Origin of the sequence: Geotalea sp. SG265 (genome assembly GCF_022808985.1) — a bacterium.
Lineage (GTDB): Bacteria > Desulfobacterota > Desulfuromonadia > Geobacterales > Geobacteraceae > Geotalea.
On the sequence record NZ_JAKZFT010000007.1, the window covers coordinates 112,463 to 170,133 of the forward strand.

The window sequence follows — 57,671 nt, forward strand, 5'->3', positions numbered from 1 at the left end:
GAAGAGAGGGGAAAAAAAATGCCGGCCATGAAAATGAGCGGCACGATGATTACCGACTCGACCCGGCCGATATTCTCCGGTTTGTCGATGGTGGTGCCGCAGATGGTGCCGAGACAGGAGAAGATCATGGAGCCCAGGGCAATATAGATGAGGTAGGCGGTCAGATTGGCGTAGTCCATGCGAAAGGGGGTGAGGATGAAGATGACCACCGCCACCGCCATGCCTTTGATCGCCCCTTGGCAGAAGCCGGAAAAGATCTTGCCGACGACGATGTCGTAGACGGTTATGGGGGTGACCCGGTATTCCTCGATGGTGTGCTGCACCCGGCGGTGGAACCACATGCTCCAGGCACTTTCGGTGAAAGCTGCATTGACGGCGGTCATGGAGATGAGCCCCGGAGCGATGAAGAGCGGGTAGGGGATTCCTTCCACATCGGCAATATAACCCTTGAGGCCGAAGCCGAAGGCCAGGTAGAGGGTGAGGGGGTAGGCGGTCACGGCAACGAGCTCGGAAAAAATACTCCGGCGCATGACCAGCATGTCCCGTCTCCAGATTGACAATCCTCCTCTGAACATCGCCCCCCCTTATTCCCGTATGGTGCGCCCCGTCAGCTCCAGAAAGACATCCTCCAGGGTCGGCTCCTGCAGGCAAATCTTGCGCACGTCGCTGCTCCCCAGGCTGTCCATCAGTGGCTTCAAGCTCTCCTCGCCGGTCAGCACCAGGCGAAAGGCGTTGCCGCTCCGCTCCAGGGACTCGACAAAGGGGAGGCTGCGAAGGATCTCCTCGTAACGGTCGCTGTGGTTGCGGAATTCCACCTCGTAGATATGTGCCTGGGAAAGGGCGTCCTTAAGTGCGGAAGCAGTTCCATCCACCAGTGCCTTGCCGTGGTCCATGATCATGATGCGGTCGCAGAAAGTATCCGCCTCGTCCATGTAATGGGTGGTAAGGAAGATGGTCATGCGGCTGCGCAGGGTCTGGATATGGTCCCAGAGCACACGCCGCGACTGGGGATCGAGCCCGGTGGTCGGCTCGTCCAGGAAGAGCACCTGGGGGTCGTGGACCAGTGCCCTGGCCACCACCAGGCGCCGTTGCATGCCTCCGGAAAAGGTGTCGGGAAAGTCGCTCTGCCGGTTTGCCAGCCCGATCAGGTCCAGCAGGCGGTCGATGCGCGGGTTGTAGTGCTGGGGAGACAACCCGTGCATCCGGGCATGAAACACCAGGTTTTCCCGGGCGGTCAGGTAGCGGTCCAGGTTGTTCTCCTGGGGGACGACGCCGATCAGACGGCGGACCTGTTTTCCGTGAGTGAGGACGCTGTGCCCTTCGATGAAGGCGTCACCGCTGCTGGGACGCATGAGGGTGGTGAGGATCTTGATCAGGGTCGTTTTACCGGCGCCGTTGGGACCCAGCAGGGCAAAGATGATCCCCCGCTCCACCTGCAGTGAAAAATCGTCCACGGCAGTGAACGAACCGTAGGTTTTGGTCACGGATTGTAGGGAAACTGCCGGTTCTATCATTCGTTGTCCATGGGAAAGAGCAGGGTGAAGGTGCTGCCGCTCATGTCCTGCCTCTGGCTGACCCAGACGAGCCCGCCGTGGCTGTCCATGACGCCGCGCACGATGGAAAGGCCGAGTCCGGTCCCCTTCGACATGAAATCGGAGGTGCCGGAAGAATGATAGGCGATATCCCCCACGCCGTAAAATTTTTCGAAGATTCTCACCTGCTCCTCGGCCGGAATACCAATGCCGTTGTCAATCACGTTGAGACGGTAAAAATGGCTCCCGTTTAGGTTTTTCGGGAACTTGCGGTAGAAGGGGGCAATGGTCCTGGATTGGGAGATGATTTCCTTTTTTTCCACGACTTCACCCCGGATCTGAACCTGGCCGCCGTCCGGAGTAAATTTTATCGCATTTTCCAGGAGGTTTCTAACGGCCAGGCTGACAAGGCTTTCATCGACAGGAACTTCGTCCTCGCCCCCTTCGAAATTGACGGCGATCTCGCGTCCGGTCAGGGAGAGGCTGAGATTCCCGTAGACCTCCTTGCAGAGCACCAGCAGGCGGAGGGGCTTTTTGTGGGGTATGATCTCCTTCGCCTCGATGCGGGAGATGGAGAGGAGATTCTCCACCAGGCACCGCAGCTGGCTGATTCCCTCGTAGACCGAAACCAGGATGTTTTCCTGTTCCGGAGTCATCTGCAGTCCGCTGTATTTGAGCAGGAATTGAACCCCCCCCATTATGGAAGTAATGGGAGTCTTCAGCTCGTGGGAGGCCATGCCGATGAAGTTGTTCTTGGCCACGTTGAGCCGGTCCAGCTCAATATTGGCTCGTTTCACTTCGAGCAGGTTCTCCTTAAGGGCCTTGCGGCTCCTTTGCAGCTCCGCAGCCTTTTCCCGCATCTGATCATAGAGGGTATAGTTCTCAATAAGGACTGCCAGCTGATTCGCTATCAGGGTGAGCAGGAATACCTCCCGGTCCGAATAGGATTTCCTGGCGCTGGAGGCGACCATCATCACCCCGATTACGTCGTTGCCTATTTTGAGCGGGATGGTGCACCAGGCGGAAATGCCCGCATTGGTGACGGCTCCAGCCATATCCGGCGGTAGGAGCCGTGCCGGCGTCCTGGCCTTGGCAATCCGGCCTTTGAGCATGCTTTTTACCCAGGGAAGGTCAACAGGGAGGCTCTTCAGTCCCTTTTCCAGCTCCTGGTCCAGTCCGAGAGAGGCGGTCAGCCGCAGTTCTTTATTGCGCAAGGTATGAATGGAGGAGAACTCAATGCGCAGCATGTTGTGCAGCTGAAAAAGAAGCTCTTCCATTATTTTTTCCAGGCTTTGCTTGGTGTTCAACCTGAAGGCAATGGCATAGAGGGTCAAAAGCTCCCGGTCGATGACCCTTTTTTCCTCCTCCATCCGTTTGCGTTTGGTAATGTCCCTGATGATGAAGACAATACCGACCGGTCCGTTTTCCACCATGTTCATGGGATAACTGGCAACGCTGTACCAGCCGGTCAGCAGGGGGAAAACGACATCCTCTTCGGCAGCGGCATGAAACTTATGGGGAAAGAGAAAGGCCCGTGAGGTTATGGACTCGTCGCCGTAAAACAATTTGCCGATATTACGGCCGAGAATCGCAGTATAGGTGCAGCTGAAATAGGAAATGACCCGCCTGTTGCAGCGGATGATCTTACCCTCCGTATCGGTGATGAGGATCAGGTCCGAAACAGCATCAAAGACTGCCTCCCACTGCATCTTGCCCCTGCGGATATCTTCCTGGGCGGTACGGTGCTTCCGCCGTTCGGCCGCCTCCCGCAGCTCCCGGTCCACAGCAGGGACGAGCCGGGAAAGGTTGTCCTTCATCAGATAGTCGTGGGCGCCAGATTTCATGGCGGCAATGGCCAGATCCTCGCCGATTTTTCCGGAGACGATGATGAAGGGAAGATCGTGTCCGCTCTCATGGAGGATTTCGAGAGCGGCAAGGGCGTCAAACTGGGGCATGTTGTAGTCGGAAATGACCAGATCCCACTGTTGTTCAGCAAGGGCGCGACCCATGTCCGCTGCCGTCTCCACCCTTTGCCACGCCGGTTGGAACCCCCCGGCCTTCAATACCCTGAGCAACAGCAGCACATCTTCTTCCGAATCCTCCACCATGAGGATTCTCACAGGTCGTGTCATTTGCCCACCCCGGACAGTGTAAAATAAAAAGTTGCGCCCGCCTCGGGAGCGCTTTCGGCCCAGATTCTGCCCCCATGCCTGGCAACGATTCTCTTTACCGTGGCCAGACCGACCCCGGTGCCCTCGAACTCTTCAGCCCGGTGCAACCGCTGAAAGGGAACAAAGAGCTTGTCGGCATACTGCATATTGAAGCCGGCGCCGTTATCCCGCACATAGTAGACCTCTTCCCCCTTATCCCGGTAGCTGCCGAATTCTATGGCAGCGTCATCCTTCCTGGCCGTGTACTTCCAGGCATTGTCCAGGAGATTTTCCAGAGCAACCCGAAGTAGCCGGGGGTCACAAGTGGCGGTGACATTGTCCGCCACCTGCCACGTCACAGTGCGGTCCGGCTGGCTCTGCTCCAGGTCGAGCAGAATGAGGGTCGCGATCCTGCTCAGATCGGTCGTCTGCCGGTTCAGTTCCGACCGATTGACCCGGGACAACTCCAGCAGGTCGTCGATGAGCTGGGACATGCGCTGACTGGCCTTTTTCAGACGCAGCAGGTGGCCTCGCCCCTCTTCATCGAGCCGGTCCTGGTAGTCCTCCAAAAGCACCTGGCTGAAACCCTCGATGTGGCGGAGAGGTGCCCTGAGGTCGTGGGAGACGGAGTAACTGAAGGACTCCAGTTCCTTGTTGGCCTCCTCCAGTTGGGCGGTCCGTTCCAGGACCCGCTGCTCCAGCTCCGCATTTAGCATGCGGTACCGTTCTTCAGAGTCAACGAGCGCTTGTTCCGCTTCCTTCCCCCTCGTTATGTCGAACATGACGCCCCGCAGTTTCACAGGCCGGCCATTCTCGGTAATCACGGTAACAACGTCACGCAACCAGAGATATCTGCCGTCAGCGCCCCGGAACCGATAAACAAGCTCGTGATTCTCCCCCCTTTCCGTTGCCGAGAGGCAGGCGGAGCGCGCCAGATTACGGTCTTCGGGGTGAATATGCTTTTCCCAGAAGGTATTGGTTTTCAACCAATCCCCCACCGGGTAACCGAGCAGCGTTTCCGACCTCTTGCTGACGAAGGTGAAATAGAAAGAGCTGAAATCGATCTCCCAGACGATTCCATCAATGGAATCCACCAGCTCCACATAGAGCTGTCTTGAAGCCCGCAGCTCCGCTTCGGTCTTTTGTTGTTCGCGTATCTGCCGGCGGAGTTCTTCCTCTGTCGCTGCCAATTCCCGGTTACGCTGCTTAACGGCAGTTTCGGAGTGAATGAGCAGAAGCATATTGCGCTTGACGAGCAGATAGAGCATCAAGCCGGTGGCCGCCACAAAGAGCCATCCCTTGTAAATGGAAACAACTTTTACGGTGCCGACATCATCTACCAGGTAGGCGAGAAGTTCATCGGAGAAAAAAATCCAGGTAGCCCCCACCAGGATGTAGATAACCGTGATCTTCAACGACATGACGAAAGCACGTTCCATATGCCTCTCGCTTTTCGGTTAATTATGCATTCTCTGCCCCATCTGATTCCATAATAGCCGGAAAGAGCATGATAAACCTGCTTCCCTTGCCGACCTCGCTCTCTGCCCAGATATAACCATGGTGGACGTCCATTACCTTTCTGCAAAAGGTGAGGCCAAGGCCGGTGCCGCTGCTTTTTCCCTGACGGCGGTTCCTCGCCTGAACGAACCGGTCGAAGATATCCTCCAGGGAATCTGCTGCTATCCCTTCCCCCGTATCCCTGACGGTGATCTGCACCATCGGCTTGTCCAGGGAGGTCTTTTCACCCCCGTATCGCGCGGGTATCCTCTCCCTCAATGTTTCCGGATCGTTGACTGCCGCGATGGATATCTCGATCTCTCCCCCTTCCGGCGTGAACTTGAGGGCGTTCGAGATGAGGTTTCCCAGAAGACGGGAAAAGGTGGCCCGATCGGCGGAAATGAGCGGCAGCTGTTCAGGGATGGTGGCGAAGAGTTTAAGCTGCGCCCTTCTGGCAACGGTGAGAAACCGGGTCATGGTCCGTCTGATGAGCTGGGCCGGCATCTCCTCGTTGAAATGCATGAGCATCTTTCCCGCTTCGAATTTGTGCACCCCCAGCAGGGTGTCGATCATTTCGACCATCTCGGCGCAGCTTTCCATGGATGATTCCAGGTATTCCCGCTGTTCCTCGTTTACCGGCCCCAGTCGCCCCTCCCGCACCAGATCGACAGAGCCGACAACGGCAGTGATTGGAGCCTTGAGATCGTGGGATAGCATGCTGACGAAGTCTTCTTTTTCCTGTTCCAGCGCCTTCAGGGCTGAAATATCCCGGATGATCTCGACGCTGCCGGTCAGCTGGCCGGAGGCATTGAGCAGCGGCGAAGCACTGGAAGAAACGGGAATCCGGGCGGTATCGGCGAGAATGGTGTAGTACACGTCAAGACATGGTCGGCCGGTCTTCAGCACCATGCGGCTGGGAATGGCATCGACATCGATATCGGCACGCAGCGCTTTCTCGACCGGCATCCCCAGCAGCTGGTTCCGGCTCAGGCCCAGCACCTGCTCAGCCTTGAGATTGACCGTACTGATCCGCCCCTCTGGATCGACCGCCAGCAGCAGGTCTGCCATCCCCTGCAATACAGCTTCCATTTTCTGCCGTTCTTCATCGAGCTGTTGCTGCAGCCTGATGTTGTCGGTCTTCGCCTTGTTCAGCTGAATAGCCCGCTCCACCTTCTGCAGCACGTCTTCGGTGGAGAAGGGCTTGGCGATATAATCCAGCGCCCCGTTCTTCATGGCTTCCACGGCAATGTCCTCGCTGCCGTGTGCCGTCATCATCACCACCGCCACCTCCGGGTGGAGGTGCTGAACCCGCTCCAGCATCTGCAGTCCGTCGATGCGCGGCATCTTGATGTCAAGCAGCACCAGGGAGAACTTTTCACGGGCAATAGCAGCGAGCCCTTCAACACCGTCCCTGGCAATAACTGTCCTGTAGCCGGCATCCTCCAGCTGCAGTTTGAGAATGAGCGCTATGTCCGGCTCGTCGTCAACAATAAGGATCTTTTTATTTGCCATTATTTTCCTCGAATATGGGGACTGTAAAAGAGAAGACATTACCCCCCTCTTTGCCGGCATTGTAAAAGATTTTGCCGTGGTGCTTTTCGATGATTTCCTTGCAGATGGCAAGCCCCAGGCCCGTTCCCCCCTGCATTGGCTGGTCCGTTTCAAGCTGCTGGAACTTCTTGAACAGCTTATCCCGGTCCGCCCATTGGATCGCCTTGGCCCGGTCTGCCACCGAAACGGTCAGAAAATTTCCTTCCTGTTCTGCCAGTACCATAACTATTTTACCCTCCGGGGAAAATTTGACGGCATTGGAAAGGAGATTGGTCAAGACCTGAATCAATCGATCGTAATCTCCGTAAACAAGCGGCAGATGATCGCCGAGGCTGTTGATGATGGATATATTGCGGCTCTGGGCAAAGGTCTTAATCTCCTCCACGGCGTATACCACCAGCTCCCCCATGGAAAGGGACTTGAAGGTAAACTCCATCCCCCCCGATTCCATGCGGGAAATATCGAGTATTTCACTGATCATCCGAATGAGGCGCTGGGTGTTGCGCAGACATACGGAGAGAAGCTGCCGCTCCGTATTGGTGAACCATTTTCCCCGGTTGAGCAAGAGCTGCAGCGACCCTTTCATGGAAGTCAGGGGTGTCTTCAGTTCATGGGAAACGGTGGAGATGAATTCGGTCTTCATCCGGTCGATCTCTTCTTCCGTAGTGATATCCCTGAGCGACATGACGATGCCGGCAAACTGATTCCCTTCCCGTGCCATGGGGGCCAGGTTTACCTTCAGTCTTTTTCCTTTCAGGGTCAGGTCCTCCTGGCGGCTGGCGACAGGTCCCCAAGTCTCCTTGATCTCCCGGATGCATTGCACCAGATTGGCAAAGTCCCCCGATGTCCCCAGCTGCTCGACCGGTTGGCCGACCACCTTGTAGGGAACCAGATTCAGGATCGCCTGTGCCGCCGGATTGAAGAGGATGATCCTGCCCTCGCTGTCGGTAACGAGCACCCCTTCCACCATGCTGGTCAGGATGGTTTCGAGCCGCCCCATTTCCATGGAGAGCTCCGCAGTCCGCATGGTTACCTTTTTTTCCAGAAGCTCATTGAGTTCCTGCAGATCCCGGTTCTTTCTGGAAATGATGCTGTCCCTTTCGGCAAGGGCGTTGACCATCCTGTTGAACGACCCGGCCAGCTCCCCCACCTCATCGTGACTCCTGACGACGACACGCTGGCTCAGGTCCCCCATCTCGATCAGCCTGGCCCCGTTTGCCAGCTCCTGAATGGGTCCGGAAAAACGCCGCGCCGCAATAAAGGCGATGGCAAAAGAGAGGAGGATGCCGATAACCGCAGAGAAGAGGATGTTTTTCAGGCTGTCGACCCGTATCTTTTGCAGATTTTCCTTGGAAAGGGCAACCGACAGGGAACCGACGAAATCGCCACGACTGTTGGTCAGGGGTTCGAAAACGGTTTCGTACTCCTGGTCGCCGATCTCCGCCCGCCCCCGGTAGGAATAACCCTTTTGCAGTCTTTCCAGAATATGGGGCTCCATCACCGCATTCTGCTGATTATCTTCGGAACGGTTGCTGGCAATGCGCATGCCGCGCATGCTCACGGCTACCTCGGCATCTTCGCCAAAAATGTCCTGAACCTTGAACGGCAGATAAGGGTCGTTGTTTAGTTTGTCTGCTGCGACGACTCCTCCCAGCAGTGTCCCGTCCGGCTTGAAGATGGGCATGGCAACCACGACCACCATCGCCTCATTGTCGATGCCGGCAGGCTCTTCTTCCTGCCGCAGGAATTTGGCATCCACCAGTTCAGTGGAAAACACCACCTTCTTTTCCCGGTACATCTGCCTGACGATTTCCGGAAGACTGAACAATTCTCCGGCGCGATCACTGTTATACCGGGCAATCACCCTGCCTAGCGGGTCGATGATGGTCAGGGTATCCACGAAGGGGAGGACCTTTTTCCAGCGGTGCAGCGCGTCCCTGAGCCAGACGGAATCCCGCCGGGCCAGGTGCTCCTGAACGGGAGGCGCCATAATGGGTTGCATCAGGGAAATTTTTATCTGGTCCGCCCTGACATGGAATTGGCTGCGGGCATAATTGAGGTGCTCTTCCAGTCCGTGGGCAATGTCGTATTCGACGTGCTTTTCCAGACCTTCGAAGGTGGTAAAGAGGAGGGTTGTATAGGAGACTACCAGAATAAGTAGTATGGATAAGAACAGCTTGCTTCTTATGCTGAGCCTTAATTGCATAAGGGTGCCTTTGCACGGCAAGAGTGACGAAAAGGAGGGACGTGAACTATGGGAAATAAAGCCTGTTAGTACTCTTCCGCTTTCAGATCTCTCGACATCAGCTCCAACACTGCTTCGCGAGCTGATTTGTCCCGGTACAGCACTTCGTAGACCTTTTCGGTAATCGGCATCTCGACCTTGAGGCGAGCCGCCAGGTTATAGGCCGACTCCGTTGTCTTCACCCCTTCAGCGACCATGCGCATTTCACCGAGAATCTCGGTCAGGCGTCTCCCGCGCCCCAATTCCATACCGACGGTGCGATTGCGGGAAAGGTCCCCCGTACAGGTGAGAACAAGATCTCCCATGCCTGCCAGACCGGCAAATGTGGCTTCCCGGGCGCCCAATGCCCTGCCAAGACGCGTCATTTCCGCCAGCCCACGGGTAATGAGAGCGGCCCTGGTATTATGGCCGAAGCCAAGGCCGTCGGAGATGCCAGCGGCGATGGCGATGACGTTTTTGATCGCCCCCCCCAGCTCTACCCCCGTCACATCATTGTTGGTGTAAACGCGGAACTTGTCGGTGTTGAATACCTGCTGGACCTTTTTGGCGATTTCACCCTTTTCGGCAGCGACGGCAACGGCTGTAGGCATCTCCTGGGCCACTTCCCGTGCAAAACTCGGGCCGGAGAGTGCGGAAAATCGGCTGTAAAGCCCCGCGGGGAGCAATTCTCCATAAACCTGGGAGACGGTCATCAGCGTCTCTACCTCTATCCCTTTGGAGGCACTGACGATGATTGCCGAGGGGGAAAGAAAGGGAAGGGCATTCTGCACCACGCTGCGCGTCACCTGGGACGGCACGACAAACAGGAGCAGCGCCTTGTCCGCCACCGCCTCCTTAAGGACATGGGTATACCTGAGGGTTGGGGAAAGGGTTATTCCCGGCAGGAAAAGGCTATTGCACCGCGTCCTGCCCATTTCCTCAACCAGTTCGGGCTCGTAGGCCCAGAGGGTAACCTCGTGTCCTTTTTTGGCCAGCAGGTCCGCCAAGGTTGTCCCCCAGCTTCCCGCCCCTATTACCCCTATCTTTTCCGGTATGAACATCTGCTCTCCGTTCTTCAGCGGCAGTGCCTCGACGGCTGCTCTGCCTCAGTCATCCCATTCTTCGCCGGTGTCTATACCGTCCACTTCAAACCCCTCTTCCAGAGCCTCGCGAGCCATATCCATGCTCTCCAGGGCGAAGCGGCGCAAAAAAGGGTGAAAATGGTACGGCAGCCTGAAGTTGGCAATACTGCCCGCCAGCACCGCCGTGTTTTCCGCCAGCCGAGGGTTGCGCCCCGCCCGGCCCATGAGATCCGCAACCAGCAGCAACCGCCGGTGGATGCGCTCGATCTGCGGCGAAAAAAGCTCCTCGCAGAATCGTTTCAGGATCATTTCTAAACCGCGGCTCCGCTCGCTGCCCCCTGACTTCAGCTCCAGTTCGCGCCATTGGGCGGCATAGCCATAGACCCTGCTGTCGGTCATGAACCAGCAGGAAAAAAAATCGTCATCGGCTACTTCGTCCAGACAGCCGGCAGCAAGGGATGGGAAAGTTGTCGCCGGCTGCAGTGGAGGATCATAGGGGGCCGGCACCAGCTCTTCGCCGTTGAACATACCGCTTCGCACCAGGAATTCGGCCGGCAGTTCCGTTGCCGTTTCACGGTTCCGGTACAAGGCATCCCGGAGCAGGCACAGGGCATATTCAGGTTCGACGGCAACAACCTCTTCCTCACCCTGCAACTCGATCAATTCATCCTCAAGCTTCGCTGGCGGGGCAGAGGAGCTTCCCCGGGCGCCAACGATGCCGACGACCTCATGGAGCTGCAGGGACAGATATGTCAGGGTGTCTCTCCCCGTGCTGCGCGCAAATACAAGTGTGCGGTACCCATCACCATCGGGAGGGCCGGTACAGCAGCGGTGAAAGGGAAGGGGAGCTTCCCTTTCACCTGCGCTTTCAGGCACGATCCCCAGAAACGAGAGGCGGCGCAGGCTCCGGGTTGCCGGCCCGCCAGCGAGCTCCGGCGTCCGGGACAAGTGATCCCGCAGCAGTACTGCAGACTCCTGGTGCCTTATGTATCCCAGGGCAGACAGCGCTGCGGCCGTAATGTCGTCGTCGCCGGTCCTGAGCATAATTTCCAGCAGGCTGACTACTCGCGGGTCGTCCATCCGCGCCAGCTGCCCGACCGTCGTCAAACGCATCTCCCGCGGGTAGAGCAGGAACTCCTCCATGAAAGCGACGAGTCCTTCTTCGCCCCCGCCCAAAATCTGGGGAAGGGAAAGGGAGCCACCGTTACCACTGCCTGACAGGCGGGAGGAAAGGGGAGGGTGGGTCACATCGACACCTTGACCTTCCAGTGTGGATCGTATTGCCGCTCTGGCAACATCGTCCAGGTCCCTGCGCTTCAGTGCCATCCCGATCAGCTGGTCCAGCCACTCTTCCGGGTCGAAAAAATCCAGAAGATAAACGTAGCGGGAAATATGATCGCCGCATTGCTCCAGCCAGAGACGGCGCACCAGCTGACGGAGGGCAACAGAGTCTGATTTTTTCAGGGCCCGGCCGATCTCTTCCAGCTCACCAAGGCTGATATCATCCTCTTTTACCCTATCCAGCAGGCGTACGATTCCGCGGCGTTCGTCGAGGCTTGTGTCTGGTTTTCGCAGGTGCATGAGGTCCTTCCGCCGCACGAACGTTTTTACTCCAGTTCTTCCCCCTCGACATCGAGGGGGGCGTCACCGGGTTCGTCGCCGTCCTCTTCCTCTTTCTCGGCCAGGCGTGCCACTGCCACCACCCGCTCGTTTTCTTCGGTCACCATCAGGCGCACCCCCTGGGTATTGCGGCCAATGATGGAGAAGCCTTCCACCGGCACCCGCAATATTTTTCCCTGGTCGGTGATCAGCATCAGGTCGTTTTCGTCCACCACCTGCTTGATGTCGACTACGCAGCCATTGCGCTCGGTGGTCTTGATGGTGATGATTCCTTTGCCCCCCCGTGACTGGCAGCGGTACTCGCTCAGCTCGGTCCGTTTGCCAAAGCCGTTTTCCGTGACAGTGAAGAGCGTGGAATCGGTGAATTCCTCGTTGATGATCTCCATGCCTATCACCAGGTCGTCATCCTCCAGGGTCATGCCCCGCACCCCGCGCGACACCCGGCCGACGGTCCGCACCTCCGACTCCTTGAAACGGATCGACTTGCCGTTTTTCGATGCCAGCAACACATCCTGGCGCCCGTCGGTCACTGCCACGGAGATAAGCTTGTCACCCTCGTCCAGATTGACGGCGATGATGCCACCAAGCCGCGGATGGGAATATTCCATGAGCGGTGTCTTTTTGGCGACGCCGTTGCGGGTCGCCATCATGATGAACTTGTCCTCGGCAAACTCCTTGACCGGGAGGATGGCGGTGATCTTCTCGTTAGCCGAGAGGTTGAGGAGGTTGACGATTGCCTTACCCCTGGTGGCGCGCCCTGCTTCGGGGATTTCATAGACCTTCAACCAGTAGACCTTGCCCGCATCGGTAAAGAACATCAGGTAATCCTTGGAAGAGGCAATGAACAGCTGTTCGACGAAATCCTCTTCCTTGGTCTTCATCCCGGTTTTGCCCTTGCCACCGCGGCGCTGGGCACGGTACATGGTTACCGCATTGCGCTTGATGTAACCGGAATGGGAAATGGTCACCACCATGTCCTCTTCGACGATGGTGTCTTCCAGGGAAATCTCCGCCGTCTGGTCGATGATCTCGGTGCGCCGCTTGTCACCGAACTTCTCTTTCAGCTCCAGGAGTTCTGAAACGATGATCTTGAGAATCTCCGTTTCTGAAGCGAGGATCTCCTTGAGACGGGCAATGTAACGGAGGATCTCGTGGTATTCCTCGATGATCTTGTCACGCTCCATGCCGGTGAGGCGGTGGAGGCGCATCTCCAGGATCGCCTGGGCCTGCAGCTCGGAAAGCCTGACCGGCTTGGCGTATTCGCCGTGGTTGGCCGGCAGGGCGAGGCCGAGCTTTTTCAGCCACTCCTCGTCTGAGAAGATCCCCGACATGAGCCCTTCCTTGGCCTCGGCCGGGGTCTTAGAGCCGCGGATCAACTCGATGACCGCATCTAGCCAATCGAGGGCAATCTTCAGGCCTTCCAGGATATGGGCCCTCGCCTCGGCCTTTTTCAGATCGAAGATGGTGCGGCGGGTGACGATCTCCCGGCGGTGATCGATGAAGTGGTTGATGGTCTCGCGCAGGGTCAGGATCCTTGGCCGGTTGTTGACGATAGCCAGCATGATGATGCCGAAGGAAGACTGCATCTGGGTCTGCTTATAGAGGTGGTTGAGGACGATCTGCGGATTCTCGTCCTTTTTCAGCTCTATGACGATGCGCATCCCTTCCCGGTCCGACTCATCCCTGAGGTCAGAGATGCCTTCGATCTTCTTTTCCCGGACCAACTCGGCGATCTTTTCCACCAGCCGCGCCTTGTTCACCTGGTATGGAATTTCTGTGACGACGATGGACTGGCGCTCGGTCTTCTTGTGGGTCTCAATCATTGCCCGGGCCCGCATCTGAATGATGCCCCGACCGGTGGAGTAGGCGGAAACGATTCCCTCCCGCCCGTAGATGAAGCCTCCGGTGGGGAAATCTGGTCCTGGGACAAGGCGGAGCAACTCCTCGAAGGTCAGCTCCGGGTTATGAATGACGGCAACAATGCCGTCGATGACATCTGCCAGGTTGTGGGGAGGGATATTCGTCGCCATGCCGACGGCGATGCCCGAAGAGCCGTTGACCAGCAGGTTGGGGAACTTGGCCGGCAGCACCAACGGCTCCTTTAAGGAGTCGTCGTAGTTCGGTCCCATCTCCACCGTTTCCTTGTCGATGTCGGCGAGGAGCTCGTGGGCCAACTGGCACATGCGGATCTCGGTATAGCGCATGGCTGCCGGAGAGTCGCCGTCGATGGAACCGAAATTCCCCTGGCCGTCAACCAGGGGATAGCGGAGGGAGAAGTCCTGGGCCATGCGGACCAGGGTATCGTAGACAGCGGTGTCGCCGTGGGGATGGTATTTACCGATGACATCACCGACGACACGGGCCGATTTCTTGTAGGGCTTGTTGTAGTCGTTGCCCATGTCGTACATTGCGTACAGGCACCGCCGATGGACCGGCTTCAGGCCATCGCGTACATCGGGAAGTGCCCGGCCGATAATGACCGACATGGCGTAATCCATGTACGACCGCTTCATTTCGTCTTCTATGTTGACCGCTACCTTGTTCGTTTGAGTAAGCATTACGACCTCTTTGCAGTTGGCATGTGCGGGATGAACGGTTCCCTTGTCGTCAGATGTCCAGGTTGGACACGTTCAGTGCGTTCAGCTCGATGAATTCGCGCCGTGGCTCCACCTGGTCCCCCATGAGGACCGTAAACATCTCTTCCGCTTCCACCGTGTCCTCGATCTTCACCTGGAGCAACACCCGGTTTTCCGGATGCATGGTGGTTTCCCAGAGCTGTTCCGGATTCATCTCTCCCAGCCCTTTGTAGCGCTGGATGTAGAGCCCTTTCTTAGCCGTCTCCAGAAAGAAGGCCAGGAGCTCTTCGTGGCTTGCCGTTTCCAACAGCTCCTTTTCTTCCGTGGAGATAGTCGCCGTGGCATTGCCCATGATCGACTCCACCTTCCGCTGGCTTTCAGTCAGGAGCTCGTATTCGTAGGAGTTGATGGCGTCGAAGATATGCTGATCGATGTTGATCCGCAGATTGCCCAGCATGAAGATGATCTTCTGTTCCGCCGCCAGGTAATCGGCATTGGCAGAGCTCTCCTTCATCTTCGCCAGGTATGGCTCAAGCTCATGGATCTCCTCAAGGCCGCTCTTGACGCCGCTTTCGAGCAGCATTTTCAGCAGTTCCTCGTTGACCCCTTTCTTTACCACCTTGCCGAAGAGGGACTGGTGCTCGATGATCTGCCTGAGCAGGGGAATGATCTGCTTGCCCCGGTAGGTGCGGTCATCGCTCCCCAGGCGGAGGATAAGGTCTTCCGTCCCCTCTTCCAGCAGGTAGTTCTGCAGCGCCGCCTCGTTTTTCAGGTACTGCTCCTTCTTACCCCTTTTGATCTTGTAGAGGGGGGGCTGGGCGATGTAGAGGTAGCCCCGCTCTATCAGCTCATGCATCTGGCGGAAGAAGAAGGTGAGGAGCAGAGTGAGGATATGGGATCCGTCCACGTCGGCATCGGTCATGATGATGATGCGGTGGTAGCGGAGCTTGGCGATGTCGAAATCCCCCTTGCCGACACTGGTGCCCAGGGCGGCGATGAGGGTACGGATCTCCTGGGAAGAGAGCATTTTGTCGAAGCGGGCCTTTTCCACGTTGAGGATCTTGCCCTTGAGGGGAAGGATGGCCTGGTACTTCCGGTCACGCCCCTGCTTGGCAGATCCCCCTGCGGAGTCACCCTCGACGAGGAAGAGTTCGCAGAGGGCCGGATCCTTCTCCTGGCAGTCGGCCAGTTTGCCCGGCAACGTTCCCACCTCCAGCGCTCCCTTGCGGCGGGTCAGATCCCGCGCCCGGCGTGCCGCCTCCCTGGCCCGCGCCGCATCGATTGATTTTTCCAGGATGCGTTTTGCCACGGCTGGGTTTTCTTCCAGGTAGGTGGCCAGCTTTTCGTTCATCAGGGTTTCCACATACCCCTTCACTTCCGAATTGCCCAGCTTGGTTTTGGTCTGCCCCTCAAACTGGGGCTGGGATATCTTCACCGAAATGACCGCCGTCAACCCTTCCCGCAGGTCCTCGCCGGAGATGTTTTCCTTAACATTTTTCAGCAGGTTATTGGTGTTGGCGTAGGTATTCATGGTGCGGGTGAGGGCCGCCTTGAAGCCGACCAGGTGGGTTCCCCCTTCATGGGTATTGATGTTGTTGGCAAAGGAAAAGACCTTCTCGTCGTAGGAATCGTTGTACTGCATGGCGATTTCCATCTCGACCCCCCCTTTTTCACCGTTGATGTAGATCGGCTGGGGATGGATCGGGGTCTTGTTCTTGTTCAGATATTCCACGAAGGAGCGAATCCCCCCCTCGTAGATAAATTCGTGGGCCTTCTCCGTCCGCTCGTCGGCAATCTTTATCTTGACCCCGGCGTTAAGGAATGCCAGTTCCCGCAGGCGCTGGGAAAGAATTTCGAAGGAGAACTCGGTCGTCTCGAATATTTCCTCGTCGGGAAAAAAGATGATCTTGGTGCCGCGCTTTTTCGTTTCTCCCACCACCTCCAGGGGACCCTGTGGATCACCGCAGCGATAGGACTGTTTGAATATCTTTCCTTCCCGGCGTATTTCCAGTTCGAGCTTTTTCGACAGGGCGTTGACAACGGAGACGCCGACGCCATGGAGGCCACCGGAAACCTTATAGGAGGTGTTATCGAACTTGCCGCCTGCATGAAGCACGGTCAGAACGACCTCGGCAGCAGATTTTCCTTCGGTCGGATGCATGTCCGTTGGAATACCGCGACCGTTGTCGATGACCGTCACCGAACCATCAACGTTGATGGTGACGGTAATGTCGTCACAATAGCCTGCCAGTGCCTCGTCTATGGAGTTGTCGACGATCTCATAAACCAGGTGGTGCAGCCCCTGGCTCGATGTGGATCCGATATACATGGCCGGCCGCTTTCGTACCGCAGAAAGCCCCTCCAGTACCTTGATCTTGTCCGCTCCGTAATCATTGGAAGTTGTATTATCACTCATGTCTTTCCCTCAATGGAGAACCCTGCCCGCCTCAATGCGGTAGGTCCTGTAGTTTTCCATCCGATCGACGACGATATTCTGCAGGGAGGTCGTCGTGATAAAAACCTGCATTTCCCGCTTCTTCAGGAAATCCATCAGGTTTCTCTTCCTGTCCTGGTCCAGCTCGGAGCTGATATCGTCCAGGAGAAAGACCGGCTGGCTATGGAATTTACTGCTCATATATTCCGTCTCCGCCATTTTCAGGGCCAGCACATAGGTCTTCTGCTGTCCCTGGGAGCCGAATTGTTTCAAAGATTTGCCGTTGAGGGTGAATTCCACGTCGTCCCGGTGTGGACCGGTCAGTGTCGTTCCCCGGCGCTCCTCTTCACGTGCCGTCTTGGCCAGCGCCTCGGTAAAGGCTGCCTGCAGGTTCCCTCCACCGTCGGCCATGTCAAACCGGTGCGGCTTGTAACGAATGTCGGCAATCTCTTCATTACCGGATATCTCCCGGTAAAATTGGCCGAGCAGGTCTCGCAACCCATGTATGTAGGCTACTCTCGCCATAATAAGCCGTTTTCCCTGCTCGACGAGCTGTTCCGTCCAGATGTCCAAGCCGCAGCTTTCCCCTTTTTTCAGCAGGGCATTTCTGTTTTTCAGGACCTTGCCGTAGGCCTGGTAGGCTGACAGGTAGGTAACGTCGCTGCTGAAGACGGCCCGATCCAGGTACCTTCTTCTCTGCTCCGGCAGCCCCTTGACCATGTTCACCTCTTCAGGAGTGAAAAGCACCACGTTCAGCTGGCCGAAAAAGTCGTCGATCCGTGAAACCGTCTTCCGGTCAACCCTTATTTTTTTCCCCTGCATGTCCAGGAGAATGGCTATCTCCCTCGTTAGCCCATCCCGCTCCACCCAGCCTTTCAGGAGGCTGCGGGGATTACCCCACTGCACCAGCTCGCTATTCTTCATCGTTTTGAACGATTTCATCGTTGCCAGGATAAAGATCGATTCCAGGAGGTTGGTCTTACCCTGGCCGTTGTTGCCGAAAAAAATGTTGAAGTGCCGGGCAGGTGTGAGCACCGTCTCTTCAAGATTTCGAAACGACTGAAGATATAATTTATTTAACTTCATCTCAACTATTATTTCATTAAAAAGGCCACTCCATTTGAGAGGGGCCTTTGCAGAGAGCGCGTTTGCGGGTCCGCAATTTTTAAACAATTGCTAGAGGCGCATGGGCATGATGACTGACATGAAATCTTCCTTTGCCGTCGGTTTCATGACAATGGGGGAAAGCTCATCCCGCAGGTCCAGTTCGACCTGATCGTCCCGGAGGACGGTCAGGACGTCAATAAGATAGCGGGCGTTGAATCGCACCGAAATGGGGGTGCCGTCGTAGACCACCTCCTGCTCTTCCCTGGCGTCCCCAAGTTCCGGATTACTGGAGGATATCTCTATGTTGCCGCTCTGCACATCGAGCTTTATCCCCTTGAATTTTTCACTGGAGAGAATGGCCATCCTTCTCAGGGAATGGAGGAGTGCCTCTCGGGAGATGGTGATCTTTTTGTCGTTGTTGGCCGGTATCACCTTCGTGTAATCGGGAAATTCCCCATCAATAAGGCGCATGACAATAACGGTATTGTCTTTCTTGATCACAGCACTGTTATCCATGAATCCCAGCATGATGTCGCCGTTTTCCTCTTCGGCAATCTTTTTCAGCTCGTAGATCCCTTTTTTGGGAAAGATCACCCCTTTACTTAGTTCGCTGCTGATGGTTCCCTCGAAGTCCTTCTCGGCAACGGAGAGCCGGTGTCCATCGGTTGCCACCATGCGGATGACGTTTTTATCCCCTTCGCTGGAAGCTTTTATGAAAATGCCGTTGAGGTTGAACTTGGTTTCATCATTACAGATGGCATAGGCCGTCTTTTCGATCATTTCGCTGAGGAAGTTGTTGCTGATACTGACGAAGATACTGTCGTTCACCTTTGGGAAATAGGGGAATTCCTCCGGAGACAGCCCGACGATGTTGAAATGGGCTTTGCCGCAATGGATCTCTATCCAGTCGTTTTCCTTGGTGGAAAAGGTTATTTCCTCGTCGGAGAGTTCCTTGATGATCTCGTATATCTTTTTTGCAGAGACGGTTATCTTTCCTTCTTTGCTGACGGTTACCGGGTAGGAGCTTTTCATCCCTACTTCCAGGTCGGTGGCAGTTACGTGCAGCATGCCGTTGCTTGCCTCGAGCAGGGCGTTTGAGAGGATCGGCATCGTGTTCCGCTTTTCTACGATCCCTTGTATTTTCTGTAAAGCTTTGGTGAAGGTCTCTTTGCTGATGCTGAATTCCATCCATTCCTCCATTCGCATACGAATAATATGTTTTTAAATTCTTTAAGTAGTAGTAGATAGCGGCTGTGGATATGTTGATTGAATGGTTAACGTGCCGGTTTTGCGGCTTTTTCCCGTTGGACAATACTGTTAGCAGTGAAAGCGGCGGACGATGTTATGCACATCGCGCTGCAATTATCAACAGCCGTCGGCAAATATCAACAGTTTTTCCGTCAGCTCATCAACTCCTTTTTCATCTTATCCACTGTGTTTTTTATCTCCAGGTCGCTTTCCATCTGTTTCTCGATCTTTTTTACGGAGTGAATGATCGTCGAGTGATCTTTGCCGCCGAATTTTTCACCTATTTCAGGGTAGGAGGCCTTGGTGAGTTCCCGGCTGATGTAAATGGCAATCTGCCGCGGTATGACGAAGGCCTTCAAGCGTTTATCCGACTTCAGTTCGGAGATCTTGATCTTGAAATGATCGGCAACGTGCTTCTGGATCATTTCCACGGTAATGTCCTTGGTTTTCTCGACGATAATGTCTTTGAGAATTTCCCGGGCCATGTTGAGACTGATCTCGCTGCCGGTAAGGCTGGCATAGGCCCCGAGCCTGATCAGCATCCCTTCCAGCTCACGGACGTTGCTCGTGGCACTGGAAGCGAGAAAAAGGGCCACGTCGTTTGGCAAGGTAATGGCGTTCACATCCGCTTTCTTTTTAAGGATGGCGATCTTGGTCTCTATATCCGGCGGTTGGATATCGGCGATCAACCCCCACTCAAAGCGCGAGCGGAGCCGCTCCTCCAGGCCGGGGATATCCTTTGGAAATTTGTCCGAGGTGACGACGATCTGCTTGTGGGATTCATAGAGCGCATTGAAGGTATGGAAAAATTCCTCCTGGGTCGCTTCTTTTCCCGCCATAAACTGAATGTCATCGATCAGGAGGATGTCCATTTTCCTGAACTTGTTGCGGAATTCCTCCATTTTCTTGTAACGGAGGGAATTGATCATTTCGTTCATGAATTTTTCGGAGGAATAATAGCAGACCTTGGCTTTCTTGTCGTTTTCCTTGATCTGGTTGCCGATCGCTATGAGGAGATGGGTTTTTCCCAGGCCGACGCCGCCATAGATGAAGAGAGGATTGTAATTGCAGGCCGGATTATTGGCCACTGCCTGAGAGGCGGCGTAGGCAAACTGGTTGCTGGCACCGCAGACGAAGGAATCGAAGGTATATTTGGGATTGAGATTGGTGTTGAAGTCCACATTCCTGGTGACGTCGTGATCGCTTTTGTCCGTATTACGCTGTTCGACCGGTTTTTTCTCCCCATGGGGTTTTTCGGTGATCTTGAAGTCAACCTGATATTTTACATTGGTAAGCGAGGATATTGCCTCTATAATTATCGAGAGGTACTTTTCGGTGACCCATTCCTTGATGAATTTGCTGGGAACTTCCAGGACAAGATTGGCATCGTTAACGGAGTGGAAATGAATCGGCTTGATCCAGGTATTGTAGGTTTGCGGGGTGAGGACCTTCTTTATGTTCGATTGGGCTTCGAGCCAAATCTTTTCCATGGGGGGCGACCTTATCGGACAAATGACTTTTGAACAGATTTATCAACAGATGTTGAAAAAAAATAAACCTTTTATTACGGGTTGTTGCGTATCTATAAGGCGAGATATTGGGGTTTGATCGATAGTTGTTGAAATGTAACAAAGCCACCCCCATTTTGCAAGGTAAATTTTCCGCAAAGAATAAATAATCCATTGACAAATCGTACACAATATGTTTAATTTACCAGCTTATTTTTGGTTATTTTATAAATCACTACATGGAATGTAAGGAGTTTTATAGCGATGAAAAGAACATATCAGCCCAGCAATGTTTCCCGGAAAAGGACCCACGGATTCCTCGTCAGGATGTCTACCAAGAATGGCAGACTCGTTATCAAGCGCCGTCGTGCCAAAGGGCGGAAGAACCTCGCGGTATCTATTGCATCCAAATAAAGCCCCGCACCGTTTCACAAAAGACGAGCGGCTTTTGAAGCGAGCCCAATTCCTGCAGTTATCCGATGCAGGACTGAAGATTCATACCGCCCATTTCATAATTCTGGGGTCAGTCCCGGCGGACCTTACCAAAATTGGAATAACCGTCAGCCGTAAGGTTGGGAATGCCGTCTGCAGAAACCGGATCAGGCGACTGGTTCGTGAGTTTTTCAGGCTCAACAAGCAGCAATTTGCATCCGCCTATTACAACATAATCGCCAAAAGAGGTGCAGGGCAGCTGGATTATCGGCAGGTTTGCAGGGAACTGGCAAATGCTCTGGAGCGCCTGCATGTGAAACTATGCTGAGAAAAGCAGCGATCGGTACCATTCGTTTTTATCAGAAATACATCTCCCCGTACAAGGGAGCTTCCTGCCGGTTTTATCCTTCCTGTTCCAATTATTCATTGCAAGCCTTCGAGAAGCACGGGATACTGACTGCACTGTGGTATTCCGTGTTGCGTATCCTGAAGTGCCACCCCTTCCATCCGGGTGGCTATGATCCTGTCAAATAATTTAGTGGTTATCGGGAGTTACCATGGAAAAAAGAGTCCTTATTGCCGTTATCTTATCCATAGCGGTGTTGTATGCTTTTTCATATCTGTTTCCCCCTCCTGCCGCTAATCGCAAAGCGCCTGCCGGCCCGGTCGCTGCCCTGCAGTCCCAGCAATCGTCTGTCAAACCTTCTCCCATGGCGGCTGCTGCCGCGGCGACCCCCCAGGCTGGCCTTGCTGCTCGCGATATTGTCGTTGACACCGACTTGTATACAGCCATCATCTCCACCAGGGGAGCCGGTCTCAAAAGTCTGCAGCTGAAGCATTATAAGGATAAAGCAGGAGCAACTGGTCGGAATATCGTTCTGAAGAGTGAGACGGAGGGTGACAAGCTTTCCCTGTTGACCGAGGGAAAAACCTTAGGCATCGAGCCGGCTCTCGTCTTTCAGTCTTCAGCCAAGGATCTGAAACTGACCGGACCTGATCGGGCCTCCCTTGAACTCACCGTGACCTCACCGACCGGGGCTACACTGAAAAAGATCTATACATTTGTCGGGAACAACTACGGCATCGATCTTCATCAGGAGTTGGTCAATTCCGGCACCGGGCGGCTCGATGGTTCCCTTGCCCTGGTGAATTATAATCGCCTCGCTACCCAGACGCGTGATGGGCGCTATGAAGTATATGGCCCTGTGGCCCTGGCTGGCGACAAGGTGATAACCGAAAAACTCGCCGATCTGGCCAAGGAGCCCCGGCAATTCACCGACCATGTTTCCTGGACCGCCTTTGCCGATAAATATTTTATGGATGCCGTCATGTCCCGTAACAACAGCATCGCTTCCGCCCGCATTGCCAAGATCAGCGATCAGTTCGTGCAGACTACCGTCACGGCACCTGCCGTCTCTCTCAATCCTGGGCAGCACGCTACTGTAGATTACCACCTTTTCTACGGCCCGAAGGACCTGGATATCCTCAAGGCCCAAGGCAGCAGACTGGAAGAGGCGATCGATTTCGGCTGGTTTTCCGCGTTGGCCAAGCCACTTCTTCGCGCCCTCAAATTCTTTTATTCCTTTACCCACAACTATGGTTTGGCCATCATCATCATCACCATTATCCTCAAGGTGCTTTTCTTTCCGCTGACCCACAAGAGTTACAAATCCATGAAGGAGATGCAGAAGCTGCAACCCAAGATGGCCGAGCTGAAGGAGAAATACAAGAACGACCGGGATGCCATGAACAGGGCGGTCATGGATCTCTATAAAACCCACAAGGTGAATCCCATGGGTGGCTGTCTGCCCATGCTCGTGCAGATTCCAGTATTCTTCGCCCTGTACAAGGCGCTGATGTTTTCCATTGAGTTGCGGCATGCACCCTTTGTGCTCTGGATCACCGATCTTTCCGCCAAGGACCCCTACTATGTAACTCCCATCATCATGGGGGCGACCATGTTCATTCAGCAGAAAATGACTCCAACCAACATGGACCCCGTGCAGGCAAAGATGATGCTGGCTCTGCCCATTGTCTTTACCTTCATGTTCCTTAATTTCCCTTCCGGTCTGGTGTTGTATTGGCTCATCAACAATATTCTGACCATTGCCCAGCAGGCATACATCAATAAATCACTGCCTGCTTAAGGCACGTTCCGCACATCGGATGACAAGATGTATCTTGAAGACACCATAGCAGCAATCAGCACCCCCATCGGGGAGGGGGGCATCGGTATTATCCGGATCAGCGGTCCCGATTCTCTTCCCATAGCCCGCTCCATCTTCCGAAAGCGTCTTGACGGTGGCCTGAAAAGCCACCGTTTCTATTATGGGCACATTATCGATCCGGACTCCGGTTCCCTTCTTGACGAGGCAATGGCGGTTTTCATGGGGAGTCCCAATTCTTTTACCCGGGAGGACGTCCTGGAGCTGCACTGTCATGGCGGCTATTTGGTCGTGCAGCGTGTCCTGGCCCTGACATTGCGTCATGGGGCGCGCCTTGCCGAACCGGGGGAATTTACCAAACGCGCCTTTCTCAATGGACGAATCGACCTGGTGCAGGCCGAAGCCATCATGGATGTCATTCGCAGCCGTTCGGAGATGTCTCTCAATCTCGCTCAGCATCAGCGTGAAGGGCTGCTTTCCCTGCGCCTTGCCCAGGTGAAGGAATCCCTGCTTTCCTCCCTCGCACTGCTGGAAGCCTATATCGATTTTCCAGAAGAGGATATCGACCATGCTGCCAAAGATCACATCAAGGAGAATGCGGTCGCCTCACTGGTTATGCTGGACGAACTGCTCTCCGGTTTTTCCGAAGGTAGAATCATCAGGGAAGGGGTCTCAGTTGTTATTGCCGGAAAGCCGAATGTGGGCAAGTCCAGCCTTCTTAATGCCCTCTTGCGGGAAAAACGGGCCATTGTCACTGCCGTTCCCGGTACCACCCGCGACCTCATCGAGGAGCAGATGACCATTAAAGGATTGCCGGTCAAACTTCTGGATACGGCGGGCATCCGGGAATCTGACGACCAGGTGGAAAGGGAAGGGGTCAAGCTGTCGCTGGAAAAACTCGCTTCTGCAGATTTAATACTCTTTGTCGTCGATGGTTCATCCCCTTTCGACGATGGAGATCGGGCCGTTCTGGAACGCCTTACAGGTTTCAGCTTTATGGTCGTTAAGAACAAGGTGGATATGGACACCACACCGGTGCTTCCCTTTGGAGCAGAGGTTCCGGTTGTCTCCGTATCGACCCGTACTGGCCAGGGTCTGATGCAATTACAGCAGGTCATTTTCGATTTCTTTATCCATCATGGAGACAGGGACAGCCGTGACTTCGTTGCCATCTCTCAAGTTCGGCACCGGGATGCCCTTGATGGTTGCCGGCAAGCCCTGGGTACTTTTATGGCAAACCTGGAGCGGGCAGTTAATCCAGACCTTTTGGCGATTGACCTGCGGGATGCCCTTGCCGCATTGGGTGAGGTGACCGGTGAGACCACCGCGGATGATGTACTCGATCGAATTTTTCAGCAGTTTTGTATTGGTAAATAGGCAAATGTTTCACGTGAAACATTTGCCATCAAGCCTTGCCATTCAAGGGCTGACGACTGGATCAGCCCCTTGTTTCACCGGCAACGGCGTGGAGTGAGACGGTGATTTTTTACGATAAGCATTATGATGTGCTCGTTGTCGGGGGTGGGCATGCCGGCTGCGAGGCGGCCCTGGCGGCTGCCAGGATGGGCCGTGAGACGCTGCTGCTGACCATCAACCTGGATGCCATCGCGCTGATGTCATGCAATCCGGCCATAGGGGGGTTGGCAAAGGGACACCTGGTCAAGGAGATCGATGCGCTGGGCGGAGAGATGGCGAAGAATATCGATGCCACCGGCATCCAGTTCCGCATTCTCAATACCAAGAAGGGGCCGGCTGTTCGCGCCTCACGGGCACAGGCCGATAAGCAGCAATACCGCCTGAGAATGAAGCGGGTACTGGAAGGGGAAGAGCACCTCCATCTCAAACAGGGGGAGGTGACGGCACTGGTATTGAACGACGATACGGTCACCGGTGTCGATACCCGGGCCGGGGTCCGGTACATGGCAAAAACGGTCATCCTGACCACCGGCACCTTCATGCGGGGCCTGATCCATATCGGTCTCGTTCATTACAGCGGCGGCCGGGCGGGTGATCTTCCCTCCGTGGGGCTGTCCGATAATCTCCGGGAGCTGGGCTTTGCCGTGGGAAGGCTGAAGACGGGAACACCCGCCCGGCTCGATAGCCGCACCATCGACTTCAACAAGCTGGAACCACAGTACGGTGACGATGAGCCGCTTCCCTTTTCTTTCTCCACGGAACGTATAGTCACCAGGCAGGTTCCCTGTCATATTGCCTATACCAACGAACGCAGTCATGAGATCATCCGCTCCGGCCTGGATCGATCACCCCTTTACTCAGGGATCATTGAAGGAGTGGGCCCACGTTATTGTCCCTCCATCGAGGACAAGGTGGTACGGTTTCCTGAAAAGGACCGCCATCAGACCTTCATCGAGCCGGAGGGGCTGGATACGGTGGAGGTATACCCCAGCGGGCTCTCCACCTCACTGCCGATAGACGTCCAGTGGCAGTTTTATCGCTCCATTGTCGGACTTGAACGGGTTGAGATCATGCGTCCCGCCTACGCCATCGAGTACGACTACGTGGATCCCATCCAGCTCCATGCCTCCCTTGAGACAAAGCGGTTGATGAACCTTTACCACGCCGGACAGATAAACGGCACCTCGGGCTATGAAGAGGCAGCAGCCCAAGGGCTCGTGGCAGGGATCAATGCGGCGCTGCGGGTTCAGGGAAAAGAACCGCTCATCCTGGGCAGAAACGATGCCTACATCGGCGTGATGATCGACGATCTGGTGACCCTGGGCAGTAAGGAACCTTACCGCATGTTCACTTCCCGGGCCGAATACCGGCTGCTGCTGCGGGAGGATAATGCGGATTTGCGGTTGCGCGAGCGGGGACACGCAGTTGGACTGGTCAGGGAAAATGAGTATGGGAAATTCGTCAGAAAGCGGGAGATGATAGGGGAGGAGTTGCAGCGGTTGCGTCGGGAAAAACTACTCCCATCCCAGGCGGATGCGGCTTTTCTTGAGGAGTTTAACCTGAATGGCGTGCAGAACGCCCTTACCTACGAGCAACTCCTCAGGCGCCCGGATATAACTGCCACCGATTTATCGAGAATTGACGGGAAAATCATGGAAACCCCGGCCGCTGTGCGGGAGCAGGTGGAGATCCAGATCAAGTACCAGGGGTATATCGACAGGCAACTGGAACAGGTGGAGCGGTCGAAAAAGCTGGAGAACGCCAGGATACCCCGGGATATGCAGTATGCAGGGCTGCCGGGACTGTCAACCGAGGTTCAGGAAAAGCTGCAGGCCTTCAGACCCGATACTCTTGGGCAGGCATCGCGCATACCAGGGGTGACGCCTGCCGCCATCACCATACTTTCCATTGCCCTGAAGTCCAGGAGCGGCCAGTGAAACCGGCGGCGCGAGAGTTGTTGCAGGCAGGGGGACAGGCATTGGCTCTTAATCTGACTGTCGGGCAGTTGGATAGCTTCGACCGCTACGGAGAAGAGCTGAAGAAATGGAACCGGAAAATAAACCTCACCGCCATTACCTCCGATGAAGAAATTGCCCTTAAGCATTTTGTCGATTCCCTGGCGGTGGCACCCTATCTCCGAGCGGATGATGCGCTGCTTGATATCGGTTCCGGTGCTGGTTTTCCCTCTCTGCCGCTGAAGATCGTCATGCCGGGTCTCAAGGTGACCTCCATCGATGCGGTGGAGAAGAAAATCATTTTCCAGCGCAACGTTGCCCGGCTCCTGGGCTTGGCCGATTTTCGAGCTCTCCATGGCAGAGCCGAGCAGCTGCAGCCGGAAGAGGGAAACAGGTTTGACGTTGTCGTCTCACGTGCATTTTCCGACATTCCGACCTTTGCCCGGATGGCGTTGCCACTTTTGGAAAAAAATGGAGCCATCATTGCCATGAAAGGGAAAGAGGGGAGCAATGAGGCAGACGCCGCGGAAAAATTTCTTAGAGAGCTGAGGCTGGCGGTGACGGCGGTGGAAATTTTCAATCTGCCTGCCGCTAGCGACACCCGCAGCCTCGTTTTTATCGGCCGCATCGGAGAAAAAACGGCCAAAAGCAGCTAATCCCTCCAAATTGCCCCTCCAGCCCTATTTTCCTTTTCAGGCAGGGTTTACCCTGGATTACTTCGAGAACGGCTGCTGGAAAGGGATTTCGCAAGGACATGGTTTTTGTCGGAAAATCGCATGGTTGGCGCAAGATGGGAATAAAGACCCGTTTGCACATCGCACGAGCGCTGTTATAAGTATAGGTAGACGACCACATGCACGATCCGATGGAGGCAACCAGTGAAGCGACTCATGATCATCCTGATGTTATTTGCCGTTTCACTCGGCGGCTGTACCAGGTACAAGACCCAATATGCGGCATTCAGACCACCGGAGGCCTACGGCAACTTCCAGGTGGCCAACGGTGTGCGGATCGGGGGAGAAGCCTATGCCGATGGCGATGCCGCAGAGGATGCATTCGGATTCGACATCAAGGGAGCGGGGCTCCTCCCAGTGCAGTTGGTGCTGGATAACAGGAGCGGCAAGAATGCGGAGATCGTCTCCGATCAGACATTCCTGATCGACAGGAAAAATGGCTACTGGAGGATCATCCCGAACAATGTGGCCATAGCGCGCCTGGAAAGCTCCACCCAGCTTGCTGCCTATTTCGGCAAGGGGGCGGGTAAAGGAGCGGTACTCGGTGCGGCAGCTGGAACAGTCCTGGGAGCGGCTCTTGGCATTGTCAGCGGCAGAAGCATAGGAGAGGGTGCCCTGCGAGGGGGAGCCCTTGGAACGGCAGGAGGAGCGGTAATCGGCGGAGCAAGTGAAGGGAGCTCCCCGGAGCGTGGGCGAAGCATCATGGATGATATCCGGGCCAAGAGCTTGGAGGGGAAAGTCATTCCTGCAGATCATCTGGCCAACGGCTTCGTTTTTTTCCCCGGCGAGGCAGAAACGGCCAAAGAGTTGCGGCTGCGTTTGCGGCAGCCTGAAAGCGGAGTGGAGAGGACGGTTGTCTTGCCATTTCCCGAGAAAGAAAATAAGTGAACATGCGGAAAAATGGTGAGCCTGGGCGATGGCTCTTCACGGCACAGGTGATTGCCGCGGCGCTTGTCCCAGGCAGGGTGATCGGCCGGCACGGGTTAGAATCTGCAGCGCAGTTGACCTGGGGCGAGAGCGGCTATTTACAGCCTGCGCCGGAGACTTTGCTAGTGCATCTCGGCGACTTGAGGGCACTGGTAGATGGAAAGTTGCACCTGCGCCTCTTTATAAAAGAATGTCTGGCACCGGCGGCGCCGTTTCTGCTCTTCCGCTTAAAAAGGCAGGGGTTTTCCCGATGCCGTGCAGAAGCAGCACGTGAAGGCATTTATCTCAGTGCCGAGGTCTGAAATCAGCTGGCAATCCTCGCTATTTCGAATCCTATCTGGTCCAGAGGCAGCACCTCGTCTGCCACTCCCCCCTCAATGCAGGCCTTCGGCATACCATAGATGGTAGACGTCGTCTCATCTTGAACGAGCGTGATACCCCCCTTGTTTTTCAAAAACTGCATTCCCTTGAAACCGTCGCTCCCCATGCCGGTCAGCACCACGCCAAGCATAGAGCCGTTGCTGGCCTCGGCAAGGCTGTGCATCATCTGATCTACGGAGGGGATATAGAGGTATTGGGGAAAAGCAGTGGTCGGGTCGGTTTTCACCATCAGGCCGGCACCCTGCCGGACGAGCGTGGTGTGCCGACCGCCGGGAGCGACGAGCACCTGTCCCGGGCGGAGCAGGTCTCCATCCTTGGCTTCGCGAATTTCCAATGAGCACCGGGCATTCAACCGTTCCGCATAGGGGCCGGTAAAAGCCTTGGGCATGTGAATGGCAACCATGATGCCGAAGGGGAAGTTCGCCGGTATCCGGGAAAGAACTTCCTGAAGGGCGACGGGGCCGCCTGTGGAGGCGCCGATGCCGACGCAGTTCACCTTCCGGGAAAAAAGGGATTTCTTGATGGCGGCAGGGGAGGTGAGAGCAGTGCGCCTGATCCCCGTCCCCATGGGGATAAGAGAACTGCCGGCCAGTTTGACTTTCACCAGCAGTTCTTCCCGGAATATGCTCTGCGCTTCCGCTGAGTCGCTGATGTTTTTGGGGATATAGTCTATGGCGCCCGCTTCCAGCGCTTCAAAGGTTGCCTTGGCTCCCTCGCAGGTGAGCGTCGATACCATCAAGACCCTTGTGGGTGCCTTGGCCATGATCTGTTTAAGGGCGGCAATACCGTCCATCCGTGGCATTTCCACATCCATCGTAATCAGGTCGGGCTTCAACTCGATGGCCTTTTCAACCCCTTCGACGCCATCGGCAGCGATGCCGACAATTTCGATCTGGGGATCTTTGGCCAGGATGCCGCGAATGGCCATCCTCATGAAGCATGAATCGTCAACGACCAGAACTTTCAATCTGTTACGTAGCAATGAACTCATGGTCACTCCGCAATAACCCCTTGAAAAATCGATTGGACCAGATCCTGAATTTCAGGGACACGGTCATCAAGCTCATAGCAGAACCGCTCCACGTCAAAGTCTGCAAGGTGGGGGGCGTAATTTTTAAGTATGGACCAAGACCTTTCATCGGCAAGGTTGAAGGTAATCCAGGACTGACTGCCATAATCCAGTTGCCGGACCGAGCAGAACAAATCAGCCAGGTTGACGATTGAGACTAGGATGGGGTCGATGATGGCCTCTTCAGGGGCGTGATGCAGGGCGATGACTTCGCAGTAATCGGCGGGGAAATTCCATTTTTGGGCGATGCAATGGCCGATCTCGCTGTGACTGGTGCCGAAGAATTCCCTTTCCGCTTCGACCATGCGATAGCTTTTGCCTTTGATGGAGGCCAGCAGTTGTTCAAATTCGGTGCGCCGATAATAGCTCAAGAGAACCTCGCCGATATCATGGACGATGCCGACCAGGTAGGCCTTTTCCGTGTCGGGGTAGCGGAACCGCTGGGCGATGATCTTGGCGACAATGCCGACCCCGAAGGAATGTTCCCAGAAGGTCCTGATGTCGAATGCGCCATCCTTTCCCTGAAAGACATCGATGAATGAGCAGGTAAAGGCAAGCTCCCTGATATGGCGGAATCCCAGATAGATGAGGGCGCGTTTCACCGATTTGATCTCATGGGCCGGCTTATAGAAGGGCGAGTTTACCATCCTTATTACCCGAGCGGCGAGAACCTGATCGGTCAGGATCATATCGGCAACTTCGTCCAATTCCACATCGGGTTTGTCGAGGAGTTCAATGACTTTGGTGGCCACATGGGGGATGGTGGGGAGTTCGGAGATGGCATCCACCATGGCCCGGGCGTTATTCATCAAAACGCTGTCGCTCATGGTACAGTCCTTATTTGTGGTAGGCGAAGCCACCGGGAAAATGGATCGTCTTGAATTTATCGTTGACCCCGTGCAGCGACTCCGACTGGCCGACAAAAAAGTAGCCGTAAGGCTGCAGGTTATTGTAAAAGTGCTGCACGACCTTCGATTTAGAAGCTACGTCGAAATAAATCAGTACATTAGCACAGAAAATCAGATCAAAACTTTTCATGAAAAGCATCTTGTTGTCATCGTACAGGTTAAGTAGCGAGAAATTGACCAATTTTTTCACCTCCGGGGCGAGGATGAAACGCTCCGAGGATTCAGTCTTGAAATATTTGCGCCGGTAGTAGTCAGGTGTATTCCGCACGGAATAGGAGCCATAAATTCCTTCCTTTGCCTGGGCGATGACGGTCTCGTTGATATCAGTGCCGACGATTTCGATGATCCAGTCCTTGAGCAGGGTATTACGTTTTTCAAGTAGGATCATGGCAAGGGTGTACGCTTCCTCTCCAGAGGACGAGCCGGCACTCCAGATGCGCAATTTGCGGAATCCCATTTTTGACTTCGTTTCGACAATATCGGGGAGGATTTTGTTTTCCAGGGCAGCAAGCTGCGGGCCATTGCGGAAAAAACAGGTCTCATTGGTGGTTATTTCGTCAAGAAGGTGGCGCAGTTCGCCGCTGCCGGTGATGCTGTTTCTGATGTACTGGTAGTATTCGGCATGGCTTTTTACTTTCGTTGCCTCCATGCGGCGGCAGATGCGGCTTTCCAGGAAGTACTTCTTGCTGGCGTGAAAGTAAATGCCGCACAGGTTGTAGATGTAATCCCTGAGGGTCTCGAAGTCTTTGTCGGAGATCTTCACTGTGGGGGTTTTGAGCTCTGGGAAAAATGTCTGTTCCATAAGTGCAGTCGGCCTAAATATATTAATTGTCGCTACAGTGAACGAATGTCAGAGGGTCGACGATCAGAGCCACACTGCCGTCGCCGAGAATGGTGGAGCCGGCGATCCCAGGAAGATTTGCCAGGAAACTACCCAGGGATTTGATGGCCACTTCCTGCTGGCCCATCAACCTGCTGACTACCAGTCCGACCCGTTTTTCGGCAACTCCCACGACCACCACATAACAGGTGTCCCTGCCAAGGGAGTCCCCCCGGCAGCCGAAGAGCCGATGCAGGCGAACCAGCGGCAATACCGCGTCCCGCAGTTTCAACACCTCCTGGCCCCCCAACTGATGGAAAACGCTCTGCTGTACCTTGATGGTCTCAATGACCGCCGAGAGGGGGATGGAATAGATTTCACCTTCCACTTCCACGAGGAGGGACTGAATGATGGCAAGGGTCAGGGGAAGGCGGAGTATGAATTCCGATCCCTGCCCAACATCGTTTTTGATTTCGATGATGCCGTTCAACTTGCGAATATTGGTGCGGACCACGTCCATGCCGACCCCCCTGCCGGAGAGGTCGGTGGTTTTATCCTTGGTGGAAAAACCGGGAAGAAAAATCAGGTCGAGAATCTCACGGGCGCTCATTGCCGACAGCTGCTCTTCCGTAACAAGTCCCTTTTCGATCGCCTTCCTGGCAACCTTGTCAGGATTTATGCCGCGGCCATTGTCCTTGATGCTGATAACGATCTGATTACCCTCGTGGTTTGCGGAGAGAACGACGGTTCCCTTAGGTGGTTTGCCGGCGGCGATTCGTTCTTCGGGGGGTTCCAGGCCATGGTCCAAAGCGTTTCTAATGAGATGAATTAAGGGGTCGCCGATTTCATCTACTACGGAACGGTCCAACTCGGTCTCTTCCCCGTAGATAAGAAGCTCCACGTCCTTGTTCAGCTCACGGGCCAGATTGCGGACGATGCGCGGGAACTTCTTGAAAACCTTCTCCACTGGGATCATGCGCATTTTCAGGACCTGCATCTGTAGCTCGGAGGTGACGAAATTGAGGCGTTTGGTCAGCTTGCCGAATTCGTCGCTGAACCCGGAGGGATCAATTCCCCTTTGAAAATCGCTATAAAGTTGCACCATGCGGTTGCGTTCCAGGACCAGCTCGCCCACTTGGTTCATGAGGTCGTCCAGCCGTTTGACATCTACACGCACGGTCGAGTTATCGGCCAGTTCTTCGGCTTTGGCCACGGCGGGCTTTTGCACTGGGGATGGGGCGATGGCCGGCGCAGGAATGCTAGACTGGGTGCCTGTCGTCGGCTCAACGACAGGCGATTCTGTAACGGGTGCCTCAGCAGCATCGGACGCGGCAGCGACAGGGGTGTTTGGGGAGGATTCAAATGCCGGTTCCGGGGGAGGGGGGGGCACAGCTGCTTCAGAGAGATATGGATGAAGCTTACCGATGGCGGTATCGATATCGCGCTCCTGGATTTCCCCTCCTTTGATGTCGCTCAGCAACAGTTTTACCAGATCGACAGCCTCCAGGATCACATCCATGATCTCCGGATTGACAGATAGCTCTCCTTTCCGCAACCGGTTAAGGACATCCTCAGTTTTGTGGGTGACCTTGACCAACAGGTCGAACCCGAGAAAACTCGAAGCTCCCTTAACGGTGTGGATGGAGCGAAAGATGCAGTTCAGAAGATCCGTATCGGCCGGAGATTTCTCCAGGGTAACGAGGTCGTCATCAAGCTTTTCAAGCAGTTCGGTGCTTTCGGTCAGAAAACCTTCGAGCAGTTCCTGATCTTCACAATCTATAGGCATTTCACGCTCCAATCAGTTTACGGCATTGTCGAAGTGCAGGCTATTGTCGAGGCTGCACATCTTTTCCAGGTCAAGCAGGACCAGCAGCCGGTCAGCCTGGTTTACGACTCCGGCCATGGATTCGACATCGATGGCACCGTTCGCCACCGGAGGCGGGGGCTGAATATCGCCGGCCGAGATCCTGATTACCTCCGATACCTCGTCGACAATAAAGCCCATCATCTCACTGCCCGACTCAATGACCATGATGCGCGTCCTCTTGTCGTTTTCCGCTTCCGGAAGGTTGAATTTCTTGCGCAGGGAGACAATGGGGATAACCTTGCCGCGCAGGTTGATTACACCATCGACGTAGGCAGGGGCATTCGGTACCCGGGTGATGTTGAGCATCCGGATGATTTCGCGAACTTTCAGGACATCGACGCCGTATTCTTCATGGTCTAGGCAAAAGCTGACCAGCTGGATCAGTTCGTCAATGACAGACTCCCTGGCGATCTGCAGAGCATTTTCCATAGTTTTCTCCGGCAAAAGAGCAAAAATGAAAAGAAACCGGGGGCGTTCCTTTTCTACCCTAATCGGTAGCAGACTGCTGTTGGTTTAGGGTTTTTTCGCAAGGCCGTAGCCAGGGTTGCTGGCGGTTGTTTCGGACCCCGGACGAAATGAGCCGCAGCAATGAAAAAATAAGCTAAGTCATTTTATTGACATTGGGCGCTTCTGTGACTATAATGAATGCTGCTCCTGTCTACAGGGGCGAACGCTCATCGCCATCTTACCTGTTTAAATGGGGAAAAAATGGAAAGTGCTAGAATACTCATAGCGGATGATGACAAGAAAACCAGGGATTTTGTCGCGGCATTCCTCAGCTATAAGGGGTACCAGGTGTCCCAGGCGGGCGATGGCCAGGACGCCTTGGAGAAAATCGAGCTGAACGATATCCAGATGGTCATCACCGACATCATGATGCCGCGCATAAACGGCCTGGAATTCATCAAGAAGCTGAAGGCCATGCGCCCGGAAATAGTCACCATCGCCTACAGCGCCTTTGCCAACTACGAAATGACGGCGAATCTTCTCAAGGCGGGGGCCTTCTTCTTTCTTGAGAAGCCGTTCAATCTGGAAGAGTTGGAAACCCATGTCAAACGGGGGCTTGAGCATCAGACGCTGCAGCGCCAGAGCTTCAAGGCACGACCCTGCATCAAGAATCGCTCGCTGCTGAATCACATCATCGGCGAGAGCGAAAAGATGCTCTCCCTTTTCGAAATGATCGAGAAAGTGGCCGGTTCCGATTCCACCGTCCTCATTCAGGGAGAATCGGGCACCGGTAAGGAACTGGTGGCGAAGGCGATCCACGATTTAAGCACCAGAGCGAGTAAGAACTTTGTCCCGGTCAACTGTGCCGCAATCCCGGACGACCTTTTGGAGAGCGAGCTGTTCGGCCATGTGAAGGGCTCTTTTACCGGAGCAGTCGCAACGCGCATCGGGAGATTCGAGATGGCTGACCGGGGAACCCTGTTCCTCGACGAAATTGGCGACATGAAACCGAACCTCCAGGTAAAGCTGTTGCGGGTCTTGCAGAACAAGGAACTTGAGCCGGTGGGGGCTGCCAGGACGAAGAAGGTGGATGTACGGATCATTGCTGCCACCAATCAGAACCTTGAGCACCTGGTTGCCTCGAAAATATTCCGGGAAGACCTCTATTACCGTCTCTCAGTTATTCCGATCATGCTACCGCCGCTCCGGGAACGGAAATCCGACATCCCCTTGTTGATCAATAATTTCCTGGAAAAATTCAACAAGAACAAGCAGCGCAAGGTTCAATCTTTTGACAAAAGTTCCATGGACATCCTGTGCAACTATGACTGGCCGGGGAACGTCCGGGAGCTGGAAAACCTTGTGGAACGCATGGTTATCATAAAAGGGAGTGGAACGATCCTCTTCAGCGATCTTCCGGAAAAATACCGTGGCATCAAACCTGCAGGAAAAGCGGAGCAGCTGACACTACCCGACAGCGGTTTCTGCCTGAACAGTGCCGTGGAAGATTTCGAAAACCGCCTCATTCTGCAGGCACTGGAGAAGACCGGGGGCAACAAGAAGGAAGCTGCGACCCTTCTCAATCTGAAAAGAACCACGCTCATCGAGAAGCTGAAGAAAAAGAAGCTATTGTTCAACGATGCTTCCCTTTCCAGCTCCTAGGAGATTCCGCCCATGGCCATAGATCGCATCGCGTCTGCTTCGCCTATTGAATCAGTCAATTTGCCGGTGCGATTCACCACCGATGGCGGCCACACAGAAAACGATTTCGAGGCAACCCTCGCGGCAACCGCCTTTCCTACCTCTTTCACGAATAGTTCCCCCGCCGATGCCGGAACTGCAGCGGAAATCCTTCGCCTGCAGATGTTCCGTTCAGCACTGACTTTGTCAGATGCCGACCCCGGTTATGCCCCTCTGCCGGCGGCAAATATCTTACAGCAAGCCTTAGCCGCCTTCGTGGAGCAGGAAAAGCAGTCCCCATGCGTACCGGTGGAGCCCCTGGATTTGGGCGCAACAATGGCTGAAAAGCCTGCCGCGGCTGTGCCTGCGAGTCCTGATCCGACCCTGGAAGCGATCATTGATCGCGCCTCGCGGCGTTATGGCGTCAATGCCGGGCTCATCAAGGCAGTTATTAAGGCGGAGAGCAATTTCAACACCCATGCCGTTTCCCCTGCGGGTGCCCAGGGTCTCATGCAGCTCATGCCGGCGACTGCCAGGGGACTTGGGGTGAAGGATTCCTTCGATGCGGAACAGAATATCATGGCCGGCACGAGGTTTTTGAGGGATATGCTCAATCGGTATGGCGGGGATGTGGATTCGGCTTTGGCGGCTTACAACTGGGGACCAGGCAACGTGGATCGGCATGGAGGGGAAGGGCTGCCGCGAGAAACACGGGAATACTTGGTGAAAGTGAAAGGGTACTACCGGGATTACAGCGCCTGACGGCTCGTCATAAATTGAGATGTGGGTAAAAAGCTCCCCCGTGTTCGAGGGAGCTTTTTTTATGGCCGTTTACTTTTTCAACGGGTTCTGCTGCCAGAAATGGCCCAGTACCTCCCGATCCGCATCAGTCAGGGTAACCCCTTTTTCTTCCATCTGGCGCATGACCTTGTCCATGTTTTTCCGCTGTTTTAATGCCGCATCGATCTTATGCCGGTTGTGACAGCCTAAACACTTTTCATCGATGATCTTGTTCTCCGCCGGGGGCAGGCTGATTGCCCGCACATCTTCCGGCGGGGCGGCGGAACCAGGGGCTGCGGCGGCAACGGTCATTAAGAAAACGAAATAATTCAGGTAGCGCATTATTCCCTCACATAGATGTCCTGGTCCGACCTGTGGACCATGGTCATGACATGCATGTATTCGTCCTCGATCATCTCATAGTGATTCTGCGTCTCCTTCACCACCTGCTCAAAAATCTTCCGTACCAGAGGATCGACGATATCCTTGGCCAGCAGGGTATACTGCTCCATGCATGCCTTTTCTTCCTTGAGGGCTATTTCCAGCGCTTTCTGTTCATGGGTTTCCTCGTCAATGGCTTTCTCCAGGGCGAGGAAGACGGCACTCTTCTTATTGGGCGGTGAGGCCATATAGGATTGAAGATCGCCGAATTCCCCCCCCTTGTAATGGTCGAAAAATGCCTTCAGGTGCCCGACCTCTTCGTTGGCCAGAAGTTCCAGGACCTTCCTGGCCCGCTCATTCTTTGTAACTGCAGCCGCACGACGATAGAAATCCATGCTGTCCTTTTCCGCCTGAATGGCGAGCTTCAGTGCTTCCTGTACCGTGTACTCTTTTCCCATGGCATCCTCCTGTCATGCACCAAATGAAAGTACGGGTAAAATAGAGTATAGCGGTAAAAAGAGGGCGGTCAACCGGCGGTCATTATTTATCGGCAGCCAGCAGGGCATTGGCCACGACTCCCGCCATGGTCAGGCCGAAGATGGACGGAATGTAGGAGATACTGCCGAGGATCACCCGCCGGTGCTCACAGGAGAACTGCTGGTTATCCTTGTTGGGGCAGATGCAGTTGCCTTTGCAGCCGCCATCCTTGATTGCCGGCTCACGGTACTCCTCGGTGGAGTATACAACCTGCACCCCTTTCACAATTCCCTGCTTGCGCAGCAGCTTGCGCATAGAACGGGCCATGCGGCATTTGTGGGTTTCGGAGATATCTCCTACCTTGATCTGTGTCGGATCCAGCTTGGCGGCAGCTCCCATGCTGGAGATCACGGGTATTTGCCGTTCCCGACAGGTAACGATCAGATGCAGCTTACTGGTGAAATGATCGATGGCATCGACCACATAGTCGAAACTGCCGGCCAGGAGAAATTCACTGTTGTCGGCGCTGTAAAAATCCTTGAATGGAATAATATCCGCCTGGGGGTTGATGTGCCGCAATCGCTCGGCCATGACGGCCACCTTTGCCTTGCCCACTGTGCTGTCCATGGCATGGAGCTGCCGGTTGACGTTGGTCAGGCAGATGTCGTCGAAATCCACAAGCACCAGCTTTCCAATACCGGCGCGGCACAGGGCTTCGGCGGCGTAGCTGCCAACCCCGCCGAGTCCGAAAACGGCGACAGTGCTTTTATTCAGGATGGAAAGCCCCTCCGGGCCGATGAGCAGCTCCGTGCGGGAAAAACGATGCAGATGTGACATAAAAAAATCCTTTATATTTATATTGCTTGAAAAGAAATCGGCAGCCGGAACAGTTCGACGGCATTTTTCCATGTGCGAGCGGCTACTTCCTCCACAGCCACACCCTTGATCTCCGCAACCTTGCAAGCTGTTGCCGTAAGGAAAGCGGGTTCATTCGGCCTTCCTCGGTACGGCTCCGGGGATAGGTCTGGAGCATCGCTCTCCAAGAGCAGGTGATCGAGCGGCACCTCCCGCGCCGCTTTTACCGGGCGCACCGCATTGGGAAAGGTAACCGTCCCGGCCAAAGAGATATGCAAACCTGCCTTTATACAGTCTACCGCAGTCTCTGTGCTGCCGGAGAAGGCATGCATGACTCCGCGGACCCTTTCTGCTCCAATCTCCCGAAGAATGGTGAGCAGGTCCTGGAAGGCCTTGCGGCAATGGATCAGGACCGGCAGGTCGAGTTCCCGCGCCAGCATCAGCTGCCGGCGAAAGGCGTTCATCTGCAGCGCTCGGGGGACCGCTAGGGAATAGTCCAGGCCGATTTCACCAATGGCAACAGCAGCGTGGCCGAGCTCCCGGAGCTTGGCTATGGTATTTTCTGAAAACTGTCGGGCGTGCATGGGATGCAGGCCGTAGGCAGGAAAAATTTCCGGGTGCAGGCCTCTGAGCGCTTGAAGGCTGTGCCATTCTGCGGGTGCCGTTGCCGGAACAATAAATAGTGCCACCCCGGCCGTCTTTGCGGCCTCTATGACGGATGGGACTCTGCCGGAAAAGACACAATCGGCCAGGTGGCAGTGGCTGTCGATCAGCAGGGGACCTTCCATATTTTAAATTTAACACCTGTATTGCCGGAAAAGGAAGAGGTTTTTCTCCGTCTATCGGTGTAAAATCGAGTTTTCTGTTGCCCTTTTATGACTGGCATGGCATTATTTACCGGTACTTCCGAAGGCGAAGATAACCTCTTCGCCTTTCTTTTGTCCTCAGAAAAACACGAAACTGTCGTGCCGGCACCAGGAGCAGGTTATGAAGAAGCATTACGAACAGGAAATCAACAGCAGGCGTACCTTTGCCATCATCAGTCATCCCGACGCAGGAAAAACGACGATAACCGAAAAGCTACTGCTTTTCGGCGGCGCCATTCAGCAGGCGGGTGAGGTCCGGGCGCGCAAGGCTGCCCGCCATGCCACCTCCGACTGGATGGAGATGGAGAAGCAGCGCGGCATTTCGGTAACCTCGTCGGTGATGAAGTTCACCTACCGGGATTACGAGATAAACCTCCTCGATACCCCCGGCCACAACGATTTCTCCGAGGATACCTACCGCACCCTGACCGCCGTCGATTCGGTATTGATGGTCATTGACTCGGTAAAGGGGGTGGAGAGCCAGACCAAGAAGCTTCTGGAAGTATGCCGGCTGCGCCATACGCCGATCATGACCTTCATCAACAAGCTGGACCGGGAGGGGCGCGAACCGCTTGACCTGCTGGACGACATCGAGAGTACCCTCAACATCCAGTGTGCTCCCATGACCTGGCCTGTGGGGATGGGTAAACGCTTCCGCGGCACCTATCACCTCTACAGCAAGGAACTGACCTTCTTCGATCCCCAGGCCGACCGCGGGACCGGCCAAACCATTACTGTCAAGGGACTGAACGATCCCCTGCTGGATGAGCTGCTCGGTTCCCAGGTGGAAGAGCTGCGCAACGACGTGGAACTCCTGGAGGGGGCGGCTCATCCCTTCGAGCAGGAGGCATACCTGGCCGGGTTGCAGACCCCGGTCTTCTTCGGCAGTGCCATCAATACCTTTGGTGTGCAGCAGCTCCTGGACACTTTTATCGAGCATGCCCCGCCGCCGCAGCCGCGGGAGACGGAGACTCGAGAAGTTACTCCCTATGAGGAACCCTTTTCCGGCTTCACCTTCAAGATCCAGGCAAACATGGACCCGGCCCACCGGGACCGCATTGCCTTTTTCCGCATCTGTTCCGGCAAATTCACCCGGGGGATGAAGGTCAGGCATATCCGCCTGGGGCGCGAGGTGCAGATTGCCAACGCCACCATCTTCATGGCCCAGGACCGCACCAATGTGGACGAGGCCTATCCCGGCGACATCATCGGCATCCACAACCACGGCACCATCAAGATCGGCGACACCTTCACCCAGGGGGAGGAGCTGAAATACACCGGCATCCCCAACTTTGCGCCGGAGCATTTCCGCAAGGTGCGCCTTCTGGATCCGATGAAGTCAAAGGCACTGGAAAAAGGGCTGGTGCAGCTGGCGGAAGAGGGAACGACCCAGGTGTTTCGGCCGCTGATGGGGAGCGACTGGATCGTCGGCGCGGTCGGCCTGCTCCAGTTCGATGTGGTTATGCACCGGCTTGAGCATGAGTACAAGGTGAAGGCCACCTACGAGCCGGTTTCCTACGTCACCGCCCGCTGGGTGACCGGCGAAAAGAAGAAAATGGACGAGTTCGAAAAGAAGGAAGCCATGAACCTCTATCGGGACGGGGAGGGTAACCTTGCCTACCTGGCGGGGAGCCAGTGGCGGCTGGACAACACCATGGAAAACTGGAAAGATATCCAGTTCCATGCCACCCGTGAACACAGCTGACAGAAAAGCCCTCGCAAAAGGGCTTTTCTGTCAGCGCTACTATCGGTTTATTTCTGCTGCAGCACGATCCCAGAGCCTTTCTTAAATCGCCTACAGGGATACCCCCTTGTTCTCCCGCTCGATCTTGTTCACAACGCAGTAAATACCTTTTTCCTTCAGTCCTGGCTTGAAGCAGCCGTTGCAGGAGATGCAGGTGGCACGGGCTTCGTCTCCTTTTTCCCAACGCCGTACCAGGGCGGGCTCGCGGATGAATGGCCGCGACATTGAGATATAGTCGGCTTCGCCACGTCTGATGATGCCCTCGACGATTTCAAAGGAACGAAGCCCCCCGACAACCATGACCGGGCAGGAGACCGCTTCCTTGATGCGGTATGCCAGTGGCAGGTTGTAGGCTTCCTGCTCGCGAGTGGCGATCCCTTGCCGAACCGGGGCCAGATCTCCCGAGGCAGGGGTGCCGCCGCTCACCTCAATGGCATCAATTCCCTCCTGATCCAGCATCCGCGCAGCAGCAAGGGCGTCTTCCAGCACCAGCCCGCCGGGAATGTTATCGTCGCCGTTGAGCTTGACCAGTACCGGAAACTCAGTACCGACCGCTTTACGGGCGCTGGCGTAACATTCAAGGAGGAGGCGGCAGCGATTTTCGATCGAGCCGCCATAGTTATCGACCCTGCGATTGGTCAGGGGGGAAAGGAACTGGTTGATCAGGTAACCATGGGCAGCATGGAGCTGTACCGCATCGAAACCGTATTCCTTGGCTCTTGCTGCACCCTCGCCGAACAGTCTGACGATTTCCCCGATCTCCTGCAGGGAAAGCTCAGCCGTATCTTCTGGAAACTGGGGGGTCCGAAGAGCCGAAGGAGCAACAGGCCTGGTGCCGATAGTGTTGGCAGATGTCTGACCCCCGGCGTGAACCATCTGCAGGCAGATTTTACCGCCGGCATCATGAACGGCAGCGGTGAGGGCTTTCATCTGGGGGGCGAAGGAGCTGTCGTGGATTCCCATCTGGCCGGGGAGTTGCTTGCCATCAGGACGGATAAAGGCATAACCGGTGATGATCAGAGCTACTCCGCCCCTGGCGAGGGTGGCATAATAAGAGGCGAGCTTTTCCGTGGGGCGTCCATCCTCCTCGCACATCCCTTCCCAAGTAGCAGAGCGGACAAAGCGGTTGTTCAACACCAGCCTGTTGATTCTGGTTTCGTCAAAAAGCTTTCTCATACACCCTCCATTCAAAAAACCTCATAATAGCTTTCCGTGCCCAACCGGTGGACCTTCATCAGGTTTGTGGAACCCTTCGCTTCCAGTGGTACTCCCATGGAGACGACTACCAGATCCCCTTTCTTGAAACCGGTTGAAAGTAGCGTCTCCTCGCCGATCTTTATCTGCTGCCTGGTGCCCCCCACCGAGCCCACCGGATAGCTCTTCACACCCCAGTAGAGGGAAAGCCGGCGTTGGATTTCGGGAAACGGCGTAAAGGCGATGATCGGCAGTTGCGGGCGGAATTTTGAGATGCGGGCGGCGGTGCTTCCCGATTGGGTGAAAACCACCAGCGCCTTTGCCTTGAGAGTCGATGCAGCGTGGCAGGAAGCCTCGGCGACCGCTTCGGGAATATTGTCGCTATGGACCGGCTTAATGGCTGGGATGCGCCACAATTCGGAATGCTCGATATCCAGGGCTATCTTGGCCATGGTCCTCACTGCTTCAGTGGGATATGCACCGGAAGCTGTCTCCCCGGAAAGCATGACGGCGTCGGTTCCATCGAGAATGGCATTGGCCACGTCCGAGGTTTCGGCGCGGGTGGGGCGGGCATGGAGGATCATTGATTCCAGCATCTGAGTTGCCGTGATCACCGGCTTTCCCGCTTCATTGCAGGCGCGGATGATGCTTTTCTGCACCAGGGGCACCCGCTCGGCGCTCAGTTCTACTCCCAGGTCACCCCGTGCAACCATGACGGCATCGGTCACAGTGAGGATATGGTTGAAGTTGCGCAGAGCTTCAGGCTTCTCTATTTTGGCGACGACTGGGATATTGAGTCCCTTGCTGCGGATGATATTCTTGATCTCCTCCACGTCGGAGGCCTGGCGGACAAAGGAGAGGGCGACAAAATCCACCCCCATGTCGAGGCAGAACTCAAGGTCGGCCCGGTCCTTGTCGGAAAGGGAGGGAGCGGAGACTGCGACACCGGGCAGGTTGATGCCCTTGAGGTCCTTGAGCGTACCACCTTCCACCACGGTGCAGTGAACGGTATTGCCGGTGACGGAGAGAACCTTCAGTTCTATCATGCCGTCGTCCAGCAGGATCCTCGAACCGGGTTTCACGTCATGGGGCAGGGCCTTGTAAATGGTGGAAATCAAACCGGGACGGCCGAGCACTTCATCGGTGGTAATGTCGAGCATTTCTCCTTTTATCAGGCGAATGGCGCCGTCAGCCATGCGGCCTGTCCTGATCTTTGGACCCTGGAGATCGGCCAGGATGCCGATCGCTCTCTTTTTTTTCTCGGAAAGAGTGCGGATCATGGCGATGAGGTTCTTTTTCTCCTCTTGAGAGCCATGTGAGAAGTTGAGGCGGAAAATATCGACACCGGCCTCCATGAGACGCCCTATGGCTATTTCCGATGCGCTGCTTGGTCCGAGAGTGGCTATGATCTTTGTTTTACGAAAGGTTCTTTTCAATGGTGGAAACGCCCCTTTCTCCCTTTGTGGGCGGCATTCGGCGATTTGTGGCATTCGAAACAGCGCAGTTCCTCCACCTTGTTCAATTCTAGTACCGATGTGGGCTTGGAGGTGTTGGGCATGTTGTAGGCTTCGGTCTGGAAGTAATCCCTGTCACGCTCGTCAGTAAGGATAGGCGCACGGTAGGCCACCTTCCAGTCGCTGGAGATGGCAACGGTATGGCACTGGTCGCACCCTCCCGGTGGGGGAATGGTACGCCAGGCGCCGAACATTGTGCAGCCGCAACTGAAAAAAACGGAGAACAGGAGGAGGCGAGTAGAAATTCTCTGCATGTGGTGCTCCTTAAACGGCGAGCCTATAGAGGGGGCGGATATTTTGCAGACATATTACCATACCGGGCCGTTTATACAACAGCCGGAGACAACGGGATATGGGGCTTGGGTATAAAAAAACCCCGCAGGAGGCGGGGTTCTTGTTTGGTTTATTTATATGGGTACCAGACAAGTAGAATGAAAATGTGAAAGGAATCACATTGGGGAGGTCATTACTTCTTCTTGGAAGCAACGGCATCCTTGAGAGCTTTGCCAGGACGGAACTTGGGTACCTTGGCAGCAGCGATCTTGATCTCTTTGCCTGTCTGGGGATTTCTGCCGGTGCGGGCTTTTCTGCTTGCAACTTCGAAGCTGCCGAAGCCGACCAGAGTAACCCTGTCGCCTTTTTTCAGCGCGCCGCTTACAGTCGAGATGAAAGCACCGACTGCTTTTTCAGCTGCACCCTTGGTCAGGCTTGCGGATTTTGCTACTGCCTCAACGAGTTCTGCTTTAGTCATGATAAACCCTCCTTTGGAGTAATAATTGGAAATACTATAGTCAGATATTTGCAGTTTGCAAGGGTTTATTTAAAAAAAATCATTTTTTTTTAAGAGGGTAGCAGGTTTATGGGGTCCGGTTCCTCCCTATCAAGGTCCAGCAAAGGATGACAAAGACCCATTTGTGCGGATGCCCGCCAAAAGAGCATTTGCAAAAAAAGTAACTAAATCAATAAGTTGCAACGCAATGAATGTGTGGATACGATCATTAAAATAAAAAAAGTTAATTAGTTTCATCGCCAGTCGCGGCGGGGTCCCCGTCATACGATGTAGGTTCCGTGCCGGGGATGAAGCATTCGGTTGCGCTCCCCTCGATTCCTTCTCTGGCAAGCTTTCCGGTGCGTGGATTAATAAGGGCGAACGTTACGTTTGCAGGCACCTGAAAGTTGGCAACTGGCACACCCGCAAGGCCGCGCTGCATGAACTCGGTCCAGATGGGAGCTGCTGCCTGCCCCCCAGAGCCTCCGGCTCCCAAGGAACGTTCCTGGTCGTAGCCGACCCACACGCCTGCCACGAGCTGGGGCACGTAGCCGATGAACCAGGCGTCCTTCATGTCATTGGTGGTCCCGGTCTTGCCAGCTACCGGCCTGCCCAGTGCCCGGGCTCTCTGGCCGGTACCGCTGGAGACGACGCTCTGCATGAGGTTGGTCATGATATAGGCCGTTTCCGGAGAAATAACCGGTACCGCCGTTGAACTGCGGCTGGCGGGCTTCGATGTACCCGGATCATCCAGGGCCAGATTGACAGCAGATGTTGCGGAGGAAAACACGGGGAGTTGGGGAGGAGTGGTCTCCTCCAGGACGTTTCCTTCCCGGTCAACGACCTTTGTCACGAAATAGGGGGATACCTTGAAGCCCCCTGAGGCGAATACAGCATAGGCGCTGGTGAGCTCCATGGGGGTAAGGCTGGACGAGCCAAGGGCAAGGGTGAGGTTGGCGGCGAGGGGTGACGTAATCCCCAGCTTTTTTGCATAGTCTATGGCGGTGCCGACACCGATGGATTCAAGGATCTTGACGGAAACCACATTGATGGAGTCGGTCAGCGCCTCGCGCATGGTGACCGGTCCGCGGTAGATATTGTCGTAGTTCTTCGGCTTCCACGCCTGCTCCTTGCCGCTTTCGTATTCTGCGGGTGAGTCGTCGATAATGGTGGCCGGTGTCATGCCCTTGTCGATGGCGGCCGCATAAATGATCGGCTTGAAGGATGAACCGGGATTGCGCCGGGCCTGCATGGCCCGGTTGAACTGGCTTTTCTTGAAGTCGTACCCGCCGACCATGGCCCGGACGCCGCCGGTTTTCGGATCCATGGCAAAAAGCGCCGCCTGAGCTTCCGGTTCCTGGTCAAGGGCGAAAAGGGCGCCGTTCTTGTTGACATCGGGGGTGACAACCGAGACCTCGATGACACTCCCCGGGTTGAGGGTCTTGGCCTTGTGCTCGGGCTTGCCATAGGTTTCCACCAGGGCAAGTTTGCCTGCCCAGGCCATGTTCTTGCGGTTGAGAATGCCGGTTCGATCACCGACCCTGATGGTTGCCTCACCCTTTCCCTGATTGATGGCGGTGACGACCCCCAGATAGGTGGCGCCTTCCTTGAGAGCGGATGAGTCGATACCTTCTTCGACTTTCTTGCAGAAGTCATTGATCTCAGCTTCAGCAAGGTATTTGATGGGGCCGCGGAAGCCCTGCCGCTTGTCGAGAGCCTTAAGGCCGTTAACGACCCCTTCATAGGCGGCTTTCTGCATCTCCGCATTCATGGTCGTATAGATCTTCAGACCTTCCTTGTAAAGCCGGTCCTCTCCGTATTTCTCTTCCAGCTGAATGCGCACCTGCTCCAGAAAATAGGCGGACTGCTCCCCATTGACCTTTTTCAGCGAGCGAATGACGATCGGGGTGTTCTTGGCATGGTCGGCCTCCGCCTGGGTGATATAACCTTCCTTGACCATCCGTTCCAGGACGTAACTCTGCCGCTCCTTAGCCCGGTCCAGGTGCTTGATGGGCGAATAGGTATTGGGGGCCTTCGGCAAGCCGGCGAGCATGGCCATTTCGGCAAGATTGAGATTCTCCACGCTCTTGGCGAAATAGGTTTCCGCTGCCAGCTGGACACCATAGGAACCAGCCCCCAGGTAGATCTGGTTAAGATAGATATAAAGTATCTCGTCCTTCGAGAGACGCTCCTCCATGCGCTTGGCAAGGATCGCCTCCTTGAGCTTGCGGGAAAATTTCTTCTCCGGCGTCAGCAGCATGGACTTGGCAACCTGTTGGGTGATGGTGGAAGCGCCCTCTTTCTTGCGCATGGAGAGCACATTCTTGACGGCGGCGCGGACGATGCCCAGGTAATCGATTCCCTTGTGCTGATAAAAATTCGCATCTTCCGCGGCGACGAAGGCCTGGATGAGTTTCTTCGGCACCTTGTCCACCGGCACCACCGTCCTGCGTTCAAGGTAGAATTCCCCGACCAGGCTGCCGTCGGCGCCGAACACCTGGGAGACAATGGGGGGGCGATAATCGGCAAGGCGGTCAACCTTGGGCAGAGTGCCGAGGAGAAAGAAAAAATAGCCGAGAAAGGCGAGGCTGGCGAGGACGGCAATAATACCTCCTGAAACGAGGGCTATTTTGAAAAGATCACGGTTGCCGGATTTCTTAATTCTGCGGCCAGTATTGGCTTGGCCCTTGTAAAACTCCATACGAAGAGACTCCACTGTCTTATGTTGGTAAACCCCACGTTGCAGGATACTGCAGATCAAAGAACCAATTCAAGTTTATTATCGGAGCGCCGATGAATAGCTAACATGAGACCGGTCTAAACATTTTTCGGTAGGTGGCTGCACTCTCATTAGTTAAAATGCCCGGTGAATAGATTAGCATGAGCGCTGATGAAAAAAAGGGGGAACTATGAAAAAAACATTGGTTAGTACCTGTGTGCTCGGCCTGTTGATGGCAGGCGGGGCGTTGGCGGCGGAGTTCCAGCCCATGGGGACTCTTGGGATCGGTGGTGCCGGGGTTGCCCGCACCTTCGATTCCCATGCACCTTACTGGAACCCGGCCGGGCTTGCTTTCAACGACAAGTCCTTTTCCAGCAGGATCGACGCCAGTGTCGGCCTTAAGGTCAACGAAGGTCTGGCCGACAACGTGGATCGCTTGAGCAATCTTAACTTCGACACCTTCAGCAAATACAACGCTGGCTCGACCACTGCCCAGGCTGTAACCGACACAGTCAAGGCCCTTTCAATCCTTGGGGATATCAAGGAAAAGAAAGGCACTCTGGCAGTCAACGGCAATGCAGTCCTTGGCTTCCAGATCAAGCATTTCGCCTTTGGTGCTTTCGGCACCTTCGAGGGATTCGCCCAGCCGGTCCCTGATACGGCCAACATCCTGCCGAATCAGGACAGCACCTCGACGGCGGTCACCCCTGTCCAGCTCTGGACCCCGGTCGCCGGGAGCGCTGCCTCCAACGTCTTTTTCAGTTCACAGCAGCGGACGGATATCGAGGCGGCCCTGACCACCAATAATCAACTGACAGCGACCCAGGCCCGGGATATCATCAATGCCGCCGATGCTCAGCTGGCCGGCTCGGGGATCTCTTCCCAGGCGGCAACCAACAGTCTGGTTACCCTTGGACAGACCCTGGCAAACCCTGGGACCAGGACGCTGGATAACAATACTTCGTCAGTTCTGACCAAGAGCCTTGCCTATATCGAATTTCCCCTCTCCTACGGGCATGCCATTCCCTTGGGCTCCTTCGGTACCCTCGGCATCGGCGCCACAGCCAAGGTCCTCACCGGCCGTGTCTACCAGTCACAGACCTATCTGTTGAAAAGCGGCACCAAGGTGGAATCGAGCGACATCGTCAGCGACATGACCGATAACTTCAAGGATTCCACCGCCTTGGGATTTGATCTGGGCGCACTCTGGCGGCCGAAGGAGTGGATTAATGTCGGGATAGTCGCCAAGCATCTCAATTCGCCGAAATTCGATGCTCCCGACCTGAAGGACAAGAACGGCAGCTTCCTCCCGGGAAGCGGCGGCAAGGTTAAACTGAAGCCGCAAGTGCGGATGGGTGTAGCAGTTGATCCCTTATCCTGGCTCACCTTGGCCGCCGATGTGGACCTGACCAACAATGAGACGGTGCTGACATCCAACAATTACAGGAGTCGCAACATCGGGGGGGGATTCGAATGGCACTACTTTTCCTGGTTCAAGGTGCGCGGCGGCATGTACAGCAATATCGCCGAAAAGGGAATCGGACCGACCGCGACGGCAGGCATTACTTTCGGCACGAAATGGATAAATCTTGACATCGACGGTGCCTACGGTTTAGAAACAGCCAAATACAAGGACAGGTCCTATCCCCAGGAAGCACGGGTCCAGACCCAGATAAATTTCCTCTTCTGATCCGGCAGCCTTCTTCACCGCAGCCCTGATGCCCGCGTCCGGGCTGCGGTCGCTGGAAAGGTACCCAATGAAAAAAAATCGCCTCATGACGATGCTTGCCCTCGGCTGTCTGCTCTTCCTGCCACAGGGCGCCTGGGCCGCCGAAATTACCCCCTTCTACACCCAAAACCAGAGTCCCCTGGTGCAGATCTTCGGCCTTCCTGCCGCAGGTAATGGGGTAATCGTCCCTGCCGGGCATCTGGATGCCACCCTCGCCCAGGATATGGCCTCCAATTACGCCAAAACCATCGATGTTCCGACCAGGGAACGGATCCTCCTCGATGGTGAGAGCGAACGGACGACCATTGCCCTTCGTTATGGGGCGGCACAGGGGGTGGAGGTGGGGCTGGATGTGCAGCTGATCGGCCATGGCGGCGGCATTTTTGATGGCTTCATCGAGGGCTGGCACGATTTCTTCGGCTTGCCACAGGGGGGGCGGAAGGAGGCGCCGCGCAACCGGCTTCTCTACAGCTATGAGAAGGATGGGGTGGAGCGGCTCAGGCTTGACGATTCCAGTTTCGGTATCGGAGATGTGCGGCTCTCGGGAGCACTGCAGCTCTATGGGGACGGCCCCGGTGCGGTGGCATTGCGCACCTGCCTGAAATTCCCTACCGGCAGCAGTGCCAAGCTGCATGGCAGCGGTAGCACCGACCTGGCCCTTTGGGTAACCGGCAGCAGGGATAATCTTCTGGAAAAATGGGGGCACTGGACCGTCTTCGGAGCGGCAGGGGGGATGGTCATGACCGACGGCAGGGTGCTCAAGGAGCAGCAGAACAACCTGGTCGGCTTCGGCACAGTCGGTATCGGCTGGAGCCCCGCCCAGGTCATCGCCTTCAAGACCCAGCTCTCCGCCCATACCCCTTTTTATGGTGACAGCAGCCTTCCTGAGATCGGGGACGCGGCCGTGCAGCTCATCATAGGGGGGACCATCGCCTTTTCCGCCAAGACCTCCCTCGACATCGGCGTTTCTGAAGACCTGGCCGTCTATACCTCACCCGATGTGGCGCTGCATCTGGCTTTGACCAGGCGCTTCTAGCCAATAAGTTCTCCTCATTCTAAAATTGCTGCTGATCCAGATAGAGTCGCAGCGCTCGCCGTTCCGCCATCAGCTTGACCGCCAGGGGAATCACCACTGAGCTGAAGACGAGGGCGCAGCCGAATGCCTCCCACAGTCCCAATCGCTCCCCGAGCAGCGCAAATCCACCCAGCATGCTCCAGACCGGATCCAGCGTATAGATGAGGCTGGCTCGGGTCGGCGTAGTATAGCGCTGAAAGGTATTCTGCAGGGTAAAGCAGATGACGGTGGGAAAGAGGGCGCAATAGAAGAGCGCCCCGGCGGAGACCGGTCCCATGTGAAATGCTGGCTGGGGCAGGATCAGCACCAGCAGTCCGCCGATGATGGTTACCGTCGTGAACTGGACGAGGGTGATGAGGTAGACGTCGTCGCCGCTGCTTAAAACCTTCGAGACGGAAATGATGTGCAGGGCGATGAACAATGCGCAGACGGTGGAAAAGATGTCTCCCCTGCTGAAGCCGCCGCCGGCGGCCAGGGCAATGATGCCTGAGACTGCCAGACAGAGACCGGCAAAGGTCAGCCGGTCCACCCTGTCGCGCCAGAAGAGGTAGCAGAAAAGCGGCACCACCAGAACGAAGAGGTTGTTGAGAAAACCGGCTCTGGTGGCGCTGGTGCCACTGACGCCGATGACAAAGGAGAGGTTGGCTGCGGTCAGGGCAATGCCGACCATGCCTCCCCTCTTGAGGATCATGCGGTTGAGCCCCCTGAGCCTGGGCAGGCAGACCAGGGCCATCATGCAGGCTGCCAGGAGAAAGCGGAGGAAAAGGAAGGTAACAGGAGGGATTTCCCTGAAACCGATCTTGTTGAAGACGAAGCTCCCCCCCCAGAGGATGGTGGTGAGAATAAGCCACGGGGTGGCGCGACGGCTTTCCAGATCAAGATTCGTGCTCACTTCGTTCATCTACAACAATTTCCTTAAAAACATTCCGGTATAGGAACCGGTCACCTTGGCCACCTCTTCGGGGGTGCCGGTGGCGACTATCCTGCCACCCCGGTCCCCTCCCTCCGGGCCGATGTCGATGATGTGGTCGGCGGTTTTGATCACATCCAGGTTGTGTTCGATGATGACGATGGTATTCCCCCCCTCCACCAGCTTGTGCAGCACCTCCAGCAGTTTGTGGATGTCGGCGAAGTGGAGACCGGTGGTGGGCTCGTCAAGGATATAGATGGTCCGGCCGGTAGCCCGCTTGGAAAGCTCCTTGGCCAGCTTGACACGCTGAGCTTCACCGCCGGAAAGGGTAGTGGCGGCCTGGCCGAGGCGGATATAACCTAGCCCCACCTCTTCGAGGGTCTTGAGCTTGTTCTTAATGCGGGGAATGTGTTCCATGAACTGCAGCGCCTGGGAGACGGTCATGTCCAGGACATCGGCAATGGATTTGCCTTTGTAGAGCACCTCCAGGGTCTCCCGATTGTAGCGGGCCCCCTTGCAGACCTCGCACTGGACGTAGACGTCGGGGAGGAAGTGCATCTCGATCTTGATGATGCCGTCCCCGGAGCAGGCCTCGCAACGCCCCCCCTTGACGTTGAAGGAGTAACGCCCCGGCTTGTAGCCACGGATCTTCGATTCGGGGAGCTGGGCAAAGAGGTCGCGTATATCCGCGAAGACCCCCGTATAGGTGGCGGGATTGGAGCGGGGGGTCCTGCCGATGGGGGACTGGTCGATATTGATGACCTTGTCCAGCGCGTCGAGCCCTTTGATTTCCTTGACGGCGCCGGCCTTTTCCCTGCTCCGGTAGAGCCGTTGACAGAGGACCTTGTAAAGGGTATCGATGACCAGGGTAGATTTGCCGGAGCCGGAAACGCCGGTTACGCAGGTCAGCACCCCGAGCGGGATATCGACCACCACATCCTTGAGGTTGTTCTCGCTGGCACCGATGACACGGAGGGACTTGCTTGCCTGGCGCCGTTTTTTCGGCACTTCGATGACCAGCTTGCCCGACAGGTATTTGCCGGTGAGGGATTCGGGATGTTCCATGATTTCGGCGGGAGTCCCCTGGGCGACGACCCTTCCGCCGTGGATACCTGCCCCCGGCCCCATGTCGATGACATGGTCCGACTCCAGGATAGTCTCCTCGTCATGCTCCACCACCAGCACTGTGTTGCCCAGATCGCGCATGTGCTTCAGGGTCTGGAGCAGCCGGGCGTTGTCCCGCTGATGGAGACCGATGGAGGGCTCGTCCAGGATATAGAGGACCCCGACCAGGCTGGAGCCGATCTGGGTGGCGAGCCTGATCCGCTGTCCTTCGCCACCTGAAAGGGTGCCCGATGAGCGGTCCAGGGAGAGGTAATCGAGGCCGACGTTGACCAGGAAATGGAGCCGCTCGCGGATCTCCTTGAAGATACGGCGAGCAATCTCCTCTTCCTTGGGGCTCAGGTGCAGGTTGGCGAAAAATTCCAAGGCGTCCTTGATGGAAAGGGCGGTGACGTCGCAGATATTGTGGCCGTCAATCCTGACGAACAGCGCTTCTTTTTTCAGCCGTGCACCTTGGCAGGTGGGGCAGGGCATGACGTTCATATATTTTTCCAGCTCTTCCCGCACTAGGTCCGATTCACTTTCACGGTAGCGCCGCTCCAGGTTGTTCAGCACCCCTTCGAATTCTTTATGGTAGGTGTGCTTGCGGCCGCCGTCCTCCTCCCACCAGAATTCCACCTTCTCCCCCTTCGTACCATTGAGGATGATGTCCCGGGCCTTGGGGGAAAGTTTTTTAAAAGGAGTGCGGATGTCGAACTTGTAGGCCTTGGCCAGGGCCTCCAGGGTGAGGTGATACCAGCTGGAAAGCCGCTTTTCCCAAGGAGCGATGGCTCCCTCTCGTATGGAAAGATCCGGATTGGGGACGACTAGATCGGCATCGAAATACATGCGGGTGCCGAGACCGGTGCAGTCAGGACAGGCGCCGTAAGGGTTGTTGAAGGAAAACATGCGCGGAGTCATTTCCGGATAGGAGATGCCGCAGTCGATGCAGGCGAAGCTTTCGGAAAAGAGCATCACCTCCTGCCAGGGAGATTTGCCCTTCTTCGCCTTCGTCCGGGGCGGCTCTTCCCCTTCAGCCTTCGGGTATTCCTGGATGGCGACCTTGACGATCCCTTCCGCATGATTGAGGGCGGTGGCAAGGGAATCGGCCAGCCGGCGCTGGATCCCGTCCTTGACCACCAGCCGGTCGACGACGATATCGATGTCGTGCTTCTTGTTCTTGTCCAGGGTAATCTCGTCGGCCAGGTCGTAGGGGGCGTCATCGATGATCACACGGGCGAAGCCGTCCTTGCTAAGCTGGGCCAGTTCCTTGCGGTACTCCCCCTTGCGGCCCCGGATCATGGGGGAAAGCAGGTTGATCTTCGTGCCGGCGGGCAGGGTCATGATCTGATCGACCATTTGACTTACGGTCTGAGCAGTAATCTCCTTGCCGCAGTTATAGCAGTGGGGTTTGCCGACCCGCGCGAAAAGCAGGCGCAGATAATCATAGATTTCGGTGACCGTGCCGACGGTGGAGCGTGGATTCTTGCTGGTGGTCTTCTGCTCTATGGAAATGGCGGGGCTCAAGCCTTCGATGGATTCCACGTCCGGTTTTTCCATCTGCTCAAGGAACTGGCGGGCATAGGCAGAGAGGGACTCCACGTAGCGGCGTTGTCCTTCCGCATAAATAGTGTCGAATGCAAGGGTCGATTTGCCGGAACCGGAGATGCCGGTAATGACCACCAACTGGTCACGGGGAATTTCAACATCGATGCATTTAAGGTTATGTTCGCAAGCGCCTTTGATGACGATCTTGTCGGTAGCCATTTGCGTGTGCTCCACAGCTGTTATGTTTATTCTTAATCATACCGCGCCGGTTTGGACTAACCACCCTTCGCCGGGCATGACGATGGTGAAAAAAAAAGCCCCGGATCGCTCCGGGGCCCTTTGGTCGTTTTGAAAGTGTTGTTAACCTCTGACGACGTTTGCTGCCTGCAGACCTTTCGGGCCTTTCTGTACTTCGAATGTTACTGCTTCGCCTTCTGTCAGAGATTTGAAGCCATCGCCCTGGATCGCGGAGAAGTGTACGAAGACATCCTCACCATTTTCCTGCTCGATAAAACCAAAACCCTTGCTGTCGTTGAACCATTTTACTGTACCATTTGCCATTCGTACTTTCTCCTACTGCTGTGTTGATTTTTTTGCCAGGAATAATCTACCTGAGCGTCAAATGACATTACGGGTTTCGCAACAAGGTGTCAAGCTTTTTTTATTGCGAATCAGATTCCGGCAATTTCCCGTCCTGCCGCCAACAGCTCGGCGACGATACCGGGATCGCCAGCTTCGCTGTAGAGCCGCAAGACCGGCTCGGTGCCCGACGGCCTGATCAAAAGCCAAGATCCGTCGGCAAAAAGATACTTGAAGCCGTCGGCGAAGTTTTCGCCGGCAACCGGCCGGGCGGCGATGGTCTTCAGCCCACCTGCCCTGAGCTTTTCGATGAGGCGCTCCTTTGCAGCATTGTCGATGGGGGCGTCGATGCGCCGGTAGTAGAACCGGCCGATTTCATCCATGGTTTCCTCCAGCAGCCGGCGCAGCCCCTTGCCGCTCATGGCCATGGCCTCCAGGAGCAAAAGCCCCATGAGGATGCCGTCCCGCTCGGGAATATGCCCCTTGACCCCCAGCCCTCCCGACTCCTCGCCTCCCATGAGGATGTCGTTATCCAGCATGAGCTCACAGATATGCTTGAAACCGATGGGGGTTTCCCTGAGAGACAGTCCATACTTCTCCGCCAGGAGGTCGATCATGCGGGTAGTGGATACGGTCTTGACCACGCCGCCGCGCAGCCCTTTCCGCTCATAGAGGTGGCGCAGGAGGATGGTAAAGATGCGGTGCGATGAAAAGAATTCCCCCGTTTCGTCCACGGCGCCGATGCGGTCGGCATCACCGTCCAAGGCTAGCCCGACTGTATAGAGGCCGCTTTTGACCAGGAGTGAGAGTTCCTGCAGGTGTTCCTCGATGGGTTCCGGCGGCTGGCCGCCAAAGGATGGGTTGTCCAGGGTGTGTATCTCGGCGGTCCCAGGCAGAAGCTCCGGGATAAAACCTGTTCCTGCTCCATACATGGGATCGACCACTGCCTTAATGCCGGCCTTGCGGATCAGCTCCAGATCCACGTAGCGGGCAAGCTGGCGGAAGTACGGCTCTTTGGCATCGAAGAGGTTTACCTTGCCCGATTCGAGCGCCTCGGCCAGTGGCTGGGCGACAACGCTCCTGTTGCCGGCCCGGTTGGCGGCGACGATCTCTTCCAGCACCTTTGTGGTACTGGGGCGTGCCGAGCCGCCGAAGGATTCCTTGACCTTGAAACCATTATATTTGGGGGGGTTGTGACTGGCGGTAATCATGATGCCGGCGCCGGCCTGGCGCTCGTGCACCGCCCAGGAGACTGCGGGGGTGGGGGCGTAGCCGTCGGTGAGCCAGGTGGCGATGTCGTTGCCGGCGGCAATCTCTGCTACGCGCTCGGCGAACTCGCGGGAAAGGAAGCGCCGGTCATAGCCTATGATGATACCTTTGGCGGCAAGTCCTTCCCGGTGCAGGTAATCCATGGTCGCCTGGGCCACCAGTGAAAGATTGTCGAAGGTGAAATCTCTGGCGATGACGCCGCGCCAGCCGTCGGTTCCGAATTTTATCTGCAAGTTTTTCCTCCCTGATGGTCGTGATCATTACAAGCGCTTAACCGCTGCCCATTTTCACCATCCGGGCTGCCGATGTCAATGCAAAACATTATCGAGCGATTAACAACTGTTGACCCGGTGGCGGGTTTCGCTTATATAAAATCCATGACCAAATTCCAAGGAGGTAAGATCAACATGCTGAGAAAAGTTGCAGTCGCATTGCTCCTGGGGCTCTGCCTGGCGGTACCGGCAGGGGCGGGGGATGCCAAAGGGAAGAATCCGGTGGTGGTGATGGAGACCAGCCTGGGGACGGTGAAGATGGAGCTTTTCCAGAAAGAGGCGCCCATCAGTGTCAAGAATTTCCTGGATTATACCAACGAAGGGTTTTACAACGGCACCATCTTCCACCGGGTCATTCCCCGTTTCATGATCCAAGGGGGAGGCTTCAGCGAAGGGCTGAAAATGAAGCCGACCAAGGCGCCGATCAAGAACGAAGCGGGCAACGGCCTGAAGAACGACCGGGGCACGGTGGCCATGGCCCGGACCATGATGGTCGATTCGGCCACCTCCCAGTTTTTCATCAACGTGGTCAACAACGAGTTCCTCAACCACATGGACAACTCGCCACGGGGCTTCGGTTACGCGGTGTTCGGCAAGGTCATCGAGGGGATGGATGTGGTGGACAAGATAGCTGCCGTCAAGACCGGCATGCAGAGAGGCTTCGCCGATGTGCCGGAAACAGCGGTGGTGATCAAATCCATCAAAGTCGTAAAATAGCGGCTCAAGCACAGCAGCAACGGGAAAAAGGGTTGGTCATGGTCATGGCCACCCCTTTTTTGTTTTTCGGTTTAGCCCTAACGCCCGCGTCTCAAGGCCATCAGGACCACATTGCCCATGGTGAAGAGTAGTGCGCCGGCCAGCGCCAGGCCCGCCCCCGGCTCCCGGTGGATTTCCACCAGGGCCAGCCGCTCGGGAAAGAGCTGCACATCCTTGAGATATATGCCGAAGTCGCCAAGGAAAAAGGGATGGTTGGGGCTGATAAATGTGGGAGACGCCCCTGTACCGGATCCGGCGCGCACTTCAGCCTGGTAGGCAGTGAGCATGCCCATATCTCCCAACTGTCCGGTGATATTGTCCACGGTCAGGGTGCTGCCGTCGGGAAAGCCGATGGCTTGACCCTCGCGCACCGTCATCACACCCTTTTCACTGCCCCAGGCGCTGCAGAGATGGCCGGCAACGATGAAAAGAAAGCCTGCATGCATGACCTGGGGCGCAATGAGGGCCAGAAAGTTGCCTCGCTGATATTTGCTGCGCAGGGATGCTATGCTGCAGAGGATGGTATTGATGGCAAGCACGGCGAGCAGGGCGATTGTCAGCCAGAGCCACCAGGAGTAGGCAATTGGTACCTCCCGCAGCCAGACAAGGAGCGCCACATCGTTTATGGAGCTGCTTTCAGCTCCGCCGCCACCGAATGAGCCGATGGCCATCAGAACGACAATTCCCCCCATGAGCCACAAGCCCAGCCCAAGAGAGGCAAGAAAAGAGTTTAAACGAACAAGCACGGCTATTCTCCTTGAGCGGGCCTAGAAACTGTGAGAGCTTTTCATCAGCATGCTGACTCCCAGGTAGGTAAAGATGGTAATGACAAATCCGGCAATGGCAGCCCAGGCAACCACCTTTTCCCACCGGGGACCCTGCAGGCGCAGGTGCAGGTAGAGGCTGTAGAAAAGCCAGAGGATCGATGTCCACAGCTCTTTTGGCGTCCAGAGCCAGTAGGTTCCCCAGGCGTAATAGCCCCAGATGCCCCCTGAGACCATGGAGGCGGAGAAGAAGCTGTAGCCCACCAGCGCCGCCTTATACTGCAGGTCCTGGAGCGGTTTCTGCCGGTTGCAGAGAAACATGCCAGCCAGTAGCGCGCCGACACCGAAGAGGGCATAGGCAAAGAAGGCCAGCGCCACATGCAGTTCGAACCAGTAGGTGTTGAGCACCGGAGGAAGCGGCATGTTGAGGGTGGGGAAGGGAAGGGCCAGTAGGGCGAATAAACCGGCCAGACAGCCGGTCCCCCAAGAAAAGCTAGAAGAGGCGCGCAGGCCGCGGGCATAGAGGAAGGGCACGGCCATTAGGCCGATGGAAACAGAAAAAAAAGCCAGGGTATCCTGGGGACCGATGAGGGGAAGTCTTCCCAGTGCTGCGCCTCGCAGGCCCAGATAAATGAGCTGCAGGACAAGTGCGGCAATAAATACCGGCCTGCGGAAGGAGCCGAAGAGGTATAGTGCGGCGGCAGCGATGAGGAGCCATTTCATGGTGGTGCTCCGAACCCCCTGCTGGCAAAAGCTCGCTTCTCTCTGAGAAACAGCGGGGAGTGGGGGTTCCTATTTGTAGTTTTTACGCCGAAAGAGCCCTGTTTTCAGTGAAGCGATCCGATCAAGGAAGAGCATGCCGTCCAGGTGGTCCATCTCGTGCTGGATGGCCACCGCTTCAAAGCCGCTCGCTTCGAACTCGCGTTCAATGCCGTCACCATCGGTGAAGCGGACGGTTATCGCTGTTGACCGCTCCACATCACCGGTGTAATCGGGGACGCTCATACAACCTTCGCGCATGATGGCCGCGCCACTACGC

The 57,671-nt window shown here is 55.7% G+C and carries 49 protein-coding genes (2 of these 49 running past the window's edge); 15 read left to right on the plus strand and 34 right to left on the minus strand.

The window, feature by feature from the left end; all coding sequences use genetic code 11:
- From ML541_RS10500 to dnaA, 13 genes are all read right to left on the minus strand, one after another.
- A protein-coding gene (locus tag ML541_RS10500; RefSeq protein WP_243372791.1) for an ABC transporter permease crosses the window boundary here: on the minus strand, positions 1–575 show its 5' portion. It extends 181 nt beyond the left edge of the window; the window shows 575 of its 756 coding nt (coding positions 1–575); the start codon lies at positions 573–575; its stop codon lies off the left edge, out of view.
- A 9-nt stretch (positions 576–584) separates the two neighbouring features.
- Positions 585–1,511 (minus strand): ABC transporter ATP-binding protein, encoded by a 927-nt coding sequence (locus ML541_RS10505; RefSeq protein WP_243372901.1) that lies wholly within the window; start codon positions 1,509–1,511, stop codon positions 585–587.
- A complete protein-coding gene (locus tag ML541_RS10510; protein ID WP_243372793.1) occupies positions 1,511–3,664 on the minus strand; it encodes an ATP-binding protein in 2,154 nt (717 codons plus the stop codon). Before ML541_RS10510 ends, ML541_RS10505 begins: the two co-directional genes overlap by 1 nt.
- Positions 3,661–5,121, minus strand: coding sequence for a PAS domain-containing sensor histidine kinase (locus tag ML541_RS10515; protein ID WP_243372795.1), 1,461 nt, complete (start codon positions 5,119–5,121; stop codon positions 3,661–3,663). The genes ML541_RS10510 and ML541_RS10515 overlap by 4 nt, the downstream gene beginning before the upstream one ends.
- Before the next feature lie 22 nt (positions 5,122–5,143).
- Positions 5,144–6,691 carry a response regulator gene (locus ML541_RS10520; protein WP_243372797.1) on the minus strand — a complete coding sequence of 516 codons (1,548 nt, stop codon included), beginning with the start codon at positions 6,689–6,691 and terminating at the stop codon, positions 5,144–5,146.
- Positions 6,681–8,936: an ATP-binding protein gene (locus ML541_RS10525; protein ID WP_243372799.1), complete on the minus strand. Its 2,256-nt coding sequence runs from the start codon at positions 8,934–8,936 to the stop codon at positions 6,681–6,683. Before ML541_RS10525 ends, ML541_RS10520 begins: the two co-directional genes overlap by 11 nt.
- Positions 8,937–9,001: 65 nt before the next feature.
- On the minus strand, positions 9,002–10,009 hold the full coding sequence (locus ML541_RS10530; RefSeq protein ID WP_243372902.1) for an NAD(P)H-dependent glycerol-3-phosphate dehydrogenase: 1,008 nt from the start codon (positions 10,007–10,009) through the stop codon (positions 9,002–9,004).
- A gap of 51 nt (positions 10,010–10,060) precedes the next feature.
- Positions 10,061–11,617, minus strand: a complete 1,557-nt coding sequence (locus tag ML541_RS10535; protein ID WP_243372801.1) for a HEAT repeat domain-containing protein — start codon at positions 11,615–11,617, stop codon at positions 10,061–10,063.
- A gap of 26 nt (positions 11,618–11,643) precedes the next feature.
- Positions 11,644–14,214: a DNA gyrase subunit A gene (gene gyrA, locus ML541_RS10540; RefSeq protein ID WP_243372803.1), complete on the minus strand. Its 2,571-nt coding sequence runs from the start codon at positions 14,212–14,214 to the stop codon at positions 11,644–11,646.
- Between the two features lie 49 nt (positions 14,215–14,263).
- A complete protein-coding gene (gene gyrB, locus ML541_RS10545) occupies positions 14,264–16,648 on the minus strand; it encodes a DNA topoisomerase (ATP-hydrolyzing) subunit B (protein WP_243372805.1) in 2,385 nt (794 codons plus the stop codon).
- A 9-nt stretch (positions 16,649–16,657) separates the two neighbouring features.
- On the minus strand, positions 16,658–17,752 hold the full coding sequence (gene recF / locus ML541_RS10550) for a DNA replication/repair protein RecF (protein ID WP_279342446.1): 1,095 nt from the start codon (positions 17,750–17,752) through the stop codon (positions 16,658–16,660).
- Positions 17,753–17,842: 90 nt separating this feature from the next.
- Positions 17,843–18,961, minus strand: coding sequence for a DNA polymerase III subunit beta (gene dnaN, locus ML541_RS10555; RefSeq protein ID WP_243372809.1), 1,119 nt, complete (start codon positions 18,959–18,961; stop codon positions 17,843–17,845).
- 212 nt (positions 18,962–19,173) lie between these two features.
- Positions 19,174–20,511 (minus strand): chromosomal replication initiator protein DnaA, encoded by a 1,338-nt coding sequence (gene dnaA, locus ML541_RS10560; RefSeq protein WP_243372811.1) that lies wholly within the window; start codon positions 20,509–20,511, stop codon positions 19,174–19,176.
- 282 nt (positions 20,512–20,793) lie between these two features.
- Here dnaA and rpmH point away from each other — a divergent pair, with 282 nt between their 5' ends.
- The 9 genes from rpmH to ML541_RS10605 all read left to right on the plus strand — a co-directional run bounded on the left by rpmH (position 20,794) and on the right by ML541_RS10605 (position 28,460).
- A complete protein-coding gene (rpmH, locus tag ML541_RS10565; protein WP_011941201.1) occupies positions 20,794–20,943 on the plus strand; it encodes a 50S ribosomal protein L34 in 150 nt (49 codons plus the stop codon).
- Positions 20,944–20,977: 34 nt separating this feature from the next.
- A complete protein-coding gene (rnpA, locus tag ML541_RS10570; protein WP_243372813.1) occupies positions 20,978–21,289 on the plus strand; it encodes a ribonuclease P protein component in 312 nt (103 codons plus the stop codon).
- Positions 21,283–21,495, plus strand: a complete 213-nt coding sequence (gene yidD / locus ML541_RS10575; protein ID WP_243372815.1) for a membrane protein insertion efficiency factor YidD — start codon at positions 21,283–21,285, stop codon at positions 21,493–21,495. The genes rnpA and yidD overlap by 7 nt, the downstream gene beginning before the upstream one ends.
- A gap of 23 nt (positions 21,496–21,518) precedes the next feature.
- Positions 21,519–23,108 carry a membrane protein insertase YidC gene (yidC, locus tag ML541_RS10580; protein ID WP_243372817.1) on the plus strand — a complete coding sequence of 530 codons (1,590 nt, stop codon included), beginning with the start codon at positions 21,519–21,521 and terminating at the stop codon, positions 23,106–23,108.
- Positions 23,109–23,135: 27 nt separating this feature from the next.
- On the plus strand, positions 23,136–24,503 hold the full coding sequence (gene mnmE / locus ML541_RS10585; RefSeq protein ID WP_243372818.1) for a tRNA uridine-5-carboxymethylaminomethyl(34) synthesis GTPase MnmE: 1,368 nt from the start codon (positions 23,136–23,138) through the stop codon (positions 24,501–24,503).
- Between the two features lie 101 nt (positions 24,504–24,604).
- Complete coding sequence (gene mnmG / locus ML541_RS10590; RefSeq protein WP_243372819.1) at positions 24,605–26,479, plus strand: tRNA uridine-5-carboxymethylaminomethyl(34) synthesis enzyme MnmG; 1,875 nt, start codon at positions 24,605–24,607, stop codon at positions 26,477–26,479.
- A gap of 41 nt (positions 26,480–26,520) precedes the next feature.
- Complete coding sequence (rsmG, locus tag ML541_RS10595) at positions 26,521–27,153, plus strand: 16S rRNA (guanine(527)-N(7))-methyltransferase RsmG (protein WP_347710802.1); 633 nt, start codon at positions 26,521–26,523, stop codon at positions 27,151–27,153.
- A 222-nt stretch (positions 27,154–27,375) separates the two neighbouring features.
- Complete coding sequence (locus ML541_RS10600; protein ID WP_243372820.1) at positions 27,376–28,119, plus strand: glycine zipper family protein; 744 nt, start codon at positions 27,376–27,378, stop codon at positions 28,117–28,119.
- Between the two features lie 2 nt (positions 28,120–28,121).
- A complete protein-coding gene (locus ML541_RS10605) occupies positions 28,122–28,460 on the plus strand; it encodes a hypothetical protein (RefSeq protein ID WP_243372903.1) in 339 nt (112 codons plus the stop codon).
- A gap of 2 nt (positions 28,461–28,462) precedes the next feature.
- Here the strand turns inward: ML541_RS10605 and ML541_RS10610 are convergent, their stop codons facing one another.
- Genes ML541_RS10610 through ML541_RS10630 form a run of 5 tightly spaced genes read right to left on the minus strand, consistent with a single transcriptional unit; the run spans position 28,463 to position 33,632 of the window.
- On the minus strand, positions 28,463–29,521 hold the full coding sequence (locus ML541_RS10610) for a chemotaxis response regulator protein-glutamate methylesterase (protein ID WP_243372904.1): 1,059 nt from the start codon (positions 29,519–29,521) through the stop codon (positions 28,463–28,465).
- Between the two features lie 11 nt (positions 29,522–29,532).
- Positions 29,533–30,435, minus strand: coding sequence for an HDOD domain-containing protein (locus ML541_RS10615; protein ID WP_243372821.1), 903 nt, complete (start codon positions 30,433–30,435; stop codon positions 29,533–29,535).
- Between the two features lie 10 nt (positions 30,436–30,445).
- Positions 30,446–31,318, minus strand: a complete 873-nt coding sequence (locus ML541_RS10620; protein WP_243372822.1) for a protein-glutamate O-methyltransferase CheR — start codon at positions 31,316–31,318, stop codon at positions 30,446–30,448.
- Between the two features lie 22 nt (positions 31,319–31,340).
- Positions 31,341–33,122, minus strand: a complete 1,782-nt coding sequence (locus ML541_RS10625) for a chemotaxis protein CheA (RefSeq protein WP_243372823.1) — start codon at positions 33,120–33,122, stop codon at positions 31,341–31,343.
- A gap of 12 nt (positions 33,123–33,134) precedes the next feature.
- A complete protein-coding gene (locus ML541_RS10630; protein WP_243372824.1) occupies positions 33,135–33,632 on the minus strand; it encodes a chemotaxis protein CheW in 498 nt (165 codons plus the stop codon).
- Positions 33,633–33,911: 279 nt separating this feature from the next.
- On the opposite strand from ML541_RS10630, the gene ML541_RS10635 reads away from it, so the two are divergent.
- Positions 33,912–35,312: a sigma-54 dependent transcriptional regulator gene (locus tag ML541_RS10635; RefSeq protein WP_243372825.1), complete on the plus strand. Its 1,401-nt coding sequence runs from the start codon at positions 33,912–33,914 to the stop codon at positions 35,310–35,312.
- Positions 35,313–35,324: 12 nt separating this feature from the next.
- A complete protein-coding gene (locus ML541_RS10640; RefSeq protein WP_243372827.1) occupies positions 35,325–36,092 on the plus strand; it encodes a lytic transglycosylase domain-containing protein in 768 nt (255 codons plus the stop codon).
- Between the two features lie 69 nt (positions 36,093–36,161).
- Here the strand turns inward: ML541_RS10640 and ML541_RS10645 are convergent, their stop codons facing one another.
- The 4 genes from ML541_RS10645 to ML541_RS10660 all read right to left on the minus strand — a co-directional run bounded on the left by ML541_RS10645 (position 36,162) and on the right by ML541_RS10660 (position 38,611).
- Entirely contained in the window at positions 36,162–36,452 is a 291-nt protein-coding gene (locus ML541_RS10645; RefSeq protein WP_243372828.1) for a hypothetical protein, read from the minus strand.
- On the minus strand, positions 36,452–36,949 hold the full coding sequence (locus ML541_RS10650) for a ferritin family protein (RefSeq protein WP_243372830.1): 498 nt from the start codon (positions 36,947–36,949) through the stop codon (positions 36,452–36,454). The genes ML541_RS10645 and ML541_RS10650 overlap by 1 nt, the downstream gene beginning before the upstream one ends.
- Before the next feature lie 82 nt (positions 36,950–37,031).
- Positions 37,032–37,805, minus strand: a complete 774-nt coding sequence (locus ML541_RS10655; RefSeq protein ID WP_243372832.1) for a tRNA threonylcarbamoyladenosine dehydratase — start codon at positions 37,803–37,805, stop codon at positions 37,032–37,034.
- A 17-nt stretch (positions 37,806–37,822) separates the two neighbouring features.
- Positions 37,823–38,611, minus strand: a complete 789-nt coding sequence (locus ML541_RS10660; protein ID WP_243372834.1) for a TatD family hydrolase — start codon at positions 38,609–38,611, stop codon at positions 37,823–37,825.
- Positions 38,612–38,810: 199 nt separating this feature from the next.
- On the opposite strand from ML541_RS10660, the gene ML541_RS10665 reads away from it, so the two are divergent.
- Complete coding sequence (locus tag ML541_RS10665; RefSeq protein WP_243372836.1) at positions 38,811–40,394, plus strand: peptide chain release factor 3; 1,584 nt, start codon at positions 38,811–38,813, stop codon at positions 40,392–40,394.
- Positions 40,395–40,484: 90 nt separating this feature from the next.
- Here the strand turns inward: ML541_RS10665 and ML541_RS10670 are convergent, their stop codons facing one another.
- The 5 genes from ML541_RS10670 to ML541_RS10690 all read right to left on the minus strand — a co-directional run bounded on the left by ML541_RS10670 (position 40,485) and on the right by ML541_RS10690 (position 46,611).
- The gene (locus ML541_RS10670) at positions 40,485–41,609 is read right to left on the minus strand and encodes an NADH:flavin oxidoreductase (protein ID WP_243372837.1); all 1,125 of its coding nucleotides are present in this window, start codon (positions 41,607–41,609) and stop codon (positions 40,485–40,487) included.
- 11 nt (positions 41,610–41,620) lie between these two features.
- Complete coding sequence (pyk, locus tag ML541_RS10675; protein ID WP_243372839.1) at positions 41,621–43,063, minus strand: pyruvate kinase; 1,443 nt, start codon at positions 43,061–43,063, stop codon at positions 41,621–41,623.
- A complete protein-coding gene (locus ML541_RS10680) occupies positions 43,060–43,395 on the minus strand; it encodes a cytochrome C (protein ID WP_243372840.1) in 336 nt (111 codons plus the stop codon). The genes pyk and ML541_RS10680 overlap by 4 nt, the downstream gene beginning before the upstream one ends.
- Positions 43,396–43,607: 212 nt before the next feature.
- Positions 43,608–43,892, minus strand: a complete 285-nt coding sequence (locus ML541_RS10685; RefSeq protein WP_011941176.1) for an HU family DNA-binding protein — start codon at positions 43,890–43,892, stop codon at positions 43,608–43,610.
- Positions 43,893–44,154: 262 nt separating this feature from the next.
- Complete coding sequence (locus ML541_RS10690; protein ID WP_243372841.1) at positions 44,155–46,611, minus strand: PBP1A family penicillin-binding protein; 2,457 nt, start codon at positions 46,609–46,611, stop codon at positions 44,155–44,157.
- A gap of 208 nt (positions 46,612–46,819) precedes the next feature.
- On the opposite strand from ML541_RS10690, the gene traF reads away from it, so the two are divergent.
- Entirely contained in the window at positions 46,820–48,319 is a 1,500-nt protein-coding gene (traF, locus tag ML541_RS10695; protein ID WP_243372842.1) for a conjugal transfer protein TraF, read from the plus strand.
- 67 nt (positions 48,320–48,386) lie between these two features.
- Positions 48,387–49,394 carry a DUF3187 family protein gene (locus ML541_RS10700; RefSeq protein ID WP_243372843.1) on the plus strand — a complete coding sequence of 336 codons (1,008 nt, stop codon included), beginning with the start codon at positions 48,387–48,389 and terminating at the stop codon, positions 49,392–49,394.
- Between the two features lie 19 nt (positions 49,395–49,413).
- On the opposite strand, the gene ML541_RS10705 is transcribed toward ML541_RS10700, so the two are convergent.
- From ML541_RS10705 to ML541_RS10720, 4 genes are all read right to left on the minus strand, one after another.
- The gene (locus tag ML541_RS10705) at positions 49,414–50,334 is read right to left on the minus strand and encodes a DMT family transporter (RefSeq protein WP_243372844.1); all 921 of its coding nucleotides are present in this window, start codon (positions 50,332–50,334) and stop codon (positions 49,414–49,416) included.
- Entirely contained in the window at positions 50,335–53,211 is a 2,877-nt protein-coding gene (gene uvrA, locus ML541_RS10710) for an excinuclease ABC subunit UvrA (RefSeq protein WP_243372845.1), read from the minus strand.
- A gap of 141 nt (positions 53,212–53,352) precedes the next feature.
- Positions 53,353–53,553, minus strand: a complete 201-nt coding sequence (locus ML541_RS10715; protein ID WP_243372846.1) for a cold-shock protein — start codon at positions 53,551–53,553, stop codon at positions 53,353–53,355.
- A gap of 110 nt (positions 53,554–53,663) precedes the next feature.
- Positions 53,664–55,073 carry a phosphoglucomutase/phosphomannomutase family protein gene (locus ML541_RS10720; RefSeq protein WP_243372847.1) on the minus strand — a complete coding sequence of 470 codons (1,410 nt, stop codon included), beginning with the start codon at positions 55,071–55,073 and terminating at the stop codon, positions 53,664–53,666.
- A 174-nt stretch (positions 55,074–55,247) separates the two neighbouring features.
- Here ML541_RS10720 and ML541_RS10725 point away from each other — a divergent pair, with 174 nt between their 5' ends.
- Positions 55,248–55,829, plus strand: a complete 582-nt coding sequence (locus ML541_RS10725; RefSeq protein ID WP_279342448.1) for a peptidylprolyl isomerase — start codon at positions 55,248–55,250, stop codon at positions 55,827–55,829.
- Positions 55,830–55,906: 77 nt separating this feature from the next.
- On the opposite strand, the gene ML541_RS10730 is transcribed toward ML541_RS10725, so the two are convergent.
- From ML541_RS10730 to def, 3 genes are all read right to left on the minus strand, one after another.
- On the minus strand, positions 55,907–56,614 hold the full coding sequence (locus ML541_RS10730) for a cytochrome C biogenesis protein ResB (RefSeq protein WP_243372848.1): 708 nt from the start codon (positions 56,612–56,614) through the stop codon (positions 55,907–55,909).
- Between the two features lie 21 nt (positions 56,615–56,635).
- Positions 56,636–57,355, minus strand: a complete 720-nt coding sequence (gene ccsA / locus ML541_RS10735) for a cytochrome c biogenesis protein CcsA (RefSeq protein WP_243372849.1) — start codon at positions 57,353–57,355, stop codon at positions 56,636–56,638.
- Between the two features lie 69 nt (positions 57,356–57,424).
- Positions 57,425–57,671, minus strand: the final stretch of a protein-coding gene (gene def, locus ML541_RS10740; protein WP_243372850.1) for a peptide deformylase. It continues 260 nt past the right edge of the window; the window shows 247 of its 507 coding nt (coding positions 261–507); its start codon lies beyond the right edge, outside the window — the gene reads right to left on this strand; the stop codon is at positions 57,425–57,427.

Bases quoted from the DNA above. Each gene is read 5' to 3' on its own strand.
- ccsA (WP_243372849.1), bottom strand. From the start codon at position 57,355: ATGAAATGGCTCCTCATCGCTGCCGCCGCACTATACCTCTTCGGCTCC.
- ML541_RS10670 (WP_243372837.1), bottom strand. From the start codon at position 41,609: ATGAGAAAGCTTTTTGACGAAACCAGAATCAACAGGCTGGTGTTGAAC.
- ML541_RS10650 (WP_243372830.1), bottom strand. From the start codon at position 36,949: ATGGGAAAAGAGTACACGGTACAGGAAGCACTGAAGCTCGCCATTCAG.
- ML541_RS10635 (WP_243372825.1), top strand. From the start codon at position 33,912: ATGGAAAGTGCTAGAATACTCATAGCGGATGATGACAAGAAAACCAGG.
- ML541_RS10690 (WP_243372841.1), bottom strand. From the start codon at position 46,611: ATGGAGTTTTACAAGGGCCAAGCCAATACTGGCCGCAGAATTAAGAAA.
- ML541_RS10620 (WP_243372822.1), bottom strand. From the start codon at position 31,318: ATGGAACAGACATTTTTCCCAGAGCTCAAAACCCCCACAGTGAAGATC.
- ML541_RS10680 (WP_243372840.1), bottom strand. From the start codon at position 43,395: ATGCAGAGAATTTCTACTCGCCTCCTCCTGTTCTCCGTTTTTTTCAGT.
- ML541_RS10685 (WP_011941176.1), bottom strand. From the start codon at position 43,892: ATGACTAAAGCAGAACTCGTTGAGGCAGTAGCAAAATCCGCAAGCCTG.
- ML541_RS10655 (WP_243372832.1), bottom strand. From the start codon at position 37,805: ATGTCACATCTGCATCGTTTTTCCCGCACGGAGCTGCTCATCGGCCCG.
- rpmH (WP_011941201.1), top strand. From the start codon at position 20,794: ATGAAAAGAACATATCAGCCCAGCAATGTTTCCCGGAAAAGGACCCAC.
- ML541_RS10520 (WP_243372797.1), bottom strand. From the start codon at position 6,691: ATGGCAAATAAAAAGATCCTTATTGTTGACGACGAGCCGGACATAGCG.
- gyrA (WP_243372803.1), bottom strand. From the start codon at position 14,214: ATGCTTACTCAAACGAACAAGGTAGCGGTCAACATAGAAGACGAAATG.
- recF (WP_279342446.1), bottom strand. From the start codon at position 17,752: ATGAAGTTAAATAAATTATATCTTCAGTCGTTTCGAAATCTTGAAGAG.
- ML541_RS10715 (WP_243372846.1), bottom strand. From the start codon at position 53,553: ATGGCAAATGGTACAGTAAAATGGTTCAACGACAGCAAGGGTTTTGGT.
- ML541_RS10615 (WP_243372821.1), bottom strand. From the start codon at position 30,435: ATGAGCGACAGCGTTTTGATGAATAACGCCCGGGCCATGGTGGATGCC.
- ML541_RS10725 (WP_279342448.1), top strand. From the start codon at position 55,248: ATGCTGAGAAAAGTTGCAGTCGCATTGCTCCTGGGGCTCTGCCTGGCG.
- ML541_RS10605 (WP_243372903.1), top strand. From the start codon at position 28,122: ATGCGGAAAAATGGTGAGCCTGGGCGATGGCTCTTCACGGCACAGGTG.
- dnaA (WP_243372811.1), bottom strand. From the start codon at position 20,511: ATGGAAAAGATTTGGCTCGAAGCCCAATCGAACATAAAGAAGGTCCTC.
- yidC (WP_243372817.1), top strand. From the start codon at position 21,519: ATGGAAAAAAGAGTCCTTATTGCCGTTATCTTATCCATAGCGGTGTTG.
- ML541_RS10705 (WP_243372844.1), bottom strand. From the start codon at position 50,334: ATGAACGAAGTGAGCACGAATCTTGATCTGGAAAGCCGTCGCGCCACC.
- ML541_RS10525 (WP_243372799.1), bottom strand. From the start codon at position 8,936: ATGCAATTAAGGCTCAGCATAAGAAGCAAGCTGTTCTTATCCATACTA.
- traF (WP_243372842.1), top strand. From the start codon at position 46,820: ATGAAAAAAACATTGGTTAGTACCTGTGTGCTCGGCCTGTTGATGGCA.
- ML541_RS10645 (WP_243372828.1), bottom strand. From the start codon at position 36,452: ATGCGCTACCTGAATTATTTCGTTTTCTTAATGACCGTTGCCGCCGCA.
- yidD (WP_243372815.1), top strand. From the start codon at position 21,283: ATGCTGAGAAAAGCAGCGATCGGTACCATTCGTTTTTATCAGAAATAC.
- ML541_RS10640 (WP_243372827.1), top strand. From the start codon at position 35,325: ATGGCCATAGATCGCATCGCGTCTGCTTCGCCTATTGAATCAGTCAAT.
- mnmE (WP_243372818.1), top strand. From the start codon at position 23,136: ATGTATCTTGAAGACACCATAGCAGCAATCAGCACCCCCATCGGGGAG.
- ML541_RS10625 (WP_243372823.1), bottom strand. From the start codon at position 33,122: ATGCCTATAGATTGTGAAGATCAGGAACTGCTCGAAGGTTTTCTGACC.
- ML541_RS10660 (WP_243372834.1), bottom strand. From the start codon at position 38,611: ATGGAAGGTCCCCTGCTGATCGACAGCCACTGCCACCTGGCCGATTGT.
- ML541_RS10510 (WP_243372793.1), bottom strand. From the start codon at position 3,664: ATGACACGACCTGTGAGAATCCTCATGGTGGAGGATTCGGAAGAAGAT.
- ML541_RS10665 (WP_243372836.1), top strand. From the start codon at position 38,811: ATGAAGAAGCATTACGAACAGGAAATCAACAGCAGGCGTACCTTTGCC.
- ML541_RS10535 (WP_243372801.1), bottom strand. From the start codon at position 11,617: ATGCACCTGCGAAAACCAGACACAAGCCTCGACGAACGCCGCGGAATC.
- ML541_RS10700 (WP_243372843.1), top strand. From the start codon at position 48,387: ATGAAAAAAAATCGCCTCATGACGATGCTTGCCCTCGGCTGTCTGCTC.
- ML541_RS10515 (WP_243372795.1), bottom strand. From the start codon at position 5,121: ATGGAACGTGCTTTCGTCATGTCGTTGAAGATCACGGTTATCTACATC.
- uvrA (WP_243372845.1), bottom strand. From the start codon at position 53,211: ATGGCTACCGACAAGATCGTCATCAAAGGCGCTTGCGAACATAACCTT.
- dnaN (WP_243372809.1), bottom strand. From the start codon at position 18,961: ATGGAATTCAGCATCAGCAAAGAGACCTTCACCAAAGCTTTACAGAAA.
- ML541_RS10630 (WP_243372824.1), bottom strand. From the start codon at position 33,632: ATGGAAAATGCTCTGCAGATCGCCAGGGAGTCTGTCATTGACGAACTG.
- gyrB (WP_243372805.1), bottom strand. From the start codon at position 16,648: ATGAGTGATAATACAACTTCCAATGATTACGGAGCGGACAAGATCAAG.